51 protein-coding genes and 2 pseudogenes (2 of these 53 cut by a window edge) are annotated in these 57,671 nt (G+C 57.3%); 28 read left to right on the forward strand and 25 right to left on the reverse strand.

Annotated features, from left to right (window positions below; all coding sequences use genetic code 11):
- The 4 genes and pseudogenes from QTL95_RS17400 to QTL95_RS17415 all read right to left on the reverse strand — a co-directional run.
- Positions 1-417: the beginning of a PAS domain-containing protein gene (locus QTL95_RS17400; protein ID WP_289721180.1), read on the reverse strand. 711 nt of this gene lie to the left of the window's left edge; 417 of the gene's 1,128 nt are visible here — the first part of the coding sequence; its start codon is at positions 415-417; its stop codon lies off the left edge, out of view.
- 177 nt (positions 418-594) lie between these two features.
- Positions 595-1,046, reverse strand: a pseudogene (locus tag QTL95_RS17405) (DUF892 family protein).
- Between the two features lie 140 nt (positions 1,047-1,186).
- Complete coding sequence (locus tag QTL95_RS17410; RefSeq protein ID WP_289721181.1) at positions 1,187-1,816, reverse strand: FAD-dependent monooxygenase; 630 nt, start codon at positions 1,814-1,816, stop codon at positions 1,187-1,189.
- 138 nt (positions 1,817-1,954) lie between these two features.
- Positions 1,955-2,266, reverse strand: a complete 312-nt coding sequence (locus tag QTL95_RS17415) for a hypothetical protein (protein ID WP_289721182.1) — start codon at positions 2,264-2,266, stop codon at positions 1,955-1,957.
- A gap of 16 nt (positions 2,267-2,282) precedes the next feature.
- Between QTL95_RS17415 and QTL95_RS17420 the strand changes: the two genes are divergently transcribed.
- Together QTL95_RS17420 and QTL95_RS17430 are read left to right on the forward strand one after the other, a co-directional pair.
- The gene (locus QTL95_RS17420; RefSeq protein ID WP_289721183.1) at positions 2,283-3,227 is read left to right on the forward strand and encodes a hypothetical protein; all 945 of its coding nucleotides are present in this window, start codon (positions 2,283-2,285) and stop codon (positions 3,225-3,227) included.
- Positions 3,228-3,711: 484 nt separating this feature from the next.
- A complete protein-coding gene (locus QTL95_RS17430; protein WP_289721184.1) occupies positions 3,712-4,407 on the forward strand; it encodes a hypothetical protein in 696 nt (231 codons plus the stop codon).
- A gap of 48 nt (positions 4,408-4,455) precedes the next feature.
- Here the strand turns inward: QTL95_RS17430 and QTL95_RS17435 are convergent, their stop codons facing one another.
- Entirely contained in the window at positions 4,456-4,662 is a 207-nt protein-coding gene (locus QTL95_RS17435; protein ID WP_289721513.1) for a hypothetical protein, read from the reverse strand.
- A gap of 431 nt (positions 4,663-5,093) precedes the next feature.
- Between QTL95_RS17435 and QTL95_RS17440 the strand changes: the two genes are divergently transcribed.
- Positions 5,094-5,621, forward strand: coding sequence for a GXWXG domain-containing protein (locus tag QTL95_RS17440; protein ID WP_289721185.1), 528 nt, complete (start codon positions 5,094-5,096; stop codon positions 5,619-5,621).
- Positions 5,618-5,944 carry a hypothetical protein gene (locus QTL95_RS17445; protein WP_289721186.1) on the forward strand — a complete coding sequence of 109 codons (327 nt, stop codon included), beginning with the start codon at positions 5,618-5,620 and terminating at the stop codon, positions 5,942-5,944. Before QTL95_RS17440 ends, QTL95_RS17445 begins: the two co-directional genes overlap by 4 nt.
- 290 nt (positions 5,945-6,234) lie before the next feature.
- Here QTL95_RS17445 and QTL95_RS17450 read toward each other — a convergent pair whose 3' ends face one another.
- Positions 6,235-6,447 (reverse strand): hypothetical protein, encoded by a 213-nt coding sequence (locus tag QTL95_RS17450; RefSeq protein WP_289721187.1) that lies wholly within the window; start codon positions 6,445-6,447, stop codon positions 6,235-6,237.
- Between the two features lie 697 nt (positions 6,448-7,144).
- On the opposite strand from QTL95_RS17450, the gene QTL95_RS17455 reads away from it, so the two are divergent.
- The 3 genes from QTL95_RS17455 (at position 7,145) to QTL95_RS17465 (ending at position 8,993) form a co-directional block, all read left to right on the forward strand.
- Positions 7,145-7,468, forward strand: coding sequence for a hypothetical protein (locus QTL95_RS17455; RefSeq protein WP_289721188.1), 324 nt, complete (start codon positions 7,145-7,147; stop codon positions 7,466-7,468).
- A 155-nt stretch (positions 7,469-7,623) separates the two neighbouring features.
- The gene (locus QTL95_RS17460; RefSeq protein ID WP_289721189.1) at positions 7,624-7,827 is read left to right on the forward strand and encodes a CsbD family protein; all 204 of its coding nucleotides are present in this window, start codon (positions 7,624-7,626) and stop codon (positions 7,825-7,827) included.
- 827 nt (positions 7,828-8,654) lie between these two features.
- Positions 8,655-8,993, forward strand: a complete 339-nt coding sequence (locus QTL95_RS17465) for an XRE family transcriptional regulator (protein ID WP_289721190.1) — start codon at positions 8,655-8,657, stop codon at positions 8,991-8,993.
- 4 nt (positions 8,994-8,997) lie between these two features.
- Here QTL95_RS17465 and QTL95_RS17470 read toward each other — a convergent pair whose 3' ends face one another.
- Both QTL95_RS17470 and QTL95_RS17475 read right to left on the reverse strand, forming a co-directional pair.
- The gene (locus QTL95_RS17470) at positions 8,998-10,152 is read right to left on the reverse strand and encodes a GGDEF domain-containing protein (RefSeq protein WP_289721191.1); all 1,155 of its coding nucleotides are present in this window, start codon (positions 10,150-10,152) and stop codon (positions 8,998-9,000) included.
- Between the two features lie 225 nt (positions 10,153-10,377).
- Complete coding sequence (locus QTL95_RS17475; protein ID WP_289721192.1) at positions 10,378-11,127, reverse strand: transporter substrate-binding domain-containing protein; 750 nt, start codon at positions 11,125-11,127, stop codon at positions 10,378-10,380.
- 274 nt (positions 11,128-11,401) lie between these two features.
- Here QTL95_RS17475 and QTL95_RS17480 point away from each other — a divergent pair, with 274 nt between their 5' ends.
- The 9 genes from QTL95_RS17480 to QTL95_RS17520 all read left to right on the forward strand — a co-directional run bounded on the left by QTL95_RS17480 (position 11,402) and on the right by QTL95_RS17520 (position 22,884).
- Positions 11,402-11,839 carry a helix-turn-helix domain-containing protein gene (locus QTL95_RS17480; protein ID WP_289721193.1) on the forward strand — a complete coding sequence of 146 codons (438 nt, stop codon included), beginning with the start codon at positions 11,402-11,404 and terminating at the stop codon, positions 11,837-11,839.
- 249 nt (positions 11,840-12,088) lie between these two features.
- Positions 12,089-12,319 carry a hypothetical protein gene (locus QTL95_RS17485; RefSeq protein ID WP_289721194.1) on the forward strand — a complete coding sequence of 77 codons (231 nt, stop codon included), beginning with the start codon at positions 12,089-12,091 and terminating at the stop codon, positions 12,317-12,319.
- A 1,184-nt stretch (positions 12,320-13,503) separates the two neighbouring features.
- Entirely contained in the window at positions 13,504-14,397 is an 894-nt protein-coding gene (locus tag QTL95_RS17490; RefSeq protein ID WP_289721195.1) for an adenylate/guanylate cyclase domain-containing protein, read from the forward strand.
- Positions 14,398-14,515: 118 nt separating this feature from the next.
- Positions 14,516-14,695 (forward strand): DUF3309 family protein, encoded by a 180-nt coding sequence (locus tag QTL95_RS17495; protein ID WP_289721196.1) that lies wholly within the window; start codon positions 14,516-14,518, stop codon positions 14,693-14,695.
- A gap of 268 nt (positions 14,696-14,963) precedes the next feature.
- Positions 14,964-18,398, forward strand: coding sequence for a response regulator (locus QTL95_RS17500; protein WP_289721197.1), 3,435 nt, complete (start codon positions 14,964-14,966; stop codon positions 18,396-18,398).
- A complete protein-coding gene (locus QTL95_RS17505; protein ID WP_289721198.1) occupies positions 18,395-19,228 on the forward strand; it encodes a CheR family methyltransferase in 834 nt (277 codons plus the stop codon). Before QTL95_RS17500 ends, QTL95_RS17505 begins: the two co-directional genes overlap by 4 nt.
- Positions 19,225-19,791, forward strand: coding sequence for a chemotaxis protein CheB (locus QTL95_RS17510; RefSeq protein ID WP_289721199.1), 567 nt, complete (start codon positions 19,225-19,227; stop codon positions 19,789-19,791). Before QTL95_RS17505 ends, QTL95_RS17510 begins: the two co-directional genes overlap by 4 nt.
- A 3-nt stretch (positions 19,792-19,794) precedes the next feature.
- Positions 19,795-21,348, forward strand: coding sequence for a response regulator (locus QTL95_RS17515; protein WP_289721200.1), 1,554 nt, complete (start codon positions 19,795-19,797; stop codon positions 21,346-21,348).
- 96 nt (positions 21,349-21,444) lie between these two features.
- Positions 21,445-22,884: a PAS domain-containing protein gene (locus QTL95_RS17520; RefSeq protein ID WP_289721201.1), complete on the forward strand. Its 1,440-nt coding sequence runs from the start codon at positions 21,445-21,447 to the stop codon at positions 22,882-22,884.
- A 386-nt stretch (positions 22,885-23,270) separates the two neighbouring features.
- Here the strand turns inward: QTL95_RS17520 and fhuB are convergent, their stop codons facing one another.
- The 5 genes from fhuB to QTL95_RS17545 form a co-directional block, all read right to left on the reverse strand.
- Positions 23,271-25,241 (reverse strand): Fe(3+)-hydroxamate ABC transporter permease FhuB, encoded by a 1,971-nt coding sequence (gene fhuB / locus QTL95_RS17525; protein ID WP_289721202.1) that lies wholly within the window; start codon positions 25,239-25,241, stop codon positions 23,271-23,273.
- Positions 25,238-26,107, reverse strand: a complete 870-nt coding sequence (locus tag QTL95_RS17530) for an ABC transporter substrate-binding protein (RefSeq protein ID WP_289721203.1) — start codon at positions 26,105-26,107, stop codon at positions 25,238-25,240. Before QTL95_RS17530 ends, fhuB begins: the two co-directional genes overlap by 4 nt.
- Positions 26,107-28,476 carry a TonB-dependent siderophore receptor gene (locus QTL95_RS17535; RefSeq protein WP_289721514.1) on the reverse strand — a complete coding sequence of 790 codons (2,370 nt, stop codon included), beginning with the start codon at positions 28,474-28,476 and terminating at the stop codon, positions 26,107-26,109. The genes QTL95_RS17530 and QTL95_RS17535 overlap by 1 nt, the downstream gene beginning before the upstream one ends.
- A gap of 193 nt (positions 28,477-28,669) precedes the next feature.
- A complete protein-coding gene (locus QTL95_RS17540) occupies positions 28,670-29,596 on the reverse strand; it encodes a FecR family protein (protein ID WP_289721204.1) in 927 nt (308 codons plus the stop codon).
- An 81-nt stretch (positions 29,597-29,677) separates the two neighbouring features.
- Entirely contained in the window at positions 29,678-30,202 is a 525-nt protein-coding gene (locus tag QTL95_RS17545; RefSeq protein WP_289721205.1) for an RNA polymerase sigma factor, read from the reverse strand.
- A 575-nt stretch (positions 30,203-30,777) separates the two neighbouring features.
- Between QTL95_RS17545 and QTL95_RS17550 the strand changes: the two genes are divergently transcribed.
- The 4 genes from QTL95_RS17550 to QTL95_RS17565 all read left to right on the forward strand — a co-directional run bounded on the left by QTL95_RS17550 (position 30,778) and on the right by QTL95_RS17565 (position 35,865).
- Positions 30,778-31,101: a hypothetical protein gene (locus tag QTL95_RS17550; protein ID WP_289721206.1), complete on the forward strand. Its 324-nt coding sequence runs from the start codon at positions 30,778-30,780 to the stop codon at positions 31,099-31,101.
- A gap of 393 nt (positions 31,102-31,494) precedes the next feature.
- Complete coding sequence (locus QTL95_RS17555; RefSeq protein WP_289721207.1) at positions 31,495-32,679, forward strand: acetate/propionate family kinase; 1,185 nt, start codon at positions 31,495-31,497, stop codon at positions 32,677-32,679.
- A gap of 11 nt (positions 32,680-32,690) precedes the next feature.
- Complete coding sequence (locus QTL95_RS17560) at positions 32,691-35,069, forward strand: phosphoketolase family protein (protein WP_442981309.1); 2,379 nt, start codon at positions 32,691-32,693, stop codon at positions 35,067-35,069.
- Positions 35,070-35,448: 379 nt separating this feature from the next.
- A complete protein-coding gene (locus QTL95_RS17565; protein WP_289721208.1) occupies positions 35,449-35,865 on the forward strand; it encodes a CBS domain-containing protein in 417 nt (138 codons plus the stop codon).
- Between the two features lie 117 nt (positions 35,866-35,982).
- Here QTL95_RS17565 and QTL95_RS17570 read toward each other — a convergent pair whose 3' ends face one another.
- From QTL95_RS17570 to QTL95_RS17590, 5 genes and pseudogenes are all read right to left on the reverse strand, one after another.
- A complete protein-coding gene (locus tag QTL95_RS17570) occupies positions 35,983-38,244 on the reverse strand; it encodes a glycosyltransferase family 4 protein (protein WP_289721209.1) in 2,262 nt (753 codons plus the stop codon).
- Positions 38,241-41,474, reverse strand: coding sequence for a glycosyltransferase (locus QTL95_RS17575; RefSeq protein ID WP_289721210.1), 3,234 nt, complete (start codon positions 41,472-41,474; stop codon positions 38,241-38,243). The genes QTL95_RS17570 and QTL95_RS17575 overlap by 4 nt, the downstream gene beginning before the upstream one ends.
- A gap of 10 nt (positions 41,475-41,484) precedes the next feature.
- Positions 41,485-42,624, reverse strand: a pseudogene (locus QTL95_RS17580) (glycosyltransferase); the annotation flags it as partial.
- 39 nt (positions 42,625-42,663) lie between these two features.
- Positions 42,664-43,860 carry a glycosyltransferase gene (locus QTL95_RS17585; protein ID WP_289721211.1) on the reverse strand — a complete coding sequence of 399 codons (1,197 nt, stop codon included), beginning with the start codon at positions 43,858-43,860 and terminating at the stop codon, positions 42,664-42,666.
- Positions 43,853-47,113: a DEAD/DEAH box helicase gene (locus QTL95_RS17590; protein WP_289721212.1), complete on the reverse strand. Its 3,261-nt coding sequence runs from the start codon at positions 47,111-47,113 to the stop codon at positions 43,853-43,855. The genes QTL95_RS17585 and QTL95_RS17590 overlap by 8 nt, the downstream gene beginning before the upstream one ends.
- A 685-nt stretch (positions 47,114-47,798) precedes the next feature.
- Here QTL95_RS17590 and QTL95_RS17595 point away from each other — a divergent pair.
- The 6 genes from QTL95_RS17595 (at position 47,799) to QTL95_RS17620 (ending at position 50,067) form a co-directional block, all read left to right on the forward strand.
- Complete coding sequence (locus tag QTL95_RS17595; RefSeq protein ID WP_289721213.1) at positions 47,799-48,341, forward strand: YidB family protein; 543 nt, start codon at positions 47,799-47,801, stop codon at positions 48,339-48,341.
- Between the two features lie 18 nt (positions 48,342-48,359).
- Positions 48,360-48,857: a hypothetical protein gene (locus QTL95_RS17600; RefSeq protein WP_289721214.1), complete on the forward strand. Its 498-nt coding sequence runs from the start codon at positions 48,360-48,362 to the stop codon at positions 48,855-48,857.
- A gap of 77 nt (positions 48,858-48,934) precedes the next feature.
- Complete coding sequence (locus QTL95_RS17605) at positions 48,935-49,168, forward strand: DUF6894 family protein (protein WP_289721215.1); 234 nt, start codon at positions 48,935-48,937, stop codon at positions 49,166-49,168.
- A 71-nt stretch (positions 49,169-49,239) separates the two neighbouring features.
- Entirely contained in the window at positions 49,240-49,509 is a 270-nt protein-coding gene (locus QTL95_RS17610; RefSeq protein WP_289721216.1) for a hypothetical protein, read from the forward strand.
- 182 nt (positions 49,510-49,691) lie between these two features.
- On the forward strand, positions 49,692-49,847 hold the full coding sequence (locus tag QTL95_RS17615; RefSeq protein ID WP_289721217.1) for an entericidin: 156 nt from the start codon (positions 49,692-49,694) through the stop codon (positions 49,845-49,847).
- Positions 49,848-49,887: 40 nt separating this feature from the next.
- Entirely contained in the window at positions 49,888-50,067 is a 180-nt protein-coding gene (locus QTL95_RS17620; protein WP_289721218.1) for a hypothetical protein, read from the forward strand.
- A gap of 571 nt (positions 50,068-50,638) precedes the next feature.
- Here QTL95_RS17620 and QTL95_RS17630 read toward each other — a convergent pair.
- Complete coding sequence (locus tag QTL95_RS17630; protein WP_289721219.1) at positions 50,639-51,493, reverse strand: hypothetical protein; 855 nt, start codon at positions 51,491-51,493, stop codon at positions 50,639-50,641.
- Between the two features lie 1,078 nt (positions 51,494-52,571).
- Between QTL95_RS17630 and QTL95_RS17635 the strand changes: the two genes are divergently transcribed.
- Positions 52,572-53,024, forward strand: a complete 453-nt coding sequence (locus QTL95_RS17635) for a hypothetical protein (protein ID WP_289721220.1) — start codon at positions 52,572-52,574, stop codon at positions 53,022-53,024.
- 144 nt (positions 53,025-53,168) lie between these two features.
- Here the strand turns inward: QTL95_RS17635 and QTL95_RS17640 are convergent, their stop codons facing one another.
- Complete coding sequence (locus tag QTL95_RS17640; protein ID WP_442981310.1) at positions 53,169-53,366, reverse strand: hypothetical protein; 198 nt, start codon at positions 53,364-53,366, stop codon at positions 53,169-53,171.
- 302 nt (positions 53,367-53,668) lie between these two features.
- Positions 53,669-53,830 carry a DUF2934 domain-containing protein gene (locus QTL95_RS28590; protein WP_336622284.1) on the reverse strand — a complete coding sequence of 54 codons (162 nt, stop codon included), beginning with the start codon at positions 53,828-53,830 and terminating at the stop codon, positions 53,669-53,671.
- 378 nt (positions 53,831-54,208) lie between these two features.
- Here QTL95_RS28590 and QTL95_RS17650 point away from each other — a divergent pair, with 378 nt between their 5' ends.
- Positions 54,209-54,538: a low affinity iron permease family protein gene (locus QTL95_RS17650; protein ID WP_289721221.1), complete on the forward strand. Its 330-nt coding sequence runs from the start codon at positions 54,209-54,211 to the stop codon at positions 54,536-54,538.
- Here QTL95_RS17650 and QTL95_RS17655 read toward each other — a convergent pair.
- The 4 genes from QTL95_RS17655 to QTL95_RS17670 all read right to left on the reverse strand — a co-directional run.
- On the reverse strand, positions 54,523-54,945 hold the full coding sequence (locus tag QTL95_RS17655) for a low affinity iron permease family protein (protein ID WP_289721222.1): 423 nt from the start codon (positions 54,943-54,945) through the stop codon (positions 54,523-54,525). The two genes, QTL95_RS17650 and QTL95_RS17655, sit on opposite strands and share 16 nt — an antisense overlap.
- Before the next feature lie 245 nt (positions 54,946-55,190).
- Complete coding sequence (locus tag QTL95_RS17660) at positions 55,191-55,547, reverse strand: response regulator (protein WP_289721223.1); 357 nt, start codon at positions 55,545-55,547, stop codon at positions 55,191-55,193.
- Positions 55,548-55,593: 46 nt separating this feature from the next.
- A complete protein-coding gene (locus QTL95_RS17665) occupies positions 55,594-57,225 on the reverse strand; it encodes a sensor histidine kinase (RefSeq protein ID WP_289721224.1) in 1,632 nt (543 codons plus the stop codon).
- A gap of 197 nt (positions 57,226-57,422) precedes the next feature.
- A protein-coding gene (locus tag QTL95_RS17670; protein ID WP_289721225.1) for a diguanylate cyclase domain-containing protein crosses the window boundary here: on the reverse strand, positions 57,423-57,671 show its 3' end. 1,620 nt of this gene lie beyond the right edge of the window; the window shows 249 of its 1,869 coding nt (coding positions 1,621-1,869); its start codon lies beyond the right edge, outside the window; its stop codon occupies positions 57,423-57,425.

Here is a 57,671-nt window from a genome sequence, read left to right on the forward strand (position 1 = left end):
GTCGAGCTGGGAGGCGAAGAAGTAGATAATGCTGCCCTCGTCGTCCCGCACTGGCGACAGAAACAGCGCATTCCAGAAGGGATTGCCATCCTTCTTGTAGTTCAGGATGTCGATGGCGATATCGGCCCCGGCCTCGACAGCTTCGCGGATGCGCGCAACGGCTTCTCGACTGGTTTCCGGTCCTTGCAGGAATCGGCAGTTGCGACCGACGACTTCGCTGCTCACATACCCCGTCAGCTTCTCGAAGGCCGAGTTACAGAAAATGATCGGATTATCGTGCTGGTTCGGGTCGGTCACGATCATAGGCATGCGCGTTGCCTTGAACGCGGCAGCGAAGGGATCCTCGCGGACATGCCGCGCAAGGAGCCGATCTCCGGCGTTTTGGGCGTCGGAGCGTCTCTGATCGTCATTCGTCATTAGTGACCCGGCCGTTGTTCAAGCAACTCTAAATGCCGGAAACAGGGACCCGGTTCCGCGTGCGCTGGAAAAAACAGCGACCTGCTCCAAGGAATGAAGCGCGCCCTAGTCATATGAGCGCGCCGCTCGTTGTCGTCCCTGATCAAGAAAATCAGATGCCGCACGTTGGTGGTCGACTTAGGAAAGGGAGTGCCCCGTCGTGCTCGTCCACACCCGATGACGCTCCTCGTCCTGGTACGCCTTCATGAAGAACGCCTTCGACTCCGGAATAGCGTCCTCATGACGAGAGGCACGCTCGTACGCAGTGACCGTGTCGTCTTCGTTCGTCTTCATCGCCTTCAGAATGGCTTTGTCGCCCATAACGTCGGCGAGCGCGATCTTGCCCGTCGTCAGCATCTGCTTCATGTCGCCTTCGGTCGGGGCCTCGATGCCGAGCTCGCGGGCGATCTCTGTCAAAGTTGCGACATGCTGAAGGTGATCCTGCTTGAACTCGGAAATCTTCGCGCTCAGCGTCTTGTCGTCGAGCCGTTCAATGCAGGAGTCGTATGCAGCGATGGCGCCGTGCTCGAGATACAGGAGATCCTTTACGAGCTTTTCGATGCTGCTTTTTTACCGACAATGGTGACTATGTTGTGCTCCTCTTTGTCTCCTGGTGTCCGGCAACGCCCGAGGGCGCGGCGTCGTTCCGATTGCGGTGCGAAGCGTACGCTATCGGACACGAGGGCGTCGTAGTTCAATCGAACGGCTGGCCGGGTCGCTGGAACAGACATCAGACCTTCGGAGTGGGTAGCGGGACTGCTTCGTACTCCGGCAGGTCGATACCATTCGCGTTTGTCGCGAACATCTTCACTTCAATCTGTTTGATGCCGGGCGTCGACGCCACGCGAAGAACCGCATGCTGCAGGGTGACGCCGAAGCGCGTATGTGGCTGAAGCATCTTCGGTGCGATTTTCGGGGCACCCTGCCCCGTCTCCACGAACGGCCGCATGATCTCCCCGTACCGACGGAGCGCCGTGGGCAGATCGGCCGCGTGGGCAAGCTCGCCGGCAAGCACATACGCTCCGACGATCGCAAGCGTTGTGCCCACGCCAGCGATAGGGGTCGCGCACCACGCGGCGTCACCGGTCAGAATCATCCTGCCCTTCGACCAGCGATCCATTTTCACTTGGCGCAGGACATCGAAATAGAGATCGTCGGTCGTCTCAAGTCCCTTGAGCACGCGCCCTGTGTGGAAAGACAAATCATCCGAACCGCACTGGAGGATGACGCGCTCTCCCAGCGTTTGCAGCCTGGTTTTCGCCGGCGTTTGACGCCGGCAAGGATTCGCTTGGACCATTGGAACATCGAAACGACGATGTTCCCGCCTTGCAAACGATCTCCATTCCCTACCGATGCTCATACGAAGACGCTCTTTTCCTGCGTGAGCTTCGCCGTGTCCAGTCGTCGGCGGTGCGGGTCGCCTATGCCAATGCGGTCACTGCCGACGGATCGAGGGTGGCCGAGAAGGATATTCGCGAACTGGTGAAGAGCCGGTTCGTCAAAGCCGGGCGGCTGGATAGCTGGGCGCTGCGCCACCAGGCTCGGCGTCATCAAGAGCAAGATCCGTCCGGATGGAAAGATGATCTTCGGTGGCAAGGCGCATCTCGAGCGGCGTCGGAAAGGATTGATCGACCGGGAGGAGTGGCGGCACAGGCGACTGCTGCCGTTCGTCAGTTATGGCGACAGCCAGAAGGTCCGCGGCAATCAAAACATCCACCTGGTCGACGAGACCACGATCGTGCTGAAGATCGGCCGCAAGGAAGGTGGCGGCAGGTCGGGCAGGACCGTGACGCAACGTGCCGTGCTGCATTGTCGATCTTTGCGCCATGTCCGACAAGAAAGATCGGATCAACGTCACGTATTCGATCGGCGACACGCATATCGGCATAACTTTCGATCCCGCGGACCTGCCACAGCATCCTCAGCGAAGGACACCTGTGCGGCCGTTGAAGGGCCGAGCTTTCGGCATCGACCTCAATCCCAACTGGATCGGGTTCGCCGCCGTCGAGAACGCTCGCTATCCTTCGTTTCTGAAGGATTCGACGCTGCTCGAGCATGCGCTAATAAAGCTCGACATGGGCAAAGACGCCTCACCGGAATTCGTGCGCGAGACACTGGCCGCCGTCATCGACCGGGTGATCGGACTGGCGCGCAAGCACCGCTGCGGCGTCATAACCGTCGAGAAAGGATTGGGGAAGTTGAGATCGAGCGGCCGGAACCGCTCTCTCAATCGTCTACTGAACTACTGGGCAAGAACCGTGTTTGTCGCGATGCTTCAGCGTCGCGCCCGTCCTGCCGGCATCGAAGTGCTTGAGGTCTGGGGAGGATATTCCTCCACCATCGGCAACCTCGCCTTCGAGGCCCCCGACGCCTGCGCGTCGGCAGCGGAGATCGCTAGGCGCGGCATAGCGCGACTAGCAGGAGTTAAGGACGTTCTGCCGGCTTTCGGCGAAGGGACGGTGGCGCGCCTACGGAAGGATTTGCCACTCCCCGTCGAGGTTGAGAGCTGGGGAGGGGTCCATCGGACAATCAAAGCGGCGAAGATTGGCTACCGCCGCCCGCATCCCGACGTGCAGCAAGGCCGTCGAGATTCCTATGCCCACGGGACGCTTGCGTCACATGGGCATGCGGTCGTTCGCCTTCATCGACGCCGCAGGCCGGGACTTGTGTTCCGCGCGGCGCCGGCGAGGCCGGACGAAGCAGTTCGGGATTTGATCAATCAACGTGACGGTGTGCCGTCGGCACACGTTTCCACATCAGAATCCGGATAGCCGAAAAAGGCAATTCAGAATATTAGCGAAGTGAATAAAGACACTAGGCGACTCCCGTAAGCCGGCGTCTTCATTGAAAATATTTTTGTCCTCCTCGGCGGGTTGCCTGTGGATTGCGGATCGGATAGTCAGCCCGCCGCTCAGGCATGAAGTCCGAGCATCGGAGACATGATGGCGAGACGGCGACGGAACTTGGGAGGCGGCGACGGACCGACGCTGAAGGACATCAGGGATACGGTCATCGTACTTGAGTGCTCCTGTTGCGACCGCCGCGACCGCTTCGAGCGGAAGGTTCTGGTGACGCAGTTCGGGGCTACGGCGTGTCTCGCAAAGTTGCGTCGTCGACTTGCAATGGGGTGCGTTAAGATGGTCGGCTCGGACGGCGATCGCTGCGGAACTAGGTTTCTAGGCCTCTATCGATAGCGCTGCCGGAACAATCGGTTCTGATGGTCGTTCGCTCCTCACAATCACGGAGGAGAATTCCATGACCAATGTTTACAATGAAAGCGCGCCCGCTTTCGCAGGCAGTCTCGCCAAAAGCACGCTGACCGCATTCTTCGACAGCCGGAGCGACGCCGAGACGGCGATCGAAAAGCTGAAGGCAGCAGGCGTTGCAGAAGTCCGTCTCATGCCTGGATATGAAGCCGACGGCGAAGGGTCTGCTGCCGCATCGGATGGTTCCGGTTTTTGGGCCGGGCTGGCCGACTGGTTCTTCCCGGATGAAGATCGCGACGTGTATGCCGAAGGTCTTCGCCGCGGCGGCTTCCTCGTCTCCGCTTCAGTGAACGAAGGCAACTACGACACCGCACACGACATCCTCGACAACGAGGGTTCCATCGACATCGACGAGCGGGCGGACCTGTGGCGGACGGAAGGCTGGTCGGCCGGCGGGTACGACCAGCAGGCTGCAACGTCCACTGAAGACGTGTTCCAGGCGGACGCGGCGGCTGGCAACGCAACGGGCGTCGGCCGCTACAGCAGAAGCGCCAAGGCGACTTCGCCAAAAGTGCGAGAATATGATCTCGCCGAAAACCTTCCCAGCGACGTTGTCGACGACGTCATTCCGACGGGTCACCAGCGCGATGTTTCCGAAGGTGACCGGCCCGCCGAGGATCGTATGTCGCAGAGCCAGTCTATCGACGACCTGAGACAGAGCCAGATTCTGCCCAGCAGCCGTTGACGTTGGAGACCTTGGAAGCCGCGCATGCGCGCGGCTTCCCTCTACCTTCTACCGCATCTGGCCTTCGTTCTCGTCCGCCGGATCGAAATTGATGTCCCAGTCTTTGACGGGCTTCTCTCCGGGAGGCGTTTTGTGTTCGGTTGCATCTTCCGATCCGGTAATCACCGTCGGCTTGGCGCTGTGAACGCCCGTCGACTTCCGGTCCGCGACCGACTTGGCGTACTGGCCCTCGGCATCTTTTTCAACGTTTGACATCCTAATCGCCTCTCTGCTTGAGACCGTCGGATCGCTGTCTGTCTCACCGTTCGCATCCCGCGCCTGATCGGGATCGTCTTTTGCCGGCAGGTAGCCGGGCGGCGTGTTCTCCTGAGGGCCTTCCCAGCGCGGCGACTGGTCGGTAGTGCCGGGAGCACCGTCCTTTAGCTTGTCCATTCCCATGGTTGTACCTCCTGTTGAATGAGAAGGTAACCTTGGTGCCCGTAGCTTGTTCCTCTTCGTGATTGCACCGGGATCGGAACCATCTGTTATGATCGACATTCCTTATAAGAGCGCGGGCCGTGTCAACCGGACGCGACAGGGATGGTGAACATCATGGTTTTTCCGGTTTCCCGTGATGGCCAACGAAACGGCAGACGAGCGCCCCACCTGTCCGGTATCGCCTCACCCCGAGACAGAATGGAGCCATGATGACAGACGATCCGCAGTCGCAGACGATCGCTTGGTTCCACTCGCTGGCCTCCGTCCTTCCTGCCGAGATGGTGGGCGTCTGGCGTGGCGAAGGCATTCCCTCCGGCCATCCGCTCGACGGAGTGCTCGAAAACCTGCAATGGGTCGGGAAGAGGTTCCAAGCCGACCTGCGGGCGGACGCACTTCTTTTCCAAGGGAGACCCGGCCGACTTGTCGCGATCGAGCCGTCCTACTTCCCCATAAGGCTAGCCCTACGCTTCGCGCCCATAGGCCGGACGTCCGTTGCAAAAAGGTGGTTTTCCTACCTTCAGAAGGCCGTGCGCGCCCGCGGGACAACGGCGATGCTCTCCCTGCGTATGATGGACGGCTCGGAGACGGCTGCGATGGTTTACGACAAGCAGCCGATCGTCGACTATTTCAGACGGGTGGCAGATGACGAAGTCGCCGGCATGATGGTCGTCGAAGGCGACGAGCGGCGGTATTTCTTCCGGCTGCGGCGCGTCGACATTCCGGGGCAGGACCGATGACGAGCAAAAAGGCGCCTGGGAAGTCCGCTCTTGAGACGCCAGACGGCCGATACACCATCGTGCGCGGACGGCTTTGGAGAAAGACGAACCCTCATCTTGCGGAAGGAGAGCGAAAGCGCCTGGTGTCGGCACGGAGAGCGGTGAAGGATAAGGACGGGAACGACAAGCACCTTCGCGACGCAAGATGGGCTGTTGACGCCGCAAAGGTCGCGCTCGGGGAACGCGGGCCTGTGTGGTGGACCGATGGAGCGCCGGATCTCAATCGGTGCATGGTGCGGACGACACACTATGCGGAATGGTTTGCCGGTCGATGCCTCTCTTGATCGGGTCCGCCCGTCGGTTCAGGCGGGAGCTACGGCGAAGTCAACACCTGCCGATCCTTGGTGACGTCGCGACTGCTCGCGCCGCTCTTTACCAACTCAGCGCGGCGACCGTTCCGGATCATCTTGCACCTGAGATTGCAAGGGTGGCGAAACTCGTGGCGGACGACTATGAGCGTGAGAAATCACTCGGTCAGGGTGCTCTCCTTGATCTTGACCACTTTTCTGTAACACTGGGCATTAGCCGGGGACGCTACCCCTGTGCAGTCTTGGAAACAGCCAGACGATACCGCTCAGCCGCCCAGCCCGTGACTTGAAGCGAGTTGATCGACGAAGTCTATCGCCGACTCAGGGCCGTCAACACGCACCACTTCCTGAGGCTCGGAAGATGACATGCAATAGCAGGCATCGCCATCATCGAGCGTGGCGACTACCGTGATTTTCCCGTCTTCGACATCAACAGCGACGCAGTGTCCATCGATAAATTGGAAAGTCCGAAGGACCATGCCCTGGACTTTCGTAGGCCGAGGAATTTCGCGGCCGTCCTGCCAACGTCAACACTTTCCATGACCGTTCTTCGATGATTGGCCATTTCGAACAACTAACGCTACGTTGCGGCCCTTCAAACACCCCTCGAAAAGGCTTTAACCCTCGATCATGTCCACCGCGCGTTCTAAACGCGGCCCTGGCGGGATTGCTCCATAATCATTGTGTAGTCCGACAACCTCAGTCGTCCAATCTTGGTAACGCCATGCTTTAAAACCGCCATCTCAGGTTCCTGACGGCAATCTTGGGCGGACTGCATAACGAGAGCGTTCGAGGCGTCTTGTAGGTAAACCGCTTCTTGCACTTGGCCTCTGGACATTGAAAATTCCTTTTGGCTGCGACTGCGATGGGTGGAAACGACCAGATGCTGATGCGGTTCCAGGACGACAAGAATTGAAATCATCAAGCTGGGCAAATGAACAAAGAACTTAGACCCGATCAATTGAACAAAGCATGCTGGACAGACGGCATTCACGCTGCCAGTGCCCACCTAAGCTCACCCGCGCGCTCGCTTCTTTGATCTTCCCAAACGGTTTGATCAAATCCGCGGCGATCTGCGACAGTGCCAGTTACAGATTTCAGGGGCTTTTCTCGTAAGGCATGGAGAACAAATTCCCATTTTTCAGGCTGGTCAAAAGGTGGCGTGAGGAGGTTCCCATGAAGAACATTGTAACCGTTTCCGCCGCCATTGGGCTGTCGGCTGCCGCCGCTTTCGCGCAGAGCAAGACCTCGTCCACTTCCCGAAACCAAACCGGCTGTGAAGGGCATCCGTCGGGCGGTTCGGACGTCACCGCGAGCGTCGATGAGAGCCAAGTGCATCTGCACGATCCATCCGCTCCCAGCCACGTCCTGTCAACTACCGGGCAAGTCGTGCAACTTACAGGAGCGGGGCTGGATCCGCGGTTGACGAGCACGCGGCCCCGTAGACGCCTCAGGGAATCGAAGCGGAACGTGAGCGCTATCGCCAAGTCTAATCAATGACGTCTGCGAGCGGCCCGCGTCACCTGTGGATATGCAGCTAATGATAGCCACTGTTTCAAGCCTCAACCATCCTCCGAAGTCTCGCACCGAGACTGCTGCGGGAACGATTAGCCCATCGAGCCGTTAATTATGGTGAGGATGGAAAGGATTATCACATGGACTGGAATCGAGTTGAAGGAAATTGGAAGCAGGTAAAGGGTAAGGTCAAGGAGCAGTGGGGGAAACTGACTGACGACGATCTCGACGTAATCGCCGGCAAGCGCGATCAACTGGAAGGTAAGATCCAAGAACGGTACGGATATGAAAAGGACCGCACCAAAAGGGACATCGATGACTGGTACGGTCGCCAGTCTTGGTAGCTCGACCTGTCATGAAAAGTCGCCGGAATACTCGGCGGCTTTCTTTATGCAATTGTGAGGGCGGTCAACTACATGGCGCCGCCCTGGTTCCAAAATACGTCTAGGGCCTGGAACAATTTCGGCAAATAGACGTGTGAAGCACGTTCGATACCTTGAGGTTGAAATGGCCAAGATTGTTAGCGCGGCTGATCTCCAGCTTCTTCAGGATGTCCTTTTGGATGCGGGATATAACGTAAACATTTGTGACAACCAGCGATCGCAAAACGTTGAAGCAAGCACACCCCTGGCAGCAGTAGCCGATCGGGCAATTCGGGGCGTAAGATCTCCGGCAGACGCCGGAAAGAGGTCAGCGAACTGGGGTCACCGGCAGTAGGAGGATCATTAGCCTGTCGCGCTCAACCTGCTCGCAAGCGCTTGACCCTCCTTAAGCGAGCGTATGCCCAGTCAAAGACGGCGACAAGCCGAGCGAACGTCGTACATAGGTCAACATTTCACTTCAATTGTGTGCGGCGTTAGTCCCCGTACCTGGAACAAAGCGGGCAGCAAATTGTTCTCTAAGAGCGTCGGGTAACCGCGCACTCCAGTATGTCCAGTACCAACTCGCCCCGCCTAATCTGCGGGGCGCTTTTAAGCATGGTAACAAGGTGTGTCGCAGAAGGTACGGGACATTTTCTCTCCAGTGCATTTATGGGCTGCCTTTGTTCCCTCATACCCCCACTCGACGCGGGGCTTTCTTGAAGGGTTGGCTAGACGGTCAAAAGCTGAGGCTCCGCTCCGCACAGAGGGCTGAGAACAATCCCGAGCATGAGGAAGACCGCCTCGTAACGATGGAGGAGCAACCTCTGACACCCCAGCAATGCCGCGCGGCCCGCGCCATCCTCGACCTGCCACAGAGCGAACTCGCGCGCCGAGCTCGGGTCGACATCGAAACGTTGAAAATCTTCGAGACGGCGGGCGAGGCCTGCGCCGATGATGTCGAGGCTCTAAGACGAGCATTGGAAGAGGTAGGAGTTATGATGATAGCCACGGGTACGAGTGCGCCCGCGGGCGGTGAAGGAGTGCGCCTTGCCGCACCTTCTCAGAAATCATTTGATACGGAGGAGAGCGAAGTCGTTCAATATCCCGAATTCATGCGAAATGATGCGCCGCCTGGCGCTGGCGGCTAGATTTTTACCGAATTGGATTTCCGCCTGCACGCGAGACGTGACGTCCCGTGTGGGCCGCACGATCGCATACCGCCCGGTTCCGGCCCCCGCTCTTCGCCGAATATAGAGCCTTGTCAGCTCGTAAGATCAGGTCGCTCGCCTCCGCGGGATCGTTCTTCCCCGAAAACGCCACTCCGATGCTCGCCGTAATCGTCATTGACTGCTCGCCTTCCACTGGAATGCGCATCGCCTCGATACGCCTGCAAAGAAACAATGCGTCAACGAGGGCCTGCTCTTCGCTGTCTGCATTGTAGACGACCACGAACTCTTCGCCGCCGTACCGCGCCGACAGCGGCTTCGATAGGTCTTCAATCGACGACAATACAAGTGCCAGGCTTTGCAGGCATCGATCGCCGATCTGGTGGCCATACCGGTCGTTGATTGATTTAAAGTGGTCCAGGTCGATCATGAGAACCGCAGTTCCGCCCAGCCTGCTGAGGTCGGAGAGCGAGGCCTTCAAGAAAGTCTCGAATGTCCTCCGGTTCGCAAGTCCAGTCAAAGAATCCTCTTCTGCAAGAGCCTGCAGCACGACGTTCTTACGCCGAAGCTCGCTTGTAGTCTCGCCGTAGGAGTAGATTGCGTCGTCGATCATCGCGAGTTCGGTAAGGATCGGTCGCGTTCGGTGGGGGACTGTCGGAGCGTTGTTGTTTATTCGATTGAGATTGGCGATAGCCGAGAGGATTGGGTTCGCGAGATGTCGACGGGCCAACCAAAGGAAAACGATGCATGAAAGACCGGGTATCAGCAATGTAGCGAGCACCGTGTAGCGAGTCCTGGCAGCACCGGACTGGATTTCCTCCGCAAGCCTGTCGGCCGCTAGCGCTGCATCGCCACTCAGTTCCTTGCCCATATCGTCCAGCGTCTTGATCGCCTCGCTGTAGGCTGCGGTGGCACGCTCTTCGAATGTGAATGCGGTCGAGTTTTGAACTGCACTGTCACGGGCTTGCTGGCGCGCCGTGGCGATCTCTTTTGAAAGAATGGCCACCCGCTTGGAACCGGCTACAACGTTAACACCTGCATCGAAAGGAAAACCCTGCGCGAGCGCTTGGACTTGGAGCTGTACCTGTCGTTCAAGACGCCTGTCGCGAGCCAAATAGATTGCTCTGACCAACGATGCCATTCGCTCAGCCTTAATCGCGTTTCGCGTCTGGGAGAGGATTAGAGGTATCTGGGTTTCACGCGTAAACTTGGCTTCGCGCTCGATTTTAGAGAGAAGCACGCCGGTAAAAATCGCAGCGACCAAAGTGTAGATTGCTGCGAGGGCAAACAGACCTCGGCCGGCCGCCCTTAGCGAAGCGCGCCTTCCCGACCTTCCGCGGAACACCGATCTCCACATTTTTGGCGCTCAGTAGATGTTAAAGGGAAAGTAGTTGTCGTTGATCCGATCATAGGTGCCGTTCAGCTTGATTTCCTTAAGCGCTGCGTTCACGCGGGCAATGAGGCGTTGATTTCCTCTGTGAGCTGCAATGTGTGCAGAGCTTTGAAGAAAATCGCTGGAGATCGGGTCGCCGACGTAGCTATATGCCGAACCCTGCGGCGTCTCCATGAAAGTGAGAAGCTCGATAGCGTCGCCTATTAGGAGATCTGACTTTTTCTCGATCAAGAGCCGCTGCGCGGCAGGTTGATCCGCGGCGAGTAAAATATCGCTTTTGGCGTAGTCCTTCTTGAGATAGTCCGCCTGGATGGTTCCGCTTTCCGCTGCGATACGTACTCCAGCGAGCGCTTGGGGCGAACTGTCCTGATACTTTTCGTTGCCGATGAAGACAGAGTGAGAACGATAATAGGGGTCTGAGAAATCGGCCCTGTCCGCACGTTCTTTCGTGTAGGCCATGCTCGCCACGACTAGATCATACTTGTCGGCTTCCAAGCCTTCGATGATGTCGTCCCAAGGAACAGCCAGAAAAGTGCAGTCCATAGCCATCTTCGCGCACAATGCCTTGGCAATGTCGACGTCAAATCCTTTGAGCTCGCCGTCCTCAATGAAGTTGAATGGCGGGTAAGCGCCTTCGGTCGCCACTCTAAGCGGTGCCGCATCTCCGTCCCCTACAAATGCAAAGATTGACAACCCAACCGCTATAAGCAAGCTTCGAAGCATAAGTGATCTCCTCAATGCCTGATTGTAACAACAAACAGCTAATAAAACTTTGCAGTTATCATTAGAATATAGGCATTCCCGAATACGAGCTGGAGCCGCTCAGCCGATTACGGGCTCGGCCAAGAAAGCCTCAGCGGTCACTTCCTCACCCCCTGGCCAATGTCGTCCAACGAGTGTTGATAAACGGCGCTCTATATAATATTCAACAATAACTATGTGACGCATTTCCCGACTGGTTGAGCGAAATGCTCAATCCATGCGAGATATGAAGCTAATGGAAAACGATACCAGCATCCCCCCGACCATCTTGCCCAAAATGCGCGGGCCCCATCCGGTTGACGTTCATGTTGGCACACGGATTAGCCTTGCGAGAAAAATGAAGCGGATCTCTCAGGCGACTTTGGGCGAAGCTTTGGGGGTAACTTTCCAACAGGTCCAAAAGTACGAACGGGGTACGAACCGCGTCAGCGCTTCGACCATGTTCGCGATCATGAATTTCCTCAATCTACCTGCCTCCTATTTCTTCGAAGGTCTGGAATATCAATACATCGGAAATACCGATCCCAGTACCCAATCTCTCTCTCCCGAGGTGCTTGCGTTTCTATCTTCTACCTTGGGCTTGCAGATCGTCGAGGACTTAGCGAGGGCGCCAAGACGGGTCCAAAACGCGTTTGCCATCCTTTTGGAAAACGGTGTCGGCGAGGCCAAGTAGCTTAGAAAGCTGGTCGTGGTTTCTCGTGCGACATCGACCGAGATCGTCGGCGCCTGGTCTTGACGTGCCAAAATAACAAAAAGGCATTCCTGCATACGGGGTTGAAGCCGCTCAGCCGATCACGTTAGCCGCTACTACATATTAGGTTGATGCCGATACGCGGATCGGTCGGATCAATGTCAAACGCTATTGCGGCCGTTCGTTTTTCGCCTGACCATTTCTCCATAGGAAGAGAAATGGGGCGGGCTTTTGGCGGATCTCAATCACGGCGTAATCGACAGTCGCGGCATCGAAACAGATTGTCTGGAGCGTTGTGACGAACATGCGTCGCGAGCTTCGGTATTCCAGTCGATGCTCGAAGCGGCGGTCGTGGGCACGACCATGGAAGGCCGTGACCGCGACTTCTACCGTGACGCTGCGGAAGACATCATCGCTCTCCTGACGCCCGATTGGGTCTCGCGCAAGATGATGTCCGCCTAAGCGCGCTCGGGCCGGTTGGAAGACCCGCATCTTGCCTAAGAGGAAGCGCGAGCGCCCTCCTATCTACCGCTGCGACAAGCTGCCGACGTTCATGAACGCCGGTAAGGAAGAACGTGTTCTGGCGATGCTCCATCGTTGGCGAAGGGCCGCGGTGCGGACCGCGACCATTCAATGGCGCGGCTTCTTCGAACATGGGCGCTTCGACCCATTCTTTGATCCGGCCACTGCGTACCGAAAAGCGGGCGTCGCAGTGCGGACTGGGATCCTTGTCCAACCCGGAGCTCGGTTTGGGTTGGAAAGTGGAGACGGCAAGCCGGGCGCAACGCGGCGGTTCCCGGAAATGGCGCCAGGTCTCGTCGAACCTTTAGCGGAGATGTAAGCAGAACTGGGCGCCGCACAGGTACAGATGGTGCGGGAGCAGATACTGATCCTTGAATTGCTACGTTTCAAACCGCGGCTGAAATTCCAATGCCGACTTCTGCGGCAACAGAATGCACGCGGACGTCAACGCGTCGAGGAATGTCGGATCGGAATGTTTCCGGTTCTTTGATTCGCCGACGCCTGGCTTTCGCCAGAGGATCCTCGACACGCTGGTGAGCCAGCATGTCGAGCGATATTCACGGGAGGGTGGCGCCCCGTCCGACCCAAGAAAGTCAAACCCGTATTTTACCGGGAAGACGATCGCGGCGAGGTTACCGCTTCGAGAGGTCCACCAACCTCCAATAGGCGAAGCTGCAAACGAGAACGAAGAGCTGTCTTCAACCTTATTTACGGCATAGCCAACAAAAAGGGAACTTCGTCCCTAGGTCAGACTTCTTCCAAAAATGGAGGTCGATCATGGCAAATGGTAGCAAAGCTATACTATCAAATTCTCGAACATTTGGGCAGGCTCGCCGTCCCCTGGCGTTGAAGGGGCAGAATGCGCGCTCGGCCAATCCCGTTTTGGCCACCTCAGAAGTCGGGGAAGCCGGGGCCAACGAGGCGATTCTCGAGCCCGAAAGCGAACCGCATCCCAATCGTAACACGCTCGTGCAATCGGAGCATGGCAGCGTCAGCCACCTCGAAGCGAGGGTGCGGGAGCATCCGCTGATGGCTCTCGGGATGGTCGGGTTGCTCGCTCTCGTTTTAGCCACAACACGCAGGGGCCAAGCTGCACTGGCATTAATCTAACCACGGAGTTGACCTTGGAAGCGCCTCCCCTTCGGCGAAAGCTCGCCGCCATTCTCGCCGCCGACATTGAGGGCTACTCCCGCCTCATGCACTCAGACGAGGAAAGGACGTTGGCAATGTTGACCGGGCATCGAGCGACGGTCGACGCCTTGATTGAAGCTGCTGACGGCCAAATCTTTGGTACTGCCGGCGATAGCGTCCTAGCGGAATTCCCAAGCGTGGTGCAGGCTTTCAACTGCGCCATTGCCATCCAGTTAGCTATTGACGCAGCCAATCAAGATGTTGATGTCGAACATCAAATGAGATTTCGCATCGGGATTAACGTCGGCGACGTGATGGTGAAGAACGGAGACATTTTCGGCGACGGCGTCAATATCGCAGCGCGACTAGAGTCACTCGCGGACGCAGGTGGAATATGCGTTACGCGGGGCGTTCGAGACCATATGCGCGACCGGGTTGAAGCGACGTTTGAGGACATGGGAGAACAGAGCGTCAAAAATATCGCTCGCCCCGTCCGCGTGTTCAAGGTTGTTTTCAGCGACGATTACGAGCCTGTGTTGTCTGGTTCACCTGCGTCGGTCGACTTCGTTGACGATACGCAATCAGCTAGTCGCGATCACGCTGACGCGGAAGAGGTTGCTTTTTGGGAGGCCATTAGCGAGGACGATGACGGTACGGAAGTCCGCCTCTACCTTGAACGGTACCCAAATGGCGCCTTCGTTGCGCTTGCAAACGTCCGCCTCGATCGCGAGTCGATCCCTCAAGAGGATCCTGCAGTCGAAGTTGCGTTCTGGGAAAGCGTTAGAGACAGCAGCAAGGCGTCGATGATTGAGGCATACTTAAATCGATATCCGACAGGCAAGTTCGCCGAACTCGCGAAGATTCTGCTGGCCGAGCACGACATGTGAACGCCTAGATCAGGCACCCGACGTTTTCGAGAGCAAGTTGTTTTCCGCGTGGGACTGGAACAGCGAGGCCACATGAGCGTTCAAATGTTGCAGTTCTTTCAACCAGGGGATTAAGAACATGAGTACTCTTCTGATAATCGTCATTCTTCTCGTGCTGCTCGGCGGCGGCGGCGGATATTACGCCCACGGTCGTTACGGCGGCCGGGGCTTAGGTGGCGTCTTGGGGTTGATCGTGGTGGTGTTGATCATCCTGTGGCTGCTTGGTGCCTTGCACGGCGGCGCCACTCCGCCCGTTTGAACCAGTCCCGACAGCAAGATCGGACGACCCCGCGCCCAAGGCGCGGGGTCTTTTTTTTGGACACGGCGCTCATTGCTGGCAAACGGTGGCCCCGTTGCGAAGCACTTCAGGTCCTTCAACCGAGCGACCGGCATTCTTTAGGTTGTAAATTGGATTGTTGTGCGATAGCCGGTTCGAGGAGATTGAATATGTCGCGTAGTGCACTATGTGCGCGAGGCTGCAATTCGACATCAACTAATACTTCTCCGCGCTCGTTTCAGAGGATTTCATGCCGCATAACGCACCGCAAGACCATTCCAAGCGGGGGTTCGGACTCGACCCCATCATAGCTTTCAGCCTTGCTGGCGCGATCGTCTTTTTCCTTATCAGTGGCGTCTTCGCCTATATGAATCTGAAGACATTACGGCAAAACACCGATGAGATCGTTCATTCGCACGAGGTGATCATTTCGTTGGATGAGCTGCTTTCCACAGCCCAGGACGCTGAAACTGGCCAACGGGGTTTTCTGCTGACGAACAGCGAGAGATATCTCGAGCCGTACAACAGGGCCTTAAATACCATTCCCAGCCAGTTGCAGACAATTGCGGACCTCACGAGCGACAATCCCGCTCAGGTTCGTCGTCTCCCGGTACTGAAGCAGCACGTCGATGCAAAACTTTCGGAATTAAAACAGACGATTGAGCTCCGACAGACCCAAGGGGCCGAGCCCGCACTGGCCGTTGTCAACTCAGACCGCGGCAAGGTGGAGATGGACGCAATCCGCAGCCAGCTCTCGGCCATGAGCCAGGAGGAAGCGAATCTGCGCCTGCGGCGGTTGAACGAGATGAACGACGCCTACGGAACCGCTCTGACCAGCAGCGTCCTAGCAGGTACTCTGGGCATCTTGCTGACCGTCGCCATCGGTGTCCTCATCCGCCGATCGACGCTGGCTCGGCGCCGCGACGAATGGCTTCAAGCAAGTAGCCTCGGCTTGGCCGCAGCGCTCATGGGTGATCAGCGCACCGAAAAGCTCGGTGAAAACATTCTCGCGTATCTAGCGAACCATCTTGGCGCTATCGCCGGTGCGATCTTCGTCGGAACCCCTGATCTATATCGGCGTGCTTCTACATACGGCGTTCCTCCCGACGCCAAGATGCCGGAACAGATCAAGCCGCGCGAAGGTTTGCTGGGACAGGCTGTCGCTGAAGGGGCGCCCATCATCGTCGACGACGTGCCAGAAGACTATCTTGTGTTCGGCTCTGCGTTGGGACGCCACAAGCCGCGGCAACTGGTCATCGCACCTGCCGCGATCGACGCCCACGTAAATACGGTGCTGGAGCTGGGATTTCTGCGGCCCGTCGACGAACAGGTTTTGGAATTCCTCCGTCAAGCATCTTCCACCATTGCAACCGCAATCCGCTCGGCAAATTATCGCAGCGAGCTTCAGAACTTCCTGGAGGAAACCCAGCGACAGTCAGAAGAGCTGCAGGTCCAGAGTGAAGAACTGCGCGTTTCGAACGAGGAGCTAGAGGAGCAGAGCCGCGCGCTGAAGGAGTCGCAGGCACGTCTCGAACAGCAGCAGGTCGAGCTCGAGCAAACGAATTCCCAGCTCGAGGAACAGGCTCAGCAGCTTGAATCTCAGCGGGATGATCTCGAGCGCGCCAATGCATCGAGCCTGCTGAAGGCCCGCGAATTGGAGCAGGCCAGCCGTTATAAGTCGGACTTCCTCGCCAACATGTCCCACGAGTTGCGCACACCGCTCAATTCTTCTCTGATCTTGGCAAAGCTGCTGGCCGACAATCCTGACGACAACCTTACTGCTGAGCAGGTGAGATATGCTCAGACGATCCAATCGTCCGGCAACGACCTTCTAAACCTCATTAACGATATTCTCGATCTTTCGAAGATAGAGGCAGGTCATGTCGACATCAGGCCAGAACCAGTGTCTGTCGAGCGTTTGGCCAACAACCTGCGTCAGGTCTTCGAACCGATCGCCACAAACAAGGCGCTCGCCTTCCAGGTCGAAATCGCAAATGAATGCCCGGCGGTCATCGAGACGGACCTGCAGCGGCTAGAACAAATCCTCAAGAACCTTCTTTCCAACGCCTTCAAGTTCACGGAGCGGGGTAAGGTAACGCTGTCGATGAAACGGACGGGCGATGGTCAGGTCGCATTTGCGGTAACAGATACCGGCATCGGTATCGCCGACGAGCAGCAGAAACGGATCTTCGAGGCATTCCACCAAGCTGACGGTACGATCAGCCGCAAATACGGGGGTACGGGCCTCGGCCTATCGATCTCCCGCGAGCTTGTAAGGTTGCTGGGAGGAACTATTCAAATCGACAGTCAGGAAGGGAAAGGGAGTACCTTCTCCATTACACTTCCACAATCCTATGATCCATCGATCGTCGTTCCACGGGCTCCGGCTGGCAATGCGCTGCCCGTGGCCGATAGCACCCCGGTGTCGGCGGCAAGATCCGCAGTTGCGCCTTCGCGCTCAATCGTGGAGGACGATCGTGCCCTCCCCTCGGACGATCGCCGTATCTTGCTTGTCGTTGAGGACGACGACACCTTTGCGGGCATCCTGCGCGACCTTGCACGCGAGATGGGATTCCGATCGCTTGTGGCGGGTACCGCTCAGGACGCTTTGGACCTTGCCTACCAATTCATGCCGAGCGCCATTGTCCTGGATGTCGGTCTTCCCGACCAATCGGGACTTTCGGTCCTCGATCGATTGAAACGCGACGTTCGTACACGGCACATCCCAATCCATATTGTTTCGGCTGACGACTATACCGAAACCGCACTCTCCCTAGGCGCGGTGGGCTACATGCTCAAGCCCGTCCAACGCGATCAACTGGTGGAGGTGCTTCAAACGCTCGAAGCAAAGTTGGCGCAAGATGTCCGCCGCGTCCTTATCGTCGAGGACAACGAGGTCCAGCGCGACGCTGTCGCCAAACTGCTGACGTCACACGAGGTTGAGACGGTCAGTGCCGGCACCGCTGCAGATACCCTCGCGCTTCTGAAAGACCAGACCTTCGATTGCATGGTGCTCGATCTCTCTCTGCCAGACGCTTCCGGCTATTCGCTTCTGGAGACGATCAGCAAGGACAGCGCCCATTCCTTCCCGCCGGTGATCGTCTACACCGGTCGCGTCCTATCGGCTGACGAGGAGCAGAAGCTCCGACGTTATTCGAAGTCAATCATCATCAAGGGCGCGAAGTCGCCGGAGAGGCTGCTCGATGAAGTGTCGCTCTTCTTGCATCAGGTTGTCTCCGAACTGCCTGATGAACAGCAGAAAATGATCCGCAAGGCGCGGCACAGGGATGCGCTTCTCGAAGGCCGCCGTATCCTGATCGTGGAAGACGACGTTCGCAACGTCTACGCGCTCACCAACATTCTGGAGCCGCGCGGGGCTGTCGTACAGATCGCACGGAATGGTCAGGAGGCGCTCGATGCTCTTGAAAAGTCCACCGGAGACCAGACATCGAAGATTGATCTGGTCTTAATGGACGTTATGATGCCGGTTATGGATGGCCTCACTGCTACCAGGGCGATACGTCGAAACCCCGACTGGAAGAAGCTGCCGATCATTACTTTGACTGCGAAAGCGATGCCCGACGATCAGCAGCGCTGCATCGATGCGGGCGCTAATGACTACATGGCAAAGCCCCTCGACGTTGAGAAACTTTTGTCCCTCGTGCGCGTGTGGATGCCTCGGTGAGTGAAACTTTTGAGAAAATCGAGGACATCGAGATCCGGCTGCTGCTGGAAGCGCTCTATGTCCGCTATCATTATGATTTCCGCAATTACGCAATGGCTTCGGTGAAACGTCGCCTGCGACAGGCGCGCGAACAGCTTGGCTTCGCGACAATTTCGGCTCTGCAGGAGGCGGCCCTCCATGATCCGGCCATGCTTCCTCGCCTGCTTGGCTATTTGACCGTCCAGGTAAGCGAAATGTTTCGGGATCCGCAGTATTTCCGATCCATACGTGAGAAGGTCATTCCGCATCTGAAGACCTATCCTTCGCTCAAGATCTGGATCGCCGGATGCAGCGGCGGTGAGGAGCTTTACTCCTTCGTGATCCTTTTCCGCGAGGAAGGATTGGAGGACCGGACAATCTTTTATGCGACGGACATCAATCAAGACGCGTTGCGGATCGCAGAAGCCGGCGTCTATGATCTCGACCGCATCCAGCTTTTCACTGAAAACCATCGTAAGTCTGGCGGCAAGACTTCACTTTCGGACTATTACTCCACAGGGTATGGCAGGGCGTCTTTTGACAAGACGCTGCGCCGACATGTTGTCTTCTCCGATCATAGTCTCGTCACCGACGCAGTGTTTGGCGAGATGAACCTGATCTCGTGCCGCAATGTGATGATCTATTTCGATCGTCCCCTACAAGACAGGGCGATCGGCTTGTTCAAGGATTCTCTCGCACGGAAGGGCTTTCTTGGACTGGGTTCGAAAGAAAGCCTTCGTTTCTCCCAGCATGGTCCATCGTTCTCTGATTTCGTGCGTGAAGAGAAGATCTATCAGAGGTCCGGCCGATGATCAGGGCTGCGCCAGAGGCAGTGGTCATCGGTGCGTCGGCAGGCGCGCTCGAGGCGCTTTCGGCCATTTTACCTGCGTTGCCGGCAGAGTTCAAACTGCCGATCATCGTGGTTGTACATATTCCGCCCGACAAAAGCAGCGTGCTTGCCGAGCTCTTCGATGCCAAATGCGCGCTCAAGGTGGTGGAGGCAGAGGACAAGGAACCGCTCATGGCAGGGACCGTCTATTTCGCGCCGCCCGACTATCATTTGCTTATCGAGGCAGACAAGTCGCTGGCGTTATCGAGCGACGAAGCTGTGCTGTTCTCACGCCCGTCCATCGACGTACTGTTCGAGGCGGCCGCCGACGCATACGGCGCCGCTTTGGTCGGCATCATTCTCACCGGTGCAAATCAGGATGGGGCGGCCGGTCTCAAGGCGATAGCCGACGCCGGCGGTGTTACACTCGTGCAAAATCCCCACGAGTCCTTTCAAGATGCCATGCCGCAGGCGGCGATTGACGCCGTCCCAGACGCCCTAATGCTTTCGCTTAGTTCGATAACTTCTTTTTTACAAAAGGTTTGACCCATGACTCCCGTCAATTTTTTGCTGGTCGACGATCTGGAAGAAAACCTCCTCTCTCTCGAGGCTCTGCTTCGCCGCGAAAATCTTTCGCTTTTAAAAGCTCGGTCCGGCGATCAGGCACTGGAGCTTCTTCTGGAGCATGATGTCGCGCTGGCCCTGATTGACGTTCAGATGCCAGGTCTCAACGGCTTTGAGCTCGCCGAGCTGATGCGTGGAAACGAGCGAACGCGCAGAATCCCGATAATTTTCGTCACCGCCGGCAGCACCGATGATCGTCGGCGCTTCGCGGGCTACGAGGCGGGCGCGGTGGATTTCATTCAAAAGCCCATTGAGCCGGATGTGCTGCGTCACAAGGCCGAAGTGTTCTTCGAGCTCCACCGTCAGCGCCAACAGATCGAAACACAGCGAGACCAGTTGCAGGTTCAGGCCGAGGCGCTGCGCGAGGCCGACCGAAGAAAGGACGAATTCCTGGCGACCCTTGCGCACGAGCTTCGCAATCCGCTTGCCCCCCTGCGCAACGGGCTCGACCTGCTACGCCGCAATCCTGACGGGCAGAAGGCCACTGAAATCCGGGACATGATGGACCGGCAGCTCGATCATCTTGTACGACTGATCGACGATCTCATGGACGTCGCGCGTGTGAGCCAGGGTAAGATCGACCTTCGAAAAGAGAAAATCAAGATTGCGGATGCCGTCCACTCGGCAGTCGAAGCAAGCCGCCCGCTCATTGATAGTGCCGGCCACGCATTCGAACTCGATGTTCCAAATGTTGACTTATGGATCGATGCAGACGCGACGCGCGTGTCGCAAGTCGTTTCGAACCTTCTTACAAACGCTGCAAAATATACGCCGTCTGGAGGACGTATTCGCCTCTCAGTTGTCGCTGATAGCGGCAAAGTGCTGATTGGTGTCACGGACAACGGAATTGGTATCCCCGCCGAGATGCAGGACGACGTCTTTCGTCTGTTTGCGCAGATCGGGGACCATCGCGAGCGATCTCAAGGAGGGATGGGGATTGGTCTCGCTCTGGTCAAGCAGTTGGTCGAAATGCATGGCGGCTCTGTCAGCGCTTCGAGCGACGGTGCCGATCGCGGTAGCGCATTCACCATCCGGTTGCCTTTGATCGCGCCGCCCGAGACTACCTCACCGTCCGAACGACTAGGCGAACCGACGGAAAAACCTCCGCGGCCGCTGCGGGTTCTCGTCATTGACGACAACCCTATCATCGCAGACACGATGGGCATGTTGCTGGAAGACATTGGCCACGAATTCGAGGCTGTACATGATGGGAGAGAGGCGCTGGACGCCGCCAAGAGCTATCTCCCTGACGCGATACTGCTTGATATCGGGTTGCCGGGGATGGACGGTTACGAGGTGTGCCGAGCCTTTCGCCTGGATAAGTTGTTCGAGGACACAACGATAATCGCGCAGACCGGCTGGGGTCAGGACAAGGACAAGCAACTGGCGAAAGAGGCCGGATTTGATTTTCACCTTACAAAGCCAGTCCCCCTCGCGGATCTTCAAGAGATACTCATGAACGTCGCTCGGAGAAACTGACTGAGTCAGGCGTGGTCTTAGGCTGACGCTCTATGGACCACGTCGAATCCGCAAAAGGTCAATGACAACGGAACAAATGGTGTATAGAAATCGGGTATGACCCGAACTGAAGAACTCCGGATCGATCAGGAGATCCACAAGACGACCTCAGGGTCAGACCCTTTCGCAGCAGCGATGCGGGCGACAAGGATGCCGATGATCATCACCGATCCTCGCTTACCCGACAATCCGATCGTCTTTGTCAACGATGCGTTTGCCAGATTGACAGGCTACAATCGTGAGGAGACGTTGGGCCGGAACTGTCGCTTCCTACAGGGGCCGGGAACGAATGCGGAAGAGGTCGAAAAAGTCCGCAAGGCGGTCGCCGACAAGCATCCAATTGAAATCGATTTGCTGAATTACAGAAAAGACGGATCTCTGTTCTGGAACCGTCTGCTCGTTTCCCCGGTCTTCGACGAGGGCGAGCTTACCTACTTTTTCGCGTCGCAATACGACGTCACGCGCGAGCGCATGGGGGTGACCAACAGCGATGAGCAGGAGTTGCAAGCTACGCTCCAACGCAGGATCGCCGATCTGACAGCGAGCGAAGAACGGTTGAACTTCACGCTTAAAGCTGGCGGGCTCGGCGTTTGGACGCTGGATTTGCCGGACAGAAGATTGGCCTGTTCCGCAATCTGCAAGAACAATTTCGGTCGCCAACCTGCCGAGAGCTTTACCTATGAAGACCTGGAATCGGCGGTTCACCCAGATGATGTCGTCCGCTGGCGGGAGACCGTAGGCTCGGCGCTGCAGACCGATGGCAACCTGCACGTAGAATATCGGATTGTGAAGCCAAACGGCGATCTTGCATGGATCGAGGTTCGGGCCGAGACGCGGTTCGACGAAGCAGGGCAGCCAATGCAGATGAGTGGGATATCGATCGATACCACCGAGCGCAAAAACGCCGAAGCATACCGGTCGATGATGGCGCAGGAGATGATCCATCGCATAAAAAACATGCTCGCGACAACCCAGTCGATCGTCAACCAATCGCTCCGCGTCGACGCTCCATTGGCGGAGATCCAATCCACGATCTCGGAGCGTCTCGGCGCCCTGGCGCGTTCCGCAGACGTGCTCCGCGGCCGTGATTTTGACACGCTGCACCTGCGCGACATCGTCCAGATGGCGGTAGCGCCGTTCTCCAAAACTGGCCAAATCCAGTTCGACGGCCCCGCAGTCACCATATCACACCAAGCGAATACTACCCTCTCGCTCGCTCTCCACGAGCTCGCAACGAATGCCGTGAAGTACGGCGCGCTTTCGAGCGCTGCGGGTCGTGTCATCATCGCTTGGAAGACGTCGGGAGACAGCTTTGAGTTTCTCTGGAAGGAAATAGGAGGACCTGCTGTCACGGGACCGGCGACGCTCGGCTTCGGAACCAGGTTCATCAAGATGCTGGGTGCGAGTCTTCGAGGCGAGGCCAACATCGAATTTGACTCGGATGGGCTTGCCTTTACGATGTTGGCGCCCCTGCATGCGTTGACGCAGTCTCGCTGATTTCGCGACGACTACCTCGTCTGCCGTTTTGTTTCATATACGGCAGGACCTGACACACAGGATTCCAAATCACCAAGTTGACTTCTGCTCGACGCTGATCAGCGACGAGGCCTCGTTCCCGGCCCCGGCTCGATCGTGGGCCCCTCGGTCGATAAAGGCCCGGAGCATGGTATGATGCCGAAACCTTGCGTAGTTGGCTTGCTCGGGGGTATCAATCGGATCGGGTGTCTTACGTTGGACGTGAAGTCCGGAGCCTTGAGCCGCTGCAAATTCGGCTGCGAGGCGCGCGCGCGGTCGTCTCTCCCGACTGGGCGAACCGGTCGTCCAGCGAACTCTACGCCCGCAAGAACAAGGAGAGCGTTTCTCCTAGTATGCCTGTGCCCCGACTATCGCTGGCCGAAGGTCCGGACCATGTATATTCCACCGATAATTGATGCGACAATTCCGGCCGGAATTTCATAAGGATAGGCAATCAATCGCCCTATGGCGTCGGCGACCACCATTAACGTCGCGCCTATTAGGCATGATACCGCGAGCTGCGCATGCGCTCTACCGTATGACACTCGTTGAGCAATGTGAGGCGCCAGAAGCCCGGCGAAGCTCAGTGGACCAATCATCAAGCTCGCGGCCGCTGACAAGACAGCAACGACTGCGAGTAGAAGAACCTGAACCTTGCGAAGATCTATCCCAAGCGCAATCGCTGTTGGCTGCCCGAGCGGCAGGATATCTAACCACCGCGAACATCCGGCGCAGACGACGCCCCCGACGAATATCATCGCAAGGCCCAACCAAGCGAACACTGGGCTAACATTTGACGTCGAACCTGCCATCCAGATTTGAACCACCTGCAGCCTTGGATCTGGATACAGTCCGACGATACCGACGACAGCGGTTAGAACTGTGGAGAGCCCAATGCCTGTCATCATCAGATATGAGCTTGGGAGGGTGGGCCGATTACCAACCGCGAGCACGATCGCTGTCACGACTGCGGCTCCTAAACTCGCGCCGGAGACCATGCTCCATTCACCGCCGATAGGAAAAAACGCCCCTATGATCCCGCCGAGCAGCGCGCCAGATGAGATCCCTAGAGCTTCCGGACTTGCCATGTCGTTACCTGTCAACCGCTGCAAGATGCTTCCGCTCAAGGCAAGCATCCCACCTGCCGTGGCCGCTGCCATCACACGTGGCCATCGCCAGGAAAATAGTGTGGCGAGGTCATCGGGCATGGCGATGAATAAGCTTCGCTCGTCTCGACTGGCCAACGAACCAACTATCAACACGATGACGAGTATTGCGACCAACCCAATCCTGTTCGCATTGATCACACGTGGCTGCGATCTTCGGTCGGGTACCGGGTGGGCTCCAGTGTGAGTCGTCCGCGCCAGCATCACTAGCAGCATGGGTGCACCGACAAGTGCGGTGAACGTTCCGACCGGTATCGATCTGCCAACAGTTCCCGACGCAAACAGGAGCTGGTCTGCCAAGAGAAGTAGGGTGGCACCGACGGTGGTCGAAGCCACGAGCCTTTGCCGAACTGTTTTGACCTTCACCAGGCGAACAAGCCAGGCAGCCGCGAGCCCGACGAAACCAATCATGCCCACCGCAGCTACGACATCGGCGGCGATAAACGTCGCGATCGCCAGGCATGTGCCCCTGATGATTTCGACATTCAGTCCCAGGCTGCGCATCGCGCTGTCCTGCAATCCGAACATCGAGAGGGGGCGCCACAAGAAGAAAAGCAGAATGGTTGCCGGTACGATCCCTGCTGCCATAGTGGTAACAGCCGCCCAATCGTTCTGATACAGCGACCCGGATCCCCAGAACATCATCGAAACCGTTCCGTCCCGATGGAACGTCGCAATCAGCGATGCCAAAGATCCGCAGACAAGGTTGATGGTCATTCCCGCCACCGCCACAGCGGTCACCTCCAATCGTTGGCGCCATGCGAAGGCGAAAACAAGTAGGATCGCGCCGCCGCCACCGGCCATGGCAGCCGGAAGCAGCCAACCCCTCGAGAGGTTTGGGGCGAACACCGTAACCAGCGTGACGGCCAGATAAGCCCCAGACGACACGCCGAGCGTGGATGGCTCAGCGATCGGGTTGCGAAGGACATCCTGAAAAATCATCCCCGATACCGCAAGGCCTGCGCCAGCCAAGATTGCGGCAAAGATCCTTGGAATAGTTGCGTAAATGAGGATGGCAGAGTTCACCGCTTGGAGAGCGGGACTTGCCTGCCGTGCATTCAATTCGATCGCCGAATGGAGATTGAGCGCGGTGAGACCAAAGGCGGCGACCGCAACGGTGAGGATCAGAAGCCAACCGGTCAAGTTCGGTAAGCGAGCTGCCTGAAGCGTCATGCCCGCATAACCGTTGTTGCAGCTTCAGCAAATCGAAGCGCGGTCGGCAGTGCACCAAAACCCCAGAATGCCGGCAACCTATGAAACCGTCCTTCCTTTACCGCCGGAAGGATCTTCCAGATGGTGCTTTGAGTAAGTTTCTCCGTTGGCGCCAAACCAGGAGCGTCGATGAGGAGGACCGTTGCGTCGGGTATTTCAGCCAGTTGCTCGACACCTATAATCGATCCACCCCACATGAGCGTTGGTGCTGCGGTCCACGCATTCTTGAAACCCAGGCGAGAGAGAGCCGATCCAAACAGGCTGTCAACGGTAAACGCTGTGAGGCTGACGTCATCGATCATTTGCGTAATGATTACAGGACCCGGCCGGTGTTGCTGAGAAAGGAGGGCGAAGCGGGTATTGATGCGCTCTACCAAGGAGGCCGCCGCCTCCTCGAATCCGATTATTGTGCCCAGCACTGACGTTGCTTTCACGGCGGCGTCCAACGCGTTCTCTTTGCCTGTATAGATCTCGATTGTCGCGACAGGCGCAATGCGCTCCAGGTTACTGGTAAGTTCGGACTGCCAGGACTGAATGAGGATCAGATCCGGCTTTAGCTGCGAGAGAAGTTCAAAATTCGGCGAACCCTGAAGCCCGCAATCAACGACTGATACTGGAACTGGCGGATCAACGACTATTTCGGTGTACTGCCCCTTCTCCGCAACGGCGATCGGCAACGTGCCCATTGCAAGCAGCGTTTCGCTGATCGCCCAACTTAGCGAAACTATCCGAGGCTGAGGCGCGGCCAAACTTGGAGGCCCGATAATCGCGGCCGCCGCCCCGATCAAAAACGACCGGCGCGGCGTAGAGAAAGCAGCAGCATTCATCACCACTTATAGGTCACAGTGCCAAGAACGGTTCTGCGATTGCCATAGTAGCAGTAGTTCTCGCCGTCACAGGACCCAACGTAGGTCTTGTCGAAGAGGTTGGTCGCATTGACCGCCAGCCGCCAGTCCTTGATGTCGTAGTGAACCGAGGCATCCACCAAGACGTGCGACGGCAGTCTCGTGGCGTTTTCGTTGTCACCATAACGGTCGCCGATGTAGCGAACGCCTGCGCCAAAACCGAGCCCTTCGGCTGCGCCCGACTGGATCGTCTTATCAACCCACAGGCTGGCCATGTGACGAGGAACGTCGAGAGGACGATTTCCAAGGGTGTCCGGGTTCTCATCCCTGGTGATCTTACCATCATTATAGGAGTAACTGCCGATCAGCTTCAGGCCGTCGTCCAGATCCGCGACACCTGACAGTTCGATGCCGCGCATGCGCACGGCACCTGTCTGGGTGAAGACAGGGATCACTTGAGAAGGGTCGGACGTAGTGACGTTGTCCTGCTCCAGATTGTACAGCGACACGGTGAAGTAGCTGTCATAGCCATTGGGCTGATACTTCATCCCAACCTCAAACTGCTTGCCGGTCGTTGGCTTCAACGGGTCATTTGAGGTCGCGTTCAGACCTGGAGACGGCTTGAAGGAGGTTGAATAGCTTACGTACGGCGCGAGACCATTGTCGAAGAGGTAGAGCGCACCGATGCGACCCGTCAGATGTTTGTCGTCATTGATAATGGTCTCGCTGCTGGGCAACGTCATAGAATCTTTTGTTGTCGCCCAGTCGTAACGAAGCCCGCCAGATATCCGCCAATTATCGAAGCTCACCTGGTCTTGAACGTAGACGCCGGTTTGGCGAAGGCGGTCCTTAGTCTCAAAGAAGTAGCCGTCCGTGGTGTAAGGCAGCCCGTAGACAGGATTGAGGACATCCAGGGTGGCTGCGTCGCCTTCCTGGTCATACCAGTGGCTTTTCGACTGCATGTGGTCGACGCCGAGCAGAAGGGTGTGATCCAATGCACCGGTGTCGAACTTGGCTTCTGCCTGAGTGTCCACCGCGAAATCGCGCAGGTCCGCGTCCGCATCCATCGTCCAGCGGTTCAGTTCGGTAGCGGACGCCCAGCCCGCTGTCCCGATCAGGTTCATCTTTGTGCTGGTCGAGCTATATCTGAAGTTCTGGCGCACCGTCCACACGTCGTCGAAGCGGTGTTCGAACGCATAACCCACCGATGCACTGTTCTTGGTCAGCTTATTGAAATCCGGTTCTCCCACGAAGAAATCCGTCGGAATTTTTCCAAACGGCGCCTCGTATAGCGTTCCAATCGCGGGGAGATTTTGCGTGAGGATACCGTCATCGGTTCGCTGGAACTTGGTGAGAAGGGTAAAGCTGGTATCCTCATCTGGCTTCCAGGTGAAAGCAGGTGCGATGTAGAAATTCCTGGTGTCGACGTAGTCGACCTGCGTGTCGGCTGCTCTTGCTATCCCCGTCAAGCGGTAGAGGAATGCGCCGTCGTCCGTGACTGGACCACTAAAGTCAAAGGCTCCGCTAACGCCCTTCGGGTCGCCGACCTGCAACTGAAGCTCGTGCGATGGAGTATCGGTCGGCCGCTTGCTGATTGCATCCACCAGTCCGCCCGGCGTGCCTGCTCCGTATAGCGACGAGGCAGGGCCATTCAGAACTTCCACCTTCTCGAGCCCATATGGCTCAAGCTTCGGAGAGAGAAGGGTAAAATAGGTCCGGGTCGAAAGGCTGTCGACGTAGGGATATGTGTCTGAGAACCCACGGATCATGTACTGGTCGTAGCGATTGTCCGTGCCGCCCAGCTCTTCGGCAACGACGCCGGGTGAATAGCGCAATGCCTGGCCAAGCGTAGTCACGGCCTGATCGCGAAGCTGCTCTCGAGCGACCACGTGGATGGATTCCGGCGTTTCAACAAGAGGCGTGGCCGTCTTCGTACCTGTTGCGCTTTGTCGAGCGACGATGCCATCAACCGGACCCCACGCGCTGCCTTCTCCTTCAACGGTGATCGGGATGAGCTGCGTCGCCCCATCGGCCGGGACCGAACCAGTCGCTGGGCCGACACTGCCGACGGTGAGGGTGGTCGGGTTGGTGAATCGATAGGAGAGTCCGCTCCCGGCCAACAGCCGCGCCGCCGCCTCCTGTGGCGTGAACCGTCCCTTTAATCCCCGACTTTCAACGTTTGCCGCTCTTCCGGTTTGAAATAGGAGCTTGAGACCTGCCCGGTCAGCAAAGGCCGTAAGTGCTGACGCCAAGGGCTGCGGTGCAATGTTGAAATCGACGACCCTTGCTTGAGGTGCGCTTTGTGCTGTCGCTGGGGACCACCCGCCGCCGGAGAGCACCAACAGGCTCACTGATGCCAAGAATACGGCCCCCGCCGATCCGGGAACAAAACGATCATTTATACGCACGGTAGCCCTCAAACCTTCACCCGCTGACACCGTGACAGCAGGCCTATAGTGAGAAGACGAAATCAGAAGCGAGACCTTGTAACGCGATAGGAAGAAAATCGGCCATATTGCCGTAACCCGCTGGTCTTGCTCGGGTTTAAATGGACCGAATGATCGTCACCAAGGGAAGTTCTGTAACCCTGACAGGTAGCGCGTCGCGTATTGTCGAGACAATCGATGCAGGATCGCTCACATCGAACACCCCTGTCACTTGGAGATTTCGCAAGCCCTCTCCAGCGATGATCACCCGACCGGGTCGATATCGCTCAAGCTCGTTGACTACGTCCGCTAGCCGCCGACCGTTGAAGATCAGTTTACCTCTGCGCCAGGCGAGCTCGATATTGGCATCCACATCTTCCGGGGCCAGCAAGGTGCCGTCGTCCGTATAGCGGATGCGCCTGTTGGCGCCGAGCTTGGCTGAGCTCGTGCTGCCGCTTTCGACCGATACCGCGCCTTCGACAACCGTCACCTCAACCACGTCACGGGCAATATCGACATCGAAGATGGTGCCGATCGCGGTCGACCGCCCAGTGCCGGCTTCCACGACAAAAGGCCGTCGCGAATCTTTTGCTACTGTAAAAGTCGCCTGCCCTTCCACCAATCGCACCCGTCTCAGGCGATCCTCGATGTAGACAGAGAGTGCTGACCGCGCATTTAGCTGAACCGTACTGCCATCCGCAAGATTGATCACCTTTTGCTCACCGACATCAGTCACGTAGTCCGAAAACGGATCAAACCTGATGAGTCCAGATCTTACGAGACCGAAACCAGCCCCGGTCAGCAACACACCCCCAATTGCCGCTCTTCGAGTTAGCGCTGACCTTCGATCGGTTTGTCGCACACGTCGTCCGGCGGCCGGCAGACCATTCCAGAGATTCTCGGCTTCCCGTGCTGCCGCTTCGTGTTGCGGACTAAGATCCCGCCATCCCGCGAAAGCATCTCTTGCGGCCTGGTTAGATCGCTCGGCATCGAGCCGGACGAGCCACTCGATGGCTTCGTCGCTCAGAGCATCATCTGTCTTCATATTGGGCATCTCGCTTGGCTCGTCCGATCATGTTCCTATAAGACGAAACGGCGCGGCCGATCTCGTAACGGTCAACTGCAATTATGTGATGCTTCGGAAAATGTCACGGCAGTGGCGTAGCGCTTGGGCGAGGTACTTTGCGACCATGCTCTCCGACACCTTCAGTCGGCTTGCAATTTCGCGGTGGGTCAGATCATCGCACCGGCTCATAAGCAGCGCCGCCCGGCAATTTGGGGGAAGCTCGAGCAGGGACCGCGTCAACGCTTTGAGCAGGTCTTTTTGGATGATCACCGTTTCGGGCGTTGGACCGTCGTCGGCGATCGCTTGCAAAGCCGAATCATCCTCGCTTCGCCGACCTGTGTGGCGTCTCTCCTTGCGATGCAAATCCGTAGCAATATTGCCCGCAATCCTGAGCAAGTAAGCCAGCTTGTTGCCGATCGGTGGCAGCGACTCCATACTCGCCAGCTTAATCCACGTCTCTTGCATGGCATCTTCAGCAAGCTCAGTAGAGCCAACTCGTCTCTGTAGATGCGATCGCAGATCCTTCTCCTGCCGAAAATAGATATCCAGCAGTTCATCGACCGAGTTCGAGTGTAAGGCGTCCATTTTGGTGCAATTTATGTTGTTTCAGAAAGGCTGCCACACCGGGCCACCGAAAAACATGCCTACAATACTCAACTTTACAAGGCAATGGGAACCGTCGCGGCGCATGAGCAAATCGCGGTCCTAAGGGACCCTTGTTTACGCAGCCATCGCAGATGCCGCCCTAAAGACCGAAAACCGGCGAATAATCCAGGTTGGGAGTACGACAATCATTGGCCGGATTCACAAGCAGCCGGGCAAACGGTGAACCTAGTTGGAGGGCAAAAAGACCTTGGGCCCCCTCTTGATCTAGCCAAGTCGTCGAAGACGCGGGCCTGTTCCACACATTATACGCCATCGTACAAACCATCCCGTCTCGCCTTTTGCAGCTCTCCGAGCCCTTGATACCCTAGCCGCCGAATCGCTGTATTAGAAACGCCCACAAACTTAACGCCGATCCTAAACACATTGCAGTTTGCCGGCGAAAGCGTCAGTGGCAAACTCGCCGCGACTATACCGCCGATGGCAGTACCCCAACCTCTGGAACTTCAGAGATTGCTTACGCGTTTTTTTGCAGTTCCATACGAGTGAACGAGCGCATGGCCAAAGGTAACGAGGCTCGCGTGCTTTCGAAGGTGTATTGGTTTTCAGGACGGCAGGTGGTGGACAGGGAAGAGAGAACAGAAAGAGAACTTGGCCGCAAGAAGCTGATGATGCGATTGCCGGCACTAAGGGACCAACTCCGAGACGCTTCGGGGGATCAAATCGAGGCAATTTTCGTAGCCTGGGAGCGGGCCGCAGCTTATCAGGATAGAATTCGTACGCGAACGATTACACCTGCAGAATTGGCAGCCTACTACGAAGAGCTGTCCGAGATACTTGAGGAAAGCGCAAAGCGGTATTTTTCCTCGGCGACGCAATGACGGAGGAAGTGCTTTCCGTCACGCCTCGGACCTCGATCGGCCACCCTGGCGAGACCGTCTTGGCTGCGGAGGTCAAGTGCGTGCCCGTTACCCAAGAAGGAAAACTTCTAGTATGGTCAGCGGCCGTAACCTGCACCGTGCCCCCACATTCGCGTCACCGAAACAAGCCATGTTCGGAGACGACGCAATCGGATCGCGGCCCGCGCCCGTTTGCATCCGTATCTTGGGTTCACGCAGAACGGTCTCGGCTTGTCTGTCGATCACACGGTCGTCTCGGTGGATGGATCGGCCTTAAGCGAACTGCGGCGGAGGGCAATCGAATTAGTGGTGGTCGAAGAAGCTCTCGGCGCTAAGTACAAGGAAGCCGTACCGGGTACAACCTGAGGAGTTTCCATGGCCGAAGACGTGCTCCTGACATTCAACGCTGGCTCATCCTCCCTCAAGATCGGCGTATTCGAAATGGTGTCTGGCGCTGCTATTTCGACCGGGCGGGCAAAGATCGATTTCGAGGCCCGCCCGCTCCGGCTTGTCGGAAAAATCAGCGGACTGGCCTTCGAGCGCGAACTCTTCGGCGATCCGGTGAGTGACTTTGGTGAAGTCGTCGATCAGGTGATCGATCATCTCGGCGCTGTCGTGTCGGGTAAAATTGTTGCTGCCGGACATCGTGTGGTTCATGGCGGCATGAAGTTCGAGCAAGCGGTTCACCTCGAGAATAGCGTCGTAGACGACATCGAGAGCCTGGTGCTGCTCGCACCCCTCCATCAGCCAGCAGCCTTGCGGGTGATCCGGGCAGTCCGCGACAGCACGGAAGAGATCTGGCAGTCGGCTTCATTCGACACGGCCTTCCACGCCTCGCAGGCAGACGCGGTTCGGCGCTTAGCGATCCCGCGGGCGATGCACAACGATGGCGTCAGGCGATACGGGTTCCATGGCCTGTCCTATACCTACATCGCGAGAACTCTGGCTCGCATCGATCCAGACACTGCGCAAGGTCGGGTGGTTGCGTGTCACTTAGGAAGCGGTGCAAGCGTCTGCGGGATGATCGGCGGTCGGAGTTGCGACACAAGCATGGGGTTCTCCGCGCTGGACGGCATTCCGATGGCGACCCGACCCGGCTGGATCGATCCCGGCGCCCTGCTCTACCTCATGCGGACAGGCATGCGCCAACCGGAGCGGATCGAGCAGTTTCTCTATCATGAGTGCGGCTTGCTCGGCGTCTCGGGCATCAGCGGTGATACACGCGTTCTCCTCAAAGATCCAAGTCATGAAGCGACCGAGGCCATCGATCTCTTCTGTCTGCGAGTGGCGGGCGAGATATCGCGGCAGGCTGCAACGCTCGGAGGGCTTGATGCAGTCGTCTTCACAGCGGGAGTCGGGGAGAACCAGCCGGAGATCCGCGGCCGGATTTCGGAACGCCTGCACTGGCTCGGTCTTGAACTGGATGACGGACGCAACGAAGCGAACAGCCAAGTCATTAGCACGCCGAGCAGCCGCATTAAGACATTCGTCATTCCCACCGACGAGGAACAGGTGATCGCCGACGAAGCGCTTTCCGTCCTCTCGCACCACAGGCTCTGAAGGAGAAGATCGTGAACGACGTCGCTACGAATGTCATCTATGATGTCGAACTTGCCCTGATCGACCGCTACTGGCGGGCAGCCAACTACTTGTCTGTCGGCCAGATCTACCTCATGGACAACCCGCTGCTTCGCGAACCTCTGAAGCCGGAACACATAAAGCCGCGACTTCTCGGTCACTGGGGGACGACACCGGGCTTGAACTTCATCTACGCGCACCTCAACCGGGTCATCAGGAAGCGAGACCTCGACCTTCTGTACATATGCGGCCCCGGTCACGGCGGTCCCGGCATGGTCGCCAACACCTATCTCGAAGGCACCTACAGCGAGGTCTATCCCGACATCCCCGAAAGCACGGAAGGCCTGCGGAAGCTGTTCAAGCAGTTCTCCTTCCCCGGCGGCATTCCAAGTCATGTCGCGCCCGAAACGCCCGGATCGATCCACGAAGGCGGCGAACTCGGTTACGCCCTTGTGCACGCCTTTGGCGCAGTGTTCGACAACCCCGACCTGATCGCCGCGTGCGTCGTCGGTGACGGCGAGGCTGAAACCGGCCCACTGGCGGCCGCGTGGCACTCGACAAAGTTCCTCAACGCCTCCCGCGACGGCGTTGTGCTCCCTATTTTGCATCTCAATGGCTACAAGATCGCCAACCCAACGATCCTCGCGCGCAGCAGCGATGAAGACCTCACCAGTCTGTTTCGTGGTTACGGGTACGAGCCGATATTCATTGAGGGCCATGATCCTGATGTCATGCATCGGAAGATGGCGGAGACTTTGGAATATGTCTTCGAAAGGATCCGCGAACTCAGGGACGAGGCCCGAGCCAATGCACCTTCGCCGGGCGTTCCCCGCTGGCCCATGATCGTCCTGCGCAGCCCCAAAGGATGGACGGGGCCGAAGGAGGTCGATGGGAAGAAAGTCGAGGGGTTCTGGCGTGCTCATCAGGTTCCGGTCGCCAACTGCCGGGGCGACGACGGCCATCGCAAGATCCTCGAGGACTGGATGCGATCCTATGATCCCGAAGACCTCTTTGACCACGACGGGCGGTTGAAGGAAGAACTTCGCGCACTGGCCCCTACGGGAAAGAAGAGAATGGGCGCCACGCCGTTCGCCAACGGGGGACTGCTTCGCAAGGAGTTGCTGGCACGCCCCATCCAGGACTTTGCCGTCGAAGTTGGAGAGCGCGGCTCTCAACAGGTGCAGTCCACGGAGATCTTCGGCCACTACCTCCGGGAGGTCGTCAAGCTCAACGCCGACACGAAGAACTTTCGCGTGTTCGGTCCCGACGAGACGGAGAGCAATCGCCTGGGAAGTGTCTTCGATGAGACGCAGCGCGTATGGATGCAGTCCATCGAGGACTACGACGTGCATCTGTCGCGCGATGGCCGGGTGATGGAGGTGTTGTCCGAGCATCTTTGCCAGGGGTGGCTGGAAGGCTATCTTCTGACGGGACGACACGGCCTCTTCTCATGCTACGAGGCGTTCATTCACATCATCGACTCCATGTTCAACCAGCACGCCAAGTGGCTTAAGGTCACACGCGAACTGGAATGGCGGGCGCCGATCTCCTCCTTGAACTACCTACTGACCTCGCACGTCTGGCGCCAAGATCACAACGGCTTCTCGCACCAGGATCCGGGGTTCGTCGATCTCGTTTCCAACAAGAAGGCAGACATCGTCCGCATCTATCTGCCGCCGGACGCCAACACGCTGCTGTGGGTCGGCGACCATTGCCTGAAGACCTACGACCGCATCAATGTGATCGTTGCGGGCAAGCAGCCGGAACCGCAATGGCTTTCGATCGACGAAGCCGAGGCGCATTGCAAGGCGGGCGCAAGTATCTGGGAGTGGGCGAGCTATGAGGACAACACGATCGCGCCCGACGTCGTGATGGCATGCGCAGGCGACGTGCCGACGATGGAGACGCTGGCGGCAGTCATGCTGCTACACGAGGAAATCCCCGATCTGAAGATCAGGACCGTGAACGTCGTGGACTTGCTGGCACTGCAGGATCCCGAGCAGCATCCACATGGCATCACGCACGAGGCGTTTGACAGGATTTTCACGACAGACAAGCCCGTCATATTTGCCTACCACGGCTATCCCTACCTCATCCATCGGCTGACCTATCGGCGAACGAACCACCAGAATATCCACGTCCGCGGCTTCATCGAGGAAGGCACGACCACGACGCCGTTCGACATGACGGTGCTGAACGAGCTGGACAGGTTTCATTTGGCGCTGGAGGCGATAGCTCGCGTGCCGGGCCTTGCAGACAAAGTGCGCGAGACGGTCAACCAATTCCGCGCAAAGCTCGTGGAACATCGCGGCTATGTCGAGCAGTATGGCGAGGACATGCCGGAAATTAGGGATTGGCGGTGGAAGCGCTGACGAAGTGGACGTCTGCGTTATGAGCGAGGCAGACGTCATCGCCTTGCGGGCGTGTCAGCGCAGCGACGCCGAACCGGCATGCGCGACATGTCATAGAAGTGTCGGAATCACGTATGGTGTCCTACCTGCCCGATCGCAAGGCATAAGTCGCCGCCGAACGCCTCCCCGAGAAAGCGCCCAGACACTATCCAGCGAGGCGCCAAGGTGGTTGTCAGGGCCGGCGATGCTTGGACATAGTCGACGCGTCATTCGCCGAGGGAGGCCTCGATTCAACGACTGCGTCGTTCATGCAATTGTCTCCCGAGCTTTAGCATCGCCTCAAAGCAGCGGAACATTATCTGCGCTACCGACTTCTGATAGACCCACAGGAGATCTGAGTATGTTCGTTCGAGATGTCATGACTAAAGATGTTGTCATCGCTGCACCGGATGCCAGCATCCGTCAGGTGGCTCAGATGATGTCGCGGATCGACAGTGGCGCGATACCGATCATCAATAGTGAAATTTTAGGCATCGTAACTGATCGCGATATCGTCCTGCGAGCGGTAGCCGAGGGACTCGATCTGGATGGCCCAGTTTCAGAGATCATGACATCAGGGATTGAGAGCTGCCTTGAGGATGACGACCTCCGCGAGGCCTCCCGCCGAATGTCTGAACTTCAGATGCGCCGTCTCTTGGTTTTCGATCACGACGGCAACGTGAGTGGAATTCTTTCCCTCGGTGATATGGCGGTCCTCAACGAGGAGCTGGCGGGCGTCACGCTGGAAGAGATTTCTGATGATGAGGAAGTGAAATAATAGGCTACCCCGACCGTATACTCTGAAACTTTTGTTATCAAAATCGCGACATTGCTATTCAAGTCATGGCGGCGAGGTACATCACGTGTGCAATGTCGTGTGATGATGGGGCTCAGGTCACGCACCATCCCGGAAAACGGGGAACACGCGCTCGATACTCTGAGCAAAATCATGATCAGAAATGGGTCGAAAGTTCGGACTGACCGACGAAGACAGAAGACCGTTTCGGCAGTCACGCTCGTCGTCCCACCCTGGGTGATCAAGGATTGGATAGAGACAGATCCCTTCAAGGGGAACGCCGGCGGCGATAGCCGCCGAGGCTTCCTTGGCTACGTACTGGATCCACGGCGCCCTGCGATCGCCTTCTATCCCGGTTTCGGCGATTAGAATCGGACGACCGTATCGGGCATAGGTCTCCACAAGAATATTCCGAAGTGGTTTGTATTGTTGGTGCCCGATGTCAATCGGAGACCCTCTATGGATCCATTGATTATTAAAGTAATAGTTGACACCAACGATATCCAGGTAGTCAGCTAGGCCCCCGATCTGTGGCCAGATCCTGCCTTCGATCAAGTCCCAACCTTGAAACTGTGCAAGCCGGTGGCCTTCGGCGGCGGCAGTATCCCACGGGCGCGCGCGATCCGCGACGACGTTGATAACCGGATCGCAGTGGACAAAACGGGCGCGTGCATCGACCTCCCGGATCGCGTCCATGGCTGCGATTGAGGCGCGTGCTAACTGAACCTTCAACTCAAACCCACGATGTCTCGAGAAAGGATTCAAATAGGCGGCATCGCCTCCACCCCATGCAAAGAACGAAATCTCGTTCACTGGGCAGTAGAACGGAACCAGGTCGGTTTCATCTCGCACGACGTCGGCGCATGCTCCGGCAAATTTTGCGAAACGCTCAACGAATTTCGGCGACCAGATGTCCAGATCGTCAGGCCAACCATAGTGGAGCAGATCCCAAATGACCTGTGTGCCCGAGAGTGATGCTGCCCTCAGCATTGAGCGAACGCTCGACCAATCGTAGCTGCCGGCCCTATCAATCAGGTGCCATCGGAACCCGTCGCGGACCGTTTTTATGCCGAACTCCTGTAGTCGCAGATAGTCTTGGTAGGCGTGGTCCTCGTGCTGTGTAGCGTGGATGATATCCAGACGACGCCCGTGCTGTTCCCCTTCTCTTTGCCGCAGACGATGCGTCGAGCATTCAAAGCCGCCTTGCAAGAAGGATTTGAAAATCTTTTTGGGACGCCCGGCCTGCCGTTCGCGCAGAACGTCCGAGAACAACTTCTCCCACAGCGGTATTACAGCCGGAACGCTGTAGCGCTCCTCGATCTTCAGCCTCAACCGCTGACCTAGCCGTTTACCCTCATCTCGATCGTCGATCAGTTTCCGAATACTGACCGCCACTGCTAACACATCTGCGTGTGGAACCAAAATGCCGGAGACTCCATCCTCAATTTGCTGCAGAGCACCGTTGTCAGGCGTTGCGATGACGGGAAGAGATGCGGCGCCTGCCTCTGCGATCACGTGGGGCATTCCCTCGCCCTTGGAAAGCCAGACGAAGATATCCATTGCTGCCAGGAGATCCGGGACGTCCGTCCGGTCTCCAAGGAATGTCAACCTTGGGCCGAGACCGAGCGCGGTTGCACGCTGACGGAGTTCAACAGCGTAATCGGGGTGAAAGGCGTCAGGGCCGCCGACGACGATAAATTTTGCAATTGGGCAGCTTCCCTGAAGTGATGCCGCCGCATCGATGAAGTCCTCGACGTTCTTTTTGGGGTCCAGTCTTCCCACCCACCCGATAAGGACCTCGCTTTCGTCGATCCCGAGCACCGTTCGAACCTCGCTACGTCGACCGTTTCCGAACTCGCTGAGATCGACCATAGAGGGAATTTCGACTGCATGGGACTCGCGTCCAGGCATTCGGGCTGCAGCCGCCTCGGTGATTGTCCGACACACACCAACGTAACGCGAAGTGAAATGCTTTGGCCCTGCCTCGGCTTCAGATACCAGCCCTCCATGCTCGATTAGCGGAGGGCGCAGTTTAAGCCTCTCCAAGGCGGGGTATATGTCGGCGACGTTCTGGCAGGAGACGACGAGATCATATGCCGGCACCTTCCCGGCGAGGTAAGCGACCGTGTCATCGAATGAGAGATCGTAAGGTGTTGTGTCGACGTGTACGCCGAGCGCTTCAAGTTGCTGGTGTGTTTGTTCCGGCATCCCAGGTTTACGAAAGCACGCGACGACATCTATCTTATACCGGTCAGGATCCAGGTTGGCTGCAAGAAGACGAACCTCCGTCTCCTCGCCGCCGACGACGAGCCAGGCGAATACAAATAGAATTCGTGTAGGCGAGTTATCGTCCCCGATCATAGGTCAGCCTGAAAGACGATCTGGATAAAGTCCGGTCGGTTGTCGATCAGACTTCGCAGGAACACAAGGCCATCCGACATCGGCACAATATCGGTTATCAGATGGTCTCTGATAGCCTGGCCATCGCAACGTAGTACCTCGACCGTATTCGCCGCCAAGCGACGCCTGTCCCAACTCGCAGAGAGCCCCCGTGGCACTCTGTTGATCTGAGCGCATTTGATGCTCAGACCGTTGTGATGGAATTCCTCTCCAAGTCTTAGATCGGGAGAACCGCCCTGATAAAAAGCAAGATCTATGACGACACCTTGGGGCCGCAATGCTTTCATTGCGAGATGCAGGCTCTCAGCGCTTGCTCTGGTCTGGAACACAATGTCGGCGCCCCGCCCCATGGTCCCGTCGTGCCATCTCGCCTTAGTGTATTGCCACGCCTCGTCATCGGTGAGCGCGACGAATCCCAAAGCTTCGGCCCTTGCGCGTCGGAATGACGAGGGGTCGGTGATCACCACTTCAGACGCCCCCGCTTTGCGGGCAAACAGAGCGGTCATAAATCCGACAGGCCCTCCGCCGCAGACAAGCACGGGACGTCCGGCAATGCTCGCGCCGAGCGATGGGACATGAGATCCAAACACTTCGGCATCGGCGTGAAGGATACCGTTGGCAGCAATTGGGCCCATTTGGGCGGCGAAGACCCCAAGAACCGGGTCGACGTCATCTGGGAGTGGGATCAGCGTTTCGTGATAAGGGTCTGCGGTATGACCGCTTTTATGGCCGTAAGTCCCACAAATAATCTGTCCATCTCGGAAACCCGCGGCCCTGGATTCGACCACTTTCGCCACCTCCATGTAGCCGAGGAAGGGGACCGGGTAATGAAGATCAGGCTCGCTTCGCAAGAAAACGCCGCGCTGACCGTCGAAGCGAGAATGGAAGTACGGGTTGGTATTCTTGAGGAACGTTAGTTCCGTGCCCGCTGACAGTCCCGTATAAAGCGTCTCCAGCCTGACTTGTCCGTCCGGCGTCGGTCCTTCCTCGTACTCAAAAAAATAGGCTTCCAACGGACCTTTGACGCCGAGAGATCGGACTAACCGGTGACCAGCCGGCAAAGGCTGATCCAGATCATCGACCTGTTCAGATTGAAGCGGCGGTAAGGTGCTGCGATCGAATGCCGCAGGCTGCAACCTCACAGCATCGCCGCTATTTGCCGACGCAACAACGGCGAGAGCAAGCCGGTGCGTAATAAGCGCGTCGCCGTAAGGGCAACGAATGTTGTTCGGCCTCCCTGCTACCGCATCGACAAAATCCCTATCTTCTCTCCAGACCGGGTCACCAACGGCTGTCCGAACTGGGCGACCCCGACCGACATCAACCATGATCTCATGATCGTTTAGCTCGATCGCCAGTTTGTCTGCGAAGATGTGGAGACCGACCCGATGGCTCCAACCAAGCAAACAGGTCGATGAGATGTTGGCCAATACGCCAGTCTCGAAAGTCAGGTTGGCTGTGGTTACAGTCGGCACGTCAAGGCCGGGGAAATCCCCGCGGTCCACATGGCCCGTCCTGCCGTATACCTCAGTGACTTCGCCGACAAGAAATCGGGCGAGGTCGAGAAGGTGCGTCGTTTGCTCGACCATCTGCCCGCCGGACTGCTCTTCCTTCCACCACCACTGAGGAGGCGGCGTCGAATCGAGCCAATACCCCGAAAGGAGCTGCGCAGGATTGTCTTTGAGTAACTCGCGCGCTTCATCGACGATATCCAGGTATCGCCAATGGTAGCCCACGCCTGTGACCAGACCTGCGGCGCTGACCTTGTGCGCGATCTCTTCTGCAAGCTTGATGTCTCTCGTCAGTGGCTTCTCGACGAAAAACGGAATGCCCCGCTCAATCAAGTCAAACTCCGCGTCGCCATGAGCAAACGGTGGAATGCAGATATAGACTGCGTCCAAATCCTCGGCGTCGAGCATCTCTCTATGCGCTTTGTAGGATCTGGCGCCAAAGCGGGAGGCGGCCGAGACCGCGCGATCAAGGTCCGGATCGCAAAAAGCAACAAGTTCAATGTCTTTAAAGGTCGCAAGAACGTTCAGGTGACGTTGCGCGATACCGCCAACACCGATGAAACCGAGGCGCGTTTTTGTCATCATGTTACCCTTCGAGCTTTGAGAGCCTGCATGGCGACCGTAGACCTCGGCGGTCTCACTGACCATGCGGGAGGCGGTGAAATGGCGTCCGTACCGTTCCCGACCGGCTTCGCTAGCAGTTTCCAATCGGTCAGCATCTTGGAGCGCCCGAATGACGACCTCAGCAATGGAACTTTCATTTCCCGGCTCAGCAAAATACTCATACTCTTCTCCCAATGCCTCGACGCTTCCGCCAATTCGGGTCGCCACGACCGGCAATCCGACCGACATGGCTTCGAGAACCGCTAGGGGGAGCCCCTCGAATTGCGATGGGAGAATGAAGACATCCGCCGCCAGCATCAGGTCAGCGACGTCAGCTCTCGATCCCAGAAAACGGACAAGCGATGTCAGACCGAGATCCTCGACAAGGGCTTCCAAATTTGACTGCTCCTCCCCCGTTCCCACGAGGATAAGAATGGCCGACGGGACCGCGTGCAAGATCGTGGGGAAGGCCCTGATGAGGGACGCGTGGTCCTTTTGCGGGGTAAGGCGCGCAACTGTCAGCAGAACAATCTTCCCCGCAATCGCAAGTTCTTCATCGATCGAGCCCGAGGGTTTGGTCGGTGTCATCGGCTGAACGCCGTTCCTGACGACGGTGATGCGATCGCTGGAGATCCCTTCGGCTAGATAGCTTGCCTTGGAAGCTGCAGAGACTACGATGTGTTGGGAAATACGTTCCGTGGCTGCGCGGTAGCGCCGTTTTTGCTGAGGATCGGTTAGCAAGTATGGAAGGTGCTCGGTCCGGATAACGGGGATGTTGCAATCGATTCCGGCCGAGGAAAGTTCATGGCCTTCCCATCCTATTCCAGCGTGGACGTGCAACAGATCAACGCCGGCGCGCTGCAACCAGTCGCGGAACTCCACATCATCTCTCGCCAACTTTACTCTCAGGCCGCGGCGAGCCGCCCGCGGGAGTAAGCCAGTACGGTCCTCGCCAACGACCGCGAACGTTACGTCAAACGTCTCTTGCAAGCCCTGTCCGAGGTCGAGCATGTGCTCCCCCAATCCCGACGGCTCCAGGCTGTCTGTGGCGATAACCACGCGTTTGGCGTCAGACATGGAGTTCTTCTCGCGCGATCGCGTGTTCCACCAAGGCGCTCATCTTTGCGAACGTTTTGTCCCAAGATGACTCTGAAAGCTTTTCATCGATCACGGCACGCCAAGCCGGATCGGCGGGATCCATTCGACAAGCCTCATCGCAGGCTGCAGCGAAATGTTCGGCTCCGTCCACGAGAAAGACCCCCGGTACTTTGCTATAGCCTGACACGACATCTGCGATACGCGTGCTAACGACTGGAACGCCGGCGGCAAGATATTCAGGGGTCTTGGTGGGACTAATATAGCGGGTGGCATCGTTGTGCGCGAATGGCATCAAAGCTGCGCGCCAGCCGCTTAGATATGCTGGAAGCTCATGGTAGCTTTTTCGACCGAGATAATGAAGGTTCGCTCGTTTAGGCAGGTCCGATGGTGCAATCTTCACTACGGGACCCACGAAGACGAACGAATAGTTCGGCCTCATCCTCGCAACTTCGTCTACCAGCTCCAAGTCAATCCGCTCATCAATCACGCCAATATAGCCGAGCCGAGGCAAGCCTATCGAGGTCTGGTCATTGGGCGTGTCCTTGCGGGCTCTCGCCGAGCCGAAGTGTGTGACATCGACACTTGACGGAAAACAGTGGACGTTGGTGTGACGATTGCTTTTTGCTTCGAAAAGGCTTTCTCCGCCAGTGAATACCACACCCGCTCGGCACAATAGCACACCCTCTGCATCCTTGAGTTCCGGTGGCGCAAACTTAAAATTTGCGAGTTCATCCATGCAGTCGTAGACAACAGCTTCCGCGTCGACATGAAGGGCAAAGGAGAACATCAAAGGGGTGTAAAACCACAGAATCGGCTTGGCCACGCAAAACGAAGCGATCACCTCATCGAGCAGCCGCGACAGAGCAGCTTGTCGTTCAGCTTCGGACCACCAATGCGGGACGCGTGGTCGGATCGCTTTAACCGCCGTGCCCTCGAAGCTATGGACTTCAAAATATGCCAAATGGTGGTCGGTTGGAATGAACTCTTCGAAAAAAATGACCCGCCGATCGCAAGAGAATCTTTCCATTAGATGCTGCGGCCGTTGAACCACAAAGTCCCAACGAAGATGGGAGAAACAAACTATCGGTGCGCGATGATCAAGCGCCTTCAAAGCCGTCACAAGATTCATGCCAAATCCCCACGCTACGTTGCGTTAGTGAACCTGCATTTATGACGATGGTTCCTTGCTCCCAAAAATAAGATGCCCCCTCGGATTTGACTGGATAGCGTGCGCAAGCTTCTCGATCGAGGAGGGCCAAAGCCAGTTTTCACAGACGGTCTGTCTTGGGGAGAAATCACTCCGTCTCGCGAGCATTTCGACGATGCCTTGGGCGAACAGAGCACCGTCGACAGCCAAGCCAGTGTCACGCGTGATGTACTGAAGCCCGCAGGCAAGTTTGTTGTTCGCCAGCACGGGAATCCCTGCGAGCATGTATTCGGTGAGAATGGCCGGCGCCCCGTCATCCACGCCACAGACCACCCCAATCTTCGATTGGCTCATGTATCTATTGACTTCGTCGTAGCCCACGCCTGGAGGCCCAATGAATTCAACGTCCAAGCCGAGCTCCGTTGTTCGAGCTTTGAACGAGTCGACCAACTCTCCGTAACCGCAGACACAGAGAGTTTTAAGCGGCACGGGAATTTTTGCCAACGCATCAAAGAGCACGTCGTGACGCTTATAGGATTGAGCGGCGGCTACATAGATTACGTCGTACACTTTCTCCAAGCCCAGTGGCCTGAACATGGTCTCGGAGGCGAATTCAGGCCCAATTGGTAGAACTAACGTTGCCATGCCGGGATGGACGCGTTGAACTTCCTCAGACTGCCAATCGGCACCGGTCAGGATGAGATCGAAATGGCGGCTGACTTCAGGTGGGATGCGCAACGCTGGCGCATCGATCGAATTGTAAATCTTAAAGCTTTTGCTGCAAGCGCGCATGATTTCTTCGTCGACGCCGAGCCCCCACACGCATAAAATGTCCGGTGCTCCAAAAGCGGCGATGTAACCCAACATGTCGTTTGAGGAGAAAGGAGCCATTGGACCATTCAACCTGAATGACCTCCGGGTCAGCGGCCCGTTGTCTCGACGGGCGATAGCCTCGGGACTTCGACTGTGGGTCCAAATCTCGGCGCTATCGACAAGCCTGGATCGCAAGAACGCAAGCGGGAGACGCTCCATGTAGCTGCCTACTACATCGAACTTCTCCTTGTAATCCCCTCCAAAAGCGGATCCCGCGACGCCACGTGCCTCCCATAGGGCTTGAAAATCTGCGGCTGGTGGCAGCTCCGCATCCTGGAAACATCCTTCCTGGTAGTCACTGATAACGACAAGTCGCGTTCTAGCGCGGCCAACAATCTCACCCATGGCTTCTGCCTAAGGTGTCCATACTGGCGGTCGCTGCAAAAAGTGTCTCCAGAAACGCGAGGCGCTCATCGGCCTCGGTCTTCAAGTCAAAAAGGATCCGCTTGCCTCTCACGATTGGCTTTGCGCGCTTTTTCCATTCTAGGAGCTTGGAAGCATTGGCGCGTTTGTGGAATTCGATCGCGGTTCCTTCTGGTCCTACAAGGACCGATGCAATACCGAGATGACCGGCTTGCGCCCGCAAACAAGCAGCTCGAAGCAGCACCACCACCGGCTCGGCGAGGTCCCCGAAGCGATCCAACATCTCCTCCTCCAACTCGTCAAACTCTTCCATCGACGTCATCTTTTGAAGACGGGTATAAAAGCTCAGTCGCACTGTTGGATCCGGAACGTAATCGGACGGGATATAGCCCGTTACGCCGATCTCGAAATCGGGAAGTTCAAACGATGCTGAGACTCCTCCCCGAACCGAGCTTACCGCGTTCGCAAGAAGCTCTTGATAGAGATTAGTTCCGAGAACCTTGATGTGTCCCGCCTGCTCCTCGCCTGCCACGCTACCACCGCCACGTAGCTCAAGGTCATTCATCGCCACGTCAGTACCCGATCCCAGACGATCGAACTTGAGCAGCGCGGATAGACGCTGGCGACTATCGTCGCTTGTCTTATCATCAGTCTCGGTCAACATGTACGCCAACCCTTGCGATCTGCCTCTTCCAACGCGACCCCGCAATTGATGAAGCTGTGCCAGACCAAATCGGTCGGAACGCCAGACGAAAATCGTGTTCGCGCGGGGTACATCGAGACCGCTCTCGATGATGTTGGTTGAAAGTAGAATGTCGGCCTCGCCTTCGGAAAAGCGAACAACAGCATCTTCCATCCTATCTACCGCCATCTTGCCGTGCGCCACGAGAACCTCCAGCTCTGGTGCTATCTCCGCAAGCATTGCTTGGAGCGGAGCGATGTCAGCGACCCGTGGGGCGACAAAAAAGGATTGTCCGCCACGACGTCTCTCACGCAGCAAAGCTGCCCGGATCGATGCCGTGTCGGTTTGTAGTATGGAGGTCCTGACGGGGCGGCGACGGGCGGGTGGCGTTGTGAGCAAGCTCACGTCTTGAACGCCGATGAGAGCGGATTGCAGGGTGCGGGGAATAGGCGTCGCAGATAGGGCCAGCACGTGGACGTTCGGCGAAAGAGCCCGCATAGCGGCTTTGTCGGCAGCGCCGAAACGGTGCTCCTCGTCGATAATAACCAGCCCCAGCCTTTGGAAGCTTAGATCCTTCCCCAGAATCGAATGGGTTGCGATTACAATATCGACGGACCCATCATTTATCGCATCGAGCGTTCGCGTGACCTCGGCGTCTTTCACCGCGCGCGATAGCAGGCTGACTTTAAGTCCGGACTTCTCAAATCGCTTCTTGAACACATCGTAGTGTTGTCTGGCCAGAATAGTTGTCGGCGCGACCACTGCCACCTGCATGTCGGACATTGCAGCCGCCGCCGCAGCTCTCAGAGCAATTTCGGTCTTTCCGAATCCTACATCCCCGCAAATCAGACGATCCATAGGACGGTTACTCGCCATATCGGCCAAACATTCACCTACCGCGTTCATTTGATCGGTCGTGAGACTGTAAGGGAAGCGCGCAGCGAATTTCTGATACCGGTCTTGCGGCGGCGATAGCGGTTTCGATTTCATCTCGGAACGTCGACGGGCGGCATCGACGAGATGTTTGGCTGCGGACAGGATATCCTGCTGCAGGTCTTCTCGTTTCTTCGCCCATCCATTCGTGTTGAGCCGGTCCAGGTTTACGGAAGAGGCTTCGGCCCCGTATCGCCAAAGGAGGCCAAAATCCTTCATGGGAACGATGATCGAAGCACCCCCATGATACTCAAGCCGCACGGAGTCAAATTCTACGCCTTCGACAACGGTGGTTTCGATTGCGCGCAAAATCGCAACCCCATGCTCCTCATGAACAACAACGTCTCCAATCTGGAGATCCGGAGCGCGGAGCGTCGACGCCGCAAGGTCGCGTCGGTCGCCGATCGGCGGACCAAGAATGTCTTGGCAAGCCACCACCACCAAATTTCGCTTGCGATCTATATACCCTTCCGTCCACGCGACTCTTCCGCTTCTGATTCCTGGTCCAGGCTCCAAGAGATCTTGCCAGGTTTCGGTAGGCACCACTTTAGTGTTCAACGATTTGCTCAACCGATCTGTCAATCTGCTCAAGCGAGGTTCGTCTCCCGCTATCGCGAGAGGCGTGCCATTGGTGGCAGCATTGTTGACAAGCTCCCTGAGGGCTCTGAACCCTCTCCGACCTATTCCTAACGGAGAATATCCTTCTGTACTTAAGATTGACCAGCCTGGTGAGGAGCGCGCGTCATCCCAGGACTCGCGGTCGAGATAGAGCGAGCGTTGCGTCAAAGGCGCCCCAGAGGAAGTTCGTGCATCCTCTATAATGTCGAGATACTCGTCTACCCTTCCGTCTACCTGTTCGTCTATCAAAAAGGCGGCGGGTTTCAACAAGTCGAATACCGCTTGGAGCGCGCCGTAATTTGCAAACATCTGGGCATATACGGCCTGTCCATTGGGCGGTTCTACGGGATTCCCAGGAGGGAGGACGACTTCGGAAGCTGGTCCGAACAACATCGTTTGAACGCTTGCTTGCGTGCGTTGTGTCGCCGGATCGTAAAACCAGAGTTCCTCTACAATACCCTCTTCACTCAGATAGCACCGCATCGGTTGATTGCCGCCGGCAGGAAAAATATCGACAACGTCCTTTAGGATCGCGACCTCACCGGGCTCATCGACGACGCCGTCGATCGCGTAGCCTGTCTGCGAAAGGAAAGCTTCGAACGACGCGAGATCAAACCGGGTGCCGACAGCAACATTGAAGAACGCCGATTGGACAACGTCCGCAGGTGGCACCCGCTGCAGCATGGCTTCGAGTGACGTCACACATAGTCGTCCGCCGCGCTCAGTCGCCAGCCAATCGCGCAGGGCATCCATTCGCATTCCCATGGAAGCTCTCGATGGCGGTACTCTGTCGTATGGAAGACAATCCCACGCGGGCAGATAAACGAGTTTGCTCTTGAGCGAGATGCAGTCGCATGCCTCGACGACGCGCTTTGCACGCCCGTCCGAGCGTGCGACGAAGACAATGTCGTCGCCACAGTTGGCGTCAACAAGGCGTGCAAGCTCACTGGCAACGAAAGTATGATTTGCAGCGCTGTGTGGCTTTTTGGAATCTACTGACATCACTCTGAACCATGTAATTGCGGAAACGGGTAGAATGGCGCTAGTCAACGACCGTCACGTGACTAGGTTCCGAATAGGGGGATGGGCACAAGATCGATGCCGCACATTGCGCCATAGGACACAGGTAGGCGTTCAGCAGCGTGCCGCTTCGGTCCCGCAAACCAAAGCTGAGCGCTTACCGGCAGTTGTTTCATAGACTGTGGGGGGTGCGTTCCGAACATCAGCCACTAGTATCGAAAGCGGCTCTACTGTCCGTCATCATCTAGTTCCACCTCAAATCATGTGTCACGTCGCCTGGAACTCTCTCCGTAGACGCAAGTTGAAGCCAGTATCGCTGCGGTTTTCGTCCCTTGTCCTCGTTGGCGATCGGCGGAGGGTTGGCTTTCGCCGGTCCTTCGCCGCCTCTCCCACCGAAGCTTCTCGCGTGAAGCTTGCCTATCACCGCAGGATGGATCGTCCGGCCCCGTCTTCAGTTTGGTTATTTGCAGCTTGAGAGACCTGGAACCAAATAGCGAGGCGTTGGTTATCGCGTCGATCACGCGCCTCTTTCAAGGAGCTATTGATATGACTGCGCCATCTGCAATCCTTGAGCTGAGGGCGAATGCAAGACGGCAAAGCTCGTCTGATCTCTCCGGCGGCGGACTGGCTTATCCGCGGCCACCTTTCCACCATAGGAGTACATGTTATGATGAGCGGACCCATGAAAGCGCTTCTGGGGGCCCTGGTTGTCGCCGGATATCAGAATCGGGATAAAATCGGCGACTTTCTACGGGGCATTCAAAACCCGGCGGTGCCGGATGGCGGCTCGAGCGCCGGTCAGCCGGGATCACCGCAATCGAAAGGACAAGGCGGAATGTTTTCCGGCCCTGGGGGCCTCGGCGATCTTCTCGGAGGCCTGACGACTGGCGGGATACTCAGTGGCGGGCTTGGTGACCTGCTGAAGACGTTCCAGCAGAACGGTCACGAGGATAAGGCCCAGAGCTGGGTGCAGTCCGGACCTAACGTGCCTATCGATAACGATCAGCTTTCCGAAGCTCTCGGCCCTGATGTCATTAACGAACTGGCGGCTAAGACCGGACTGTCGCCTCAGGAAATCATCGATCGTTTGAGCCGCGATCTTCCCACGGCTGTAGATGATCTGACCCCGCACGGGCGGGTACCCGACGCCGGAGATGAGTTCCTGAGTTCGGCGAGTGCGGCCACCACCAGTGGCCAAACCCAAGCCTGACGACGAAAGGAGCTCATCATGCCGGATCCAAAGAAGTCACCTGCTGTGCAGTCGATGCTTAAGGAGCAAGACAAACAGCGCGAGAAAGCGCGTAAAGGCGAACTGGACATGAGGCTCGAAGATACGTTTCCGGCCTCGGATCCAGTATCGGCGACGACTACCTCGATCCCAGCAGGTCGCACAGACGCCGATGAAGCTGCTCGTATCGCTGGCCGCCGACCTATGGCGACTGACGACGACGACCAATATCCTCTGGTCGACGACGCCCTCGCCGCAACGGGCGAGAGAACAAACGGCTTAGATAGCGCGGCCCCGAGCGAAGGTCTTCGCAGCCTTCGGCGCGACGCAGGCCGCGTTGCAGGGTCGGTTGGCGAGATCGCGGAGGGCGGCGCCCATCTTGCAAAAGCGGAGGTCCGCGGGATTTGGAACGACGTCGAAGCAAAGATCCGCGAGCGCCCGCTGACAGCCGTCGGGATCGTAGCCGCTATCGCCTACCTCTGGGGAGCCACGCGATAGTGTCGAAGGGGTTCGGGCGGATCGCGAAGGAGATCGTAAGAGGCCGCCCAGAGCGTCTCAAACAGATGGACTAGCAAATGCGATTTTACTTTCATGTGCGTTCGGAACGAGGCTACGACGACGACAAAGAAGGAATTGAACTCGCTTCTCTTGAAGCGGCCAAGCGCGAAGCAGAAGCGTCGGCTAGGGAGATGGTGGCCGAGCTTGTGAAGCAACAAGAGAGAATCGACGGTACGCGCTTCGAGATAGCTGATGAGCAAGGCCGGGTGCTGGCTGTCTTGCCGTTTCTTGACGTGGTCAAGCTTGGATGAGAGATCTTGGCGGTGCTGGTCCGGAACTTAATGCCCACAGTTTGATTAAACTGCAAACCGGAGATTCTACGATGACCTATGTTGCTTCCCCAAGCCATTCGATCGGCGATATCGCTCGAGCGGAAGACCTTAAGCAGTGTCTTGAAACCGCTCGTAAACATTTGAACGAGACCTCCCGAGCTTCCGATACGGAAAGACAGCACGAACTTGTGTCTTCCGCAGTAGACGCTGGTTGGGAAGAGGATGAAGTTCGGGCGGCAATCGCTAGCGCGTATGCTGAACCAGCCCATGACGAATCCTTGAAGCCAACTCTGGGCGTCGTTCCGTCGTCGTCGGTGTGAGTAGCGACCGCGCATTGGTTACGAGTAATTTCTGAGGTCAGCAGCCATAGCTGCGTCTCGGTCGGAAGATGGTACCCGCTTGGAAGCGTCTTCGACCGACGGAACTACTGATAGAGTAGAACTCGGAACTTAAGACGTTCGCCGGCGTTAGGTCGGCATCCATAATGAAACCGGAGAATCCTATGAAAGCCATTTCTACAATTATCGCTGCGACCATTTTGACCATCTCGCTTACGGCATGTGGCAACACTATCCGTGGCATGGGCAAGGACACCGCAAATACGGTAGACGCTACTCAAAGCGCCGGTCATCGCGTCAATCGCGCAGCTTCAAACTAGGTGCCTTAGGTTATATGCGGGGGAACAAGCGGAAGGCACTATGAGCGATACGGAAACCCCACCGACCGTGACCTTTAACAGGATCAACAAGAAGGCGTTTTTCATCTTCCGCCTCCAACGTTATGAACTTCCAGGGATGTACAAGAGTCTAGCTGAGGCCCAGTACGTGGCGGAAAGGCAGTGCCGTTCGATGGGGTGGGAAGAGCGAACTCCCAAATAAGGCCTGCTACGCGCTTTGGCTCGCGGTGTTTGCAAGGTCAGGATTCGGATCAAACCACCACTCGCGAAGACGCATCCACTCCAAACATAGAACCACCCCAAATTTCCCGAGTCCCGTCGCCGATGAGGCGAAGGTTGAAATGTAAGGCCAAGCTCTTCAGCCATAAGGTGAATTCTCGCCGGACAGTGTGGGCTGAGATCATATCGATGCGATCCCGTCGCTACCTCAATCGGCGCGGCGGGATCGGTCAATATTCAAACGTGACAAGATAGTTGTTGTGCGCGGCGCAGGGCTCGTCTTTGGGCGTGCATTGCTTTTCCCGCCCTGAGTCTGGAGCTTGCCCTTCCCTGCGCTGCTTGCAGGATCCGTACACTTCGTCTTGTCCTCAGCGTTTGCGCCGCCGCCGATGTCGGACTGGTTCTTGTCGATCGTCGACCCGGCCGGACCTGAATTGGACTGGCCAAACGCGGCTCCGGCGAGGCCAACTGCTAGAATCGCAGTAGCGAAGATTTATTTTGCTTCCAGTTTTGGCCGAATGCGTAGCAGGTCGCTCCTAGTGCGCTGATCGAGTTCAATTGATGAACCGGATTGCGAGCATCAACCGGTCTCCGCGAGTGGGCGCGGATGCGCGATGATAGCAAGATGTATCCTGAACGAAACCCGTCCCGGCGGGTCCCTCGATCGTCAACTCGTTCTCCCGCCCGAACTGCTTATATACTGCCTCGGGCGTCGCTCTCGCTGATCCGAGCAGCATCTTCAAAGGCTTCCACTTGTGGGAACGTTTCATCATGACGTGTGCCCCAGAGAAGCGGTTTGTGTCAGTGATGTAAAAGCTTGCGTAAACGAAGCTGTATCCCCCGACGTCGTAATGATAGTCGATGACTCCATGTTTCAAATTACGTCTTTCCTCGTCATTCATAGACGATGCGAAGCTCCAATCGAGGATTGTAATTATTTTCCGAGGCTCATGACCCAAATATTTCCGCACGATTGATCGAAGTATCGGATCCTCGATGACCTTCTGCACGGCGCCGCATCGTTCTGGTTTAGTTATCCCGCCAATTGGCATCTTGCGGCCATCGGCCGCGACGCCGTCTTTTATCTCCGAGTAGAGGAAGGTTGGGCCCGTGGGATCATAAATGGCGTGGAGCGGTTGCGAGAGCGCGAATTCCAGGATCTGGTCAACGAGGTACTTCGGCAGATTCAACCCAACGAACACAGCTTCATCGCGGATAGTTTGCACAATTTCTGGAACCATGGCGTCCGGAAACACAGTGGGCATGCTCCAGCTACCCACGGGTTTACGCTTGAAGAGTTCCGTAGCACCTCTGGCGGAGCTGTAAGCTAGCCGGACCATGCGAAATCGGCCAAGCAAGTAGGCGAGATCTTTAGACTTGACGCGACTGATGATGCCTCCCGCAATCATGGCTCACTCCCCTATTGGTGCCCATGCATTGTTACATAGTAATATGATAATTCTTCTGTAGATCGGTTGCACGCTGTCTAAATGAGGTAGCCATCACCTAATTCTTAAGCACGCGCCGAGGGGGAAACGAGGGCGCAAGTGCCCCGCGCAAAGGAATCGTTCGGCGACAGACGCTTCAGATACAAATAAACCAGTCTCGCCGGTCAGAAGGGGTGTCCCGCACTTGGTTGGGAGACCCCGCAGAGGACAACGCGTCCGAGGTGATATCATGTCGTTGGGAACTCTGCTTTCTCATCAGGGTTTCAGAGAAGTCGGCGTGGAGGACTTCCGGTTCAACCCCGTCGGCGAAGGCGAAGGGTTTCATGTTGCAGCGGCCCTTCGCCGCTAGCGCCGGGTCGGCTGTGTGTAACCGTGGCGTTGATAAGAACGCCGGCCCAGCAAGGACCCGCCGTGGGCACGCTGCTCACGGCGGGTTTGCGCCGGCTAAGATTTTGGAGCTGGCGTTGAAAGCCTGAGCTGTTCTCACCCGCCCCTTCGAGACTGAGTTGCGTTCTCAACACGTTGGAAATCAGTGCCGCCACGACTCATCCCAACTCGTTTGGTTCGGTAGGCTTCTCGCATCCGCTCCTTCGTCCTATACGGGATCGCCAATAGGCCCTGGCGACAGGATCACTGTCAATTACGTGGAACGGATCATTGTGCCAGCGGCGAAAGCCCCGCCAAGGCAACGTCTGTCGGCTTCGAGGAAACTTTCGCATTGCGATCGACTCGCGCTAGCACACTGTCCGGGCCTGCAACCAAGGCGAAGGTAAGACGCATTTGCCGGCCGGCGAACCGCCATTACAGGTACCTGACTTTCTCGAACAACCCTTGATCGGCGGACAACGTTCTGCGTGCCTTTTTGGAGGTCTGCGATATCTACGTCGGTGAGTTGATCTATTTCCATCGGGTCCGCAGCGTTGCGCGCACTTGAGGGCATCAGCTTACGAATTGCTTCCCGGAGATTTTCGAATGGGCGTCGCCGAGGAAACCAAGCTCGCTTTCGATCGTTATCCGGACAGTCAAAAGGAGGATGTTCATGTCTAACGTGTCCAAAGCCGGCGGCGACGACTACAACAATGCGACAACCCGCAACACATTCGCTTCTTCGGTCGAGAGCCTCGCCCAAATTTCGGACGCAGCGGCCGCAGGCTCACCGGATAGTGAAGCGGAAAACCTTTCAATATATCGGCTCGAGCCAATAGCGGCACCGGATGATCCTCGTTGGAAGAACTCGCCCGGTCACGGCATCGTTACGGTAGCTGCTCGAACGTCGGGGGACGCCAGGATTGTGGCCGCGAGCCGCGAACTCGATTTCATGGAAGTGGACGCTGCGCCAGCCGAAGATGTGACGACGTTCAACGCAAGCGCATTTCGCGACGATAAGCTCTATACGGTGATCGAGGTCGAGCGAGGCCGGACGGATATCGCTCGCGGAGTGATTGAGGGCGAGATCTCAGTTGATACTATCAGGCCGGTGCAGCCAGACTGAGATGCGGTTTCGAACTCCGCGAACCATGCCAAAACAGGCATGTGATCGGGCCTTTCGAGGAAGCTGGCGCAGCCTTTGGCGTCGATTGCGCCTCAATGTCGAAAGGTTCGATTGTGACTATGCGCATTTTCCGAAGGACACCTACTACATCGCACAAGGCTTGGCGACGATCGGTGTTCCAGCAAATTTCTGCGGAAGGACCTCGGCGCCGTAACCGGTCGCAAACTTAAAGGGTATTCCCGCCATCGCAAGCCTGTCTGCAAACGCGAAGCTTGTTTCATCCCCGAGATTCACATCTAGCATCGGCGCATCCGGTTGGCTTCCCACGTCAATGATCGCCATTGCGTCGGAAACGCTACCCGCAGGACCAAGTGGCCAACGACAGGCTCAACGCTGCCGGTCCCAGCCGGGACGATAGCGGACACTCGAAGTAGTCCTGTCCTAATCCCGTTCCGGATCTCACGCCTCTTTTGGGGTCATATTTCGCTCAGCAGGCACGTCACCCCTTCGACAACGCACAGATGCTCCAGTCTCGGCGAGGTAACCATCTTCAGCTACTTGTTTTCCGACGCGAGTTCTCCTGGCTTGAAATTGCCGGGTTCGCTCGAAGCGATGGCGTCAGATCGTTCCTCTCGGCCCGCAGACTACGTCACTCCTCCAGAATGGTCTGATGACAGAGGAACGCCAGTGGACGTTCCCATCAGTTCCGCTTCCGCCTCGTGCCAATGACGATCGTGCTGTCCTTCCGGTCGACCCTCAGCCTCCCACTTGGCATACGCGGCCTTCTTGGTCTCTTCCTCGTCCATAGCTGTCTCCGATCCTAGAGCTGCCGAGCCTGGCGTTCGGCCTCCAGTCGCACTTGACGAAGGCGGTCGGTCTTCGCATCCCGCCGTCGGCGCTCTTCAGCCAACAATTCGCGAGCGACCTCATTCGTCGTCTCCCGAGCGGCCAGTCGAGCTGCGGCGCTCATTGATGTTCGGGTGTTTCTCTGATTTTCTAACATTACAAATCCTCCCTGATGGAGAAACGCGCGAGCACGATCAATCGCTCAGTACGATATCGTACAAATACGTGAGATAATTGCTGCCTTGGGAGCCTGCTAATAGCTTCTCGAGCCCAGCCGATGTGACGATCAGGCAACTCATCTTTTTGGAACTAGCTTGGCTTCCGGGCATTTCACGCGAATGAAGCCGTCGATTTTTACCATCTCCGAGACTGTCACCCGGTTCGCAGGGCATCGGGTCACGGTGGCATCAGCCTTCGCCGTCGCATTGATCTGGTGCATATTTGGGGCAGCGATCGGTCTGCCAACAGAATGGTCTCTGCTTTCGAACATGATCGGCACGCTGACCACACTTTTCGTCCTTCTGCTCATGCAGCAGTCGCCCGCTTTGCAGGTAAAGGTCGACGAGCTGATCCGGTCGAGCGAAGCCGGCGACCATATGATCGGGATCGAACGGCTCGAAGCAGACGAGCTTTCGCGGCTCGTTGAAGAGCGTCAGGCTGGAGTCTGACCTCGCAAGCGGCTTTCCGCCTTTTCATTGGCGACGTCCTCGACACACTCGGCTTTCTGCGCCAGCGTCTTGCTCATCTCGCGAAGCTCCTGTTCGTCGAGCTTCTCGATGCCAACAAACTTATTCTGCGCTTGTGACGTCAAGATGAGCTCGTCGAGCTTCGCCTGCAGCGCTTTGCCGTCACGGTTTTGACTATTCTGCAAGACGAAAACCATCAGGAAGGTGATAATGGTCGTGCCGGTGTTGATGACGAGCTGCCATGTTTCCGAATAGCCGAAGAATGGGCCTGAGACCGCCCACATGATCACGAGCACGACGGCGAGCACGAACGTGGCCGGCTTTCCCGATAGATCTGCGATGCTAGTCGCGAATTTCGAAAACAAACTGGACAGGGTATGGTCGCTCATGATTGCCTCACGTTGCCCCCCGGCGAATAATAACGCGAGCAAGCATGTACAGTTCCGGAAACTGCTTTTATGTACGTTGGCAGACGTAAGTTCACGACAAGCATCCGCGGACCATGATGGGCCCCAAGCGTACGCGGACCAACACATGCAGGATGGCCTGGGCGACGGCGGTTGGAATTCGCTAGCGCGTGAGGAGAAACGACGCGGCCCGAGAACGGGCAACGTCACTTGCTTTCTCACAACGATCAGGCAGCCATTGTGTGAAACTGCTGCATCATCTTCCGGACATCATACGGTTTCGAGAAGAATACGCCGCCTTCTGGGAGTTCGCTTGCGGTCGGCCGCTGCTTCCCAGATACCACGATGATCGATATCGGCGGCCAGCGGTCGCGCACGATGGCGGCGAGCTTGAGTCCGTCCATGCCTCCCGGCATATCGATGTCGGTCATCACAACGCGGATCTCGGCATCAGTTTCAAGGAGCAGGATCGCCTCTGTCGAGTTTGCAGCCTCGAGCGCCAGAAACCCAGCTTCCTCGACAAGATCGACGGCAAGCATCCGCAGGAATGCTTCGTCTTCAACGATAAGTATTTTCGCAGTCATGCCAATTTCCGGAATCTCCAGGATCCTAGGTAACTTTGAGAGATGCTCACGGTTCCGTGAGATCAAAACTAATTCGGAAGCGCAGGCCATCGCTCGCGAAATCGACCTCCGTGGCGGCATGTGCCTTGCCAGGGCACGCCCTTTCAATGAGTGTCGAGCCGAAACCTTTGCGAACAGGCGCGGTCACCGGGGGACCACCCGACTCCACCCATGTCAGATTTATACGGTCGCCGTTCGTCCATCGTAGCGATACCCTTCCGTGCTCCACCCCGAGACTCCCATACTTCGTCGCATTAGTCGCCAATTCGTGAACGACCAGAGACAGAGGCATCGTCAAATCCGCGGGCACGACGACGTCGGGACCTTCCATCGAGATGCGACCGCCATCCGTCGAATGAGCCTGCAGTGCGGCCGCCAGGACCTCGCGGATCGCCGCCGCTGCGCCCTCCTTGGACAGGATCAGGTCATACGTGCTTGCGAGAGCCCGGAGCCGCTCCGAAAAGGATTCGTACCGCTCCCGATCGGACTTCGCGAAACTCTGGCGAGCCATCGCCTGAACGAGAGCAAATCCGTTCTTCACGCGGTGAGCAAGCTCGTGCACCAAGAGGTTCCGATCCTCCTCCGCCTTTTCGTTCTGCACGCGCCGGCAATCCAATTCGTCGAGGAGGCTGTCAAGCGATGCGCCGACCGCGTGGAGTTCGTCGGTAGACTTCATCATCGTGCGCGCTTTGGTCTTGCCATCCCGCCAATTCTCCATGACGGCCGAGATGCGCGAGATTGGCACAAGCAAAAACTGACGACCTATGAAGATCGCAAGCATCAAGGAGATGAGTGCTCCGACCGCAATGCCGACGACGTTCGTGACCGTAGCGCGGTTGATCGGCGCGAACGCTTCCGCCATCGAAAAGCCCGCGCTGACGTACAAGGGACTATTCGGCAGGGAAATCGGCCGGTATCCGAGGACGCGGTCAGTTCCGTCCTGGCTTCGCACCTCTATGACGCCCGGCGCATCGGCATGAACGAGCTTCTGGTAGTCGTCCGGGATGACAGTTCCGACGAAACGTTCGGGCAGCGGGACTCGCGCCACGATAGTTCCGTCCCGATCCGCAAGAGTGACCGCGTTGCCCTGCGCGACGCCGCGCTCGGTGATACGGGTCTGAAGCCAGTCGAGCCGGATTCCGCTGACGACGACGGCAGTGACCGCGCCGCCCTCGATGATCGGAAACGCGAGCGGCAACACGGGACTTCCGGAGATGCGGCTCTTCGTGTAGCGGCCGACAACGAAGCCCTTCGAGGCGACGGCCTCCTTGAAATAGTCCCGGTCGGCGAAGTCCGCACCCGCTGGCATCGCCGCGCTCCCGCAAACCGGCGTACCGTCCGGCCGCAGGACGAAAAGCGTCCGTATATTGGGAACGCTGGATGCTAGCGATGTCAGGGCTTCATTGCAGACGGGTGCGACGAGATGTCGGACGGAGGGCATTGAGCTCACAGCTACGAGGAGCGATCGCACGCCCTCGACGATGCGCTCGACTTCCGACGAAGCCTGCCGCGCGGCCTGAGCTGCATTGGCGCGCACCTCCGCAGCGCGCTCCTGACGGATCGCATACTCGTTATAAGCCAGCATGGCGACCACCGGCGCAAGCGCGGCAACGGCCACTGCCACGAGCTTCAGCCTCATGGGAGTCCCTCCTTCCGGAGATCGATAGCACGCGATTTGTCGGAAGGCCATTGATGCGTGGCCGTCTCATCCTGACAGTTTTCGAAACTTTTAAGGTGGTGGCAGCCACACGCTGGGGCTTGCTGTGGTTGGCCGGCCAGAGTGCCCGGCTCGCTTCAGCCGGTCCAAAACTCACAGCAATTCGGGCTGAAGGCAAACTAAGCGTGCCTTCGCTCCTCGTCTTTGGATGCGGAACGGGCGCAGTCACGACCCGCTGCCTTGGCTGCATAGAGCCCGGCATCGGCCGCCGTCAGGATTTCGCGCGCACTCCCAATCATCGAGCCGGCAACGCCCACACTAACTGTGACAAGGCCTTTTTCGCTAAAATCATGCGGCACGCCAAGACCGCGAACGCTGCTGCAGGCCATCAACGCCAGAGACTGCGCTTCCTGGACGCCGACCAACGG

It is taken from the genome of Rhizobium sp. S152, from assembly GCF_030380735.1.
GTDB lineage: Bacteria > Pseudomonadota > Alphaproteobacteria > Rhizobiales > Rhizobiaceae > Rhizobium.

Bases quoted from the DNA above. Each gene is read 5' to 3' on its own strand.
- QTL95_RS17410 (WP_289721181.1), bottom strand. From the start codon at position 1,816: ATGAGCATCGGTAGGGAATGGAGATCGTTTGCAAGGCGGGAACATCGT.
- QTL95_RS17415 (WP_289721182.1), bottom strand. From the start codon at position 2,266: ATGCAGCACGGCACGTTGCGTCACGGTCCTGCCCGACCTGCCGCCACC.
- QTL95_RS17420 (WP_289721183.1), top strand. From the start codon at position 2,283: ATGTCCGACAAGAAAGATCGGATCAACGTCACGTATTCGATCGGCGAC.
- QTL95_RS17430 (WP_289721184.1), top strand. From the start codon at position 3,712: ATGACCAATGTTTACAATGAAAGCGCGCCCGCTTTCGCAGGCAGTCTC.
- QTL95_RS17435 (WP_289721513.1), bottom strand. From the start codon at position 4,662: ATGTCAAACGTTGAAAAAGATGCCGAGGGCCAGTACGCCAAGTCGGTC.
- QTL95_RS17440 (WP_289721185.1), top strand. From the start codon at position 5,094: ATGACAGACGATCCGCAGTCGCAGACGATCGCTTGGTTCCACTCGCTG.
- QTL95_RS17445 (WP_289721186.1), top strand. From the start codon at position 5,618: ATGACGAGCAAAAAGGCGCCTGGGAAGTCCGCTCTTGAGACGCCAGAC.
- QTL95_RS17450 (WP_289721187.1), bottom strand. From the start codon at position 6,447: ATGGTCCTTCGGACTTTCCAATTTATCGATGGACACTGCGTCGCTGTT.
- QTL95_RS17455 (WP_289721188.1), top strand. From the start codon at position 7,145: ATGAAGAACATTGTAACCGTTTCCGCCGCCATTGGGCTGTCGGCTGCC.
- QTL95_RS17460 (WP_289721189.1), top strand. From the start codon at position 7,624: ATGGACTGGAATCGAGTTGAAGGAAATTGGAAGCAGGTAAAGGGTAAG.
- QTL95_RS17465 (WP_289721190.1), top strand. From the start codon at position 8,655: ATGGAGGAGCAACCTCTGACACCCCAGCAATGCCGCGCGGCCCGCGCC.
- QTL95_RS17470 (WP_289721191.1), bottom strand. From the start codon at position 10,152: ATGGCATCGTTGGTCAGAGCAATCTATTTGGCTCGCGACAGGCGTCTT.
- QTL95_RS17475 (WP_289721192.1), bottom strand. From the start codon at position 11,127: ATGCTTCGAAGCTTGCTTATAGCGGTTGGGTTGTCAATCTTTGCATTT.
- QTL95_RS17480 (WP_289721193.1), top strand. From the start codon at position 11,402: ATGGAAAACGATACCAGCATCCCCCCGACCATCTTGCCCAAAATGCGC.
- QTL95_RS17495 (WP_289721196.1), top strand. From the start codon at position 14,516: ATGAGTACTCTTCTGATAATCGTCATTCTTCTCGTGCTGCTCGGCGGC.
- QTL95_RS17500 (WP_289721197.1), top strand. From the start codon at position 14,964: ATGCCGCATAACGCACCGCAAGACCATTCCAAGCGGGGGTTCGGACTC.
- QTL95_RS17510 (WP_289721199.1), top strand. From the start codon at position 19,225: ATGATCAGGGCTGCGCCAGAGGCAGTGGTCATCGGTGCGTCGGCAGGC.
- QTL95_RS17515 (WP_289721200.1), top strand. From the start codon at position 19,795: ATGACTCCCGTCAATTTTTTGCTGGTCGACGATCTGGAAGAAAACCTC.
- QTL95_RS17520 (WP_289721201.1), top strand. From the start codon at position 21,445: ATGACCCGAACTGAAGAACTCCGGATCGATCAGGAGATCCACAAGACG.
- fhuB (WP_289721202.1), bottom strand. From the start codon at position 25,241: ATGACGCTTCAGGCAGCTCGCTTACCGAACTTGACCGGTTGGCTTCTG.
- QTL95_RS17530 (WP_289721203.1), bottom strand. From the start codon at position 26,107: ATGAATGCTGCTGCTTTCTCTACGCCGCGCCGGTCGTTTTTGATCGGG.
- QTL95_RS17540 (WP_289721204.1), bottom strand. From the start codon at position 29,596: ATGAAGACAGATGATGCTCTGAGCGACGAAGCCATCGAGTGGCTCGTC.
- QTL95_RS17545 (WP_289721205.1), bottom strand. From the start codon at position 30,202: ATGGACGCCTTACACTCGAACTCGGTCGATGAACTGCTGGATATCTAT.
- QTL95_RS17550 (WP_289721206.1), top strand. From the start codon at position 30,778: ATGGCCAAAGGTAACGAGGCTCGCGTGCTTTCGAAGGTGTATTGGTTT.
- QTL95_RS17555 (WP_289721207.1), top strand. From the start codon at position 31,495: ATGGCCGAAGACGTGCTCCTGACATTCAACGCTGGCTCATCCTCCCTC.
- QTL95_RS17565 (WP_289721208.1), top strand. From the start codon at position 35,449: ATGTTCGTTCGAGATGTCATGACTAAAGATGTTGTCATCGCTGCACCG.
- QTL95_RS17570 (WP_289721209.1), bottom strand. From the start codon at position 38,244: ATGATCGGGGACGATAACTCGCCTACACGAATTCTATTTGTATTCGCC.
- QTL95_RS17575 (WP_289721210.1), bottom strand. From the start codon at position 41,474: ATGTCTGACGCCAAACGCGTGGTTATCGCCACAGACAGCCTGGAGCCG.
- QTL95_RS17585 (WP_289721211.1), bottom strand. From the start codon at position 43,860: ATGGGTGAGATTGTTGGCCGCGCTAGAACGCGACTTGTCGTTATCAGT.
- QTL95_RS17590 (WP_289721212.1), bottom strand. From the start codon at position 47,113: ATGTCAGTAGATTCCAAAAAGCCACACAGCGCTGCAAATCATACTTTC.
- QTL95_RS17595 (WP_289721213.1), top strand. From the start codon at position 47,799: ATGATGAGCGGACCCATGAAAGCGCTTCTGGGGGCCCTGGTTGTCGCC.
- QTL95_RS17600 (WP_289721214.1), top strand. From the start codon at position 48,360: ATGCCGGATCCAAAGAAGTCACCTGCTGTGCAGTCGATGCTTAAGGAG.
- QTL95_RS17605 (WP_289721215.1), top strand. From the start codon at position 48,935: ATGCGATTTTACTTTCATGTGCGTTCGGAACGAGGCTACGACGACGAC.
- QTL95_RS17610 (WP_289721216.1), top strand. From the start codon at position 49,240: ATGACCTATGTTGCTTCCCCAAGCCATTCGATCGGCGATATCGCTCGA.
- QTL95_RS17615 (WP_289721217.1), top strand. From the start codon at position 49,692: ATGAAAGCCATTTCTACAATTATCGCTGCGACCATTTTGACCATCTCG.
- QTL95_RS17620 (WP_289721218.1), top strand. From the start codon at position 49,888: ATGAGCGATACGGAAACCCCACCGACCGTGACCTTTAACAGGATCAAC.
- QTL95_RS17630 (WP_289721219.1), bottom strand. From the start codon at position 51,493: ATGATTGCGGGAGGCATCATCAGTCGCGTCAAGTCTAAAGATCTCGCC.
- QTL95_RS17635 (WP_289721220.1), top strand. From the start codon at position 52,572: ATGTCTAACGTGTCCAAAGCCGGCGGCGACGACTACAACAATGCGACA.
- QTL95_RS17640 (WP_442981310.1), bottom strand. From the start codon at position 53,366: ATGGCGATCATTGACGTGGGAAGCCAACCGGATGCGCCGATGCTAGAT.
- QTL95_RS28590 (WP_336622284.1), bottom strand. From the start codon at position 53,830: ATGGACGAGGAAGAGACCAAGAAGGCCGCGTATGCCAAGTGGGAGGCT.
- QTL95_RS17650 (WP_289721221.1), top strand. From the start codon at position 54,209: ATGAAGCCGTCGATTTTTACCATCTCCGAGACTGTCACCCGGTTCGCA.
- QTL95_RS17655 (WP_289721222.1), bottom strand. From the start codon at position 54,945: ATGAGCGACCATACCCTGTCCAGTTTGTTTTCGAAATTCGCGACTAGC.
- QTL95_RS17660 (WP_289721223.1), bottom strand. From the start codon at position 55,547: ATGACTGCGAAAATACTTATCGTTGAAGACGAAGCATTCCTGCGGATG.
- QTL95_RS17665 (WP_289721224.1), bottom strand. From the start codon at position 57,225: ATGAGGCTGAAGCTCGTGGCAGTGGCCGTTGCCGCGCTTGCGCCGGTG.